Consider the following 55,991-nt stretch of genomic DNA (forward strand, 5'->3'; position numbering starts at 1 on the left):
TCGCCTGCACGACCTCGCCCGAGGTTCCCTCCACCCCGGCCAGCGTCACCTCGGAGATCTCGTGGAGCTGGGTGGTCAGCGAGGCCACCAAGTCGCGGTCGGCGCTGCCCATGAGTACCCGGATCACGGCGTTCACTGTCCCAACGGGGTGTCGCAGACCGGGGCCAGCTTGTTCGGCCCGGTGTCGCCCTGGCCGATCAGCGCCAGCCGAACCTTGCCGGCGTAGCTTTCGGCGTAGGTCAGCTTGAGACTGTCCTTGGCGGTCAGCGCGAACGTGATCGGCACCACTCGGTTGACGTCACCGGCGTTCTGGCCTTCGCGCTGCTCCTGCAACCGGCCGACCTGGATGACTAGCGCCTGCTTGATCACCCGGGCCGCGCAGGTGCGCTGCCGCTGCTGCTGCTGTTCGGAGAAGGTGGCGTAGATGTCGACGTGCATGCCGGGCCGGACCTTGCCGGCCACTCCGGTCTCGGCGTCGATCATGATGGCGATCTCACGTTCACCCGGCTGCAGGGTCGGGGCCGCCACCACCATGCCGCGCTGCAGATGCGTGCCGGCCTGCAGATCGGCGGCGGCCACCTTGCCCTGCAACTCGACCGGGTTGGAGATCATGGTGGTCGGTGCCCAGCGGCGCGGCACCTGGACCCGTTCCAGTGCCTGCACGTTGATCGGCTCATAGGCGGTCACCGGCTGTCTGAGCCGCAGCACGGAGATCATGTCCCCGATCTCGGCGCGGACCGAGCCGACGTACCCGACGATGCTCATGAAGACCGCGACGGCGCCGATGCCGGCCAGGACCATCAGCAGCACTCCACGTCGCTGGCGGGGGTTCATTCGACTCCGTTTCTCGATCGGGAGGGACACCGGGGACGGGCTTGTCGGGCCTACGGCGTCAGGCGGGACGTACCGGCTGGGACGTGGAGATCCGCGGCTGCGAGGCCCTGTGCCGTTCCGTCCCGGCGGGCCGGACTGCCTGGGGTGGCGGCACCCGCTGGGCAGATCGGGCGGGCGGGGCCTGCTGGGTGTGCGATGCCGGTGGAGGACGCCACACCGGCTGGGGAGGACCTGCCGCCCGGGGTGCCCGGGCGGGCCCGGCGGCCCGTGGGCCCTGAACGGACCCGTTGGTCTGCGTCCCCTGCGCGGGCCCGGCGCCCCGGGGGTGCCAGCCGGGCGCGGGGGCGCTCGGCCGGGACGGGGGGCGACGGGGCGGCGGGGGCTGCACCATCGAGCAGAACGCGCAGACGGTCAGGGCGGTGACCTCGCCGCACCATCGGCACGGACGGCCCTTGGCCGCCCGAGCGGCGCGGGTCAGGGCGCCGGGATGCCCGCTGAAGGCCACGAACTCGACGTACTTGCGGGTGCCCCAGTAGACCGGGCTGAGCGGCTGGGGCTCTACGAGAGTCACCACGGCGGCGGCGATGTGCGGCTTGAACGCGGTGTGCAACCAGGAAGGATCGGCGTCACCGGTGCTGGCCAGTACGACCACCGGGTCCGTGGGACGGGTGTTTAGCCGCGCCACCGGCGCGCCCTCGGTGATGCGGTGCACGCCCGCCTGCGCACCCGCGGTCACCATGAACGCGCTGCCGGGCAGGTAGGAGGACAGGTGCGGGCCGAGCCCGGTCTCGATGTGCTCCAGCCTGGCCACGCTGTTGACCCACGCGCCCGCGACCACCTCCGCCGCCAGCCGCCGGGCGAGCCCGGTCAGCACACCGGGGGCGACGTGGCGGGCCATGTAGGCGAGCTGGTCGGCGATCAGGGACAGCGCGAGGGGCGGCAGATCCAGCGGCACGGCGGCGATCCGGTCGGTGCGCAGCACGCCGCGGGCCAGCCGGACGAGGCGCTCGGTGGGCTCGGGCCGCCAGGAGGGGTAGAGCACCAGGGCGGCCCGGTGGCCCCGCAGCGCCCGAGCCAGCCGGTCGATGAACGCGGTGACCTCGGGCTCGGCGGCGTCACCGGTGGTCAGCCGGCCAGCCCGCACCTCCCGAATCACTCCGCAGCTGGGCACGTCCACCGCCACCAGGACCGCGGTCACCGGCGCCTCGGGCGGTCCATGGGCCTCATCGCACCGCTTCCTCTCCCTTTCCGGGACGCCCGACATGCCCTCCGAAGAGACGGGGACCGGGGGCCAGACGACGATAACCCCCCTACCGATTTGGGCACAAGTGAACATTTTGTCGGCCCGGCCCGCGCCAATTGAACAATGTGCCCCGTCCCGGCGGCGATCGATGCACGTCGTCGGCCGGACAGGCGGCCGCGCATGGCCTGCGGGGCTCCCGGGGGACCCGGGGCCCGGTCCTGGATTGGGACCTGTTTTGGGCCCACGGGCCCATTGTTCGGCGCAACAATGAGGGGTCGCTCCGCGCCGGTTTGCCCAACACGCCCGCCGCCATTTGCGGCCACCGCCGACGGCCGGAGACGGGCGCGATGACGGCCGTGACACGTCACCGAGATGTGACAGCGCCGGGCGCGTCACACCCCGCCGCGCGGGAACCGTTCTAGAGTCGGCATGTCGCCGTGCCGGCGGCCCCGCACGCGCGTCCCAGGGAGACCAAGGCGATGAGCAACCCCCCCGGCCCCCACAACCGCGGCCCAGGCTACGGGCCCGGCCCCGGTCCTGGAGGCGGTCAGGGCCCGGGCCCCGCCCCGGGCGGTCACGGCCCGGGTCCCGTTCCCGGTCCGGGCGCGCAGCCGCCGCAGGGGGCACGGCCGACCGGGCCACCGCCCGGCCCGGGCACGGCCGGCTGGGCGGGCGGACGGCCGGCGCCCCGGGAGAAGGGCGTGATCGGCGCGCTCCTGGACACCCGCTTCGACCACCTGGTGACACCCAAGCTGATCAGGCTCTGGTACGTCGTCGCCCTGCTGCTCATCAGCATGCAGTGCCTGGTCTTCCTGGCCCTCGGGCTGTGGATACTGACCTGGGAGGACGGCTGGGCCTGGGGCCTGATGACGGTCATCGCGACCCCGCTGGTGTGGCTGTTCGAGGCGCTGATGGTACGGATCGTGATGGAGGCCGTGGTGGTCCGCTTCAAGGGCGTCGAACACCTGCGGGTCATCAAGGACAAGATCTGAACCGGCACGTTAGGCTCACCGGAGTCACAGCGGCATCAACGGAGCGGTAAGTGGCCGAGTTCGAGGAGTTCCCGCACCGGACGCGGCGGGACCCCGGCGTGACGCACCGCGATCCGCACGCTCCGGAGGCGCCCGCCCCCGGCCCCGCGGCCACCCGCCGGGACGTCCCCACAGCGCCCGCCGACCCGCTGATCCGACTGCCCGGATCGCTGGCCGAGCGCTTCGCCGTGGTCGGCGAGCTGCCCGTCCAGGGAGCCGAGTCGGACCTGCTGCTGGTCCGGGACGCGGCCGGCGTCCGGTACGTGGTCAAGGTGTTCCGGCGGGGATACGCCGCCGACCGTGACGTGTGGGCCAAGCTGCCGGCGCTCGGCTCCCCGCACGTGGTGCGGATCCTGGAGAACGGGCACGCCGACGGCCGCGACTACGAGCTGAGCGAGTACGCGCCCGCCGGCAACCTGCGCGCGGTGATGGGCGCGCCGCTGCCGCCGGACACGGTCGCCGCGATCGTGGCGCAGCTGGCCGCCGGGCTGGACGCGCTGCACCGGGCGGGCATCGTGCACCGCGACCTCAAACCCGAGAACATCCTGCTCACCGGCACCGATCCCCTACAGGTGGCGATCACCGACTTCGGGCTCAGCAAGGTGCTGGACCAGAGCGTGGTGTTCGCCTCCTCGTCCCGGACGCTGGCCTACGCCGCCCCCGAGTCGCTGTCCGGGCAGGTGTCCCCGGCCCGGGACTGGTGGTCGCTGGGCATGATCGTGCGGGAGCTGGCCACCGGCCGGCCGCCGTTCGCCGGGATGAGCGAGACCGTGGTGGTCGACCACCTGGCCACCCGGCCGATCGACAACTCCGACGTGGCCGACCCGCGGCTGCGGCTGCTGTGCCAGGGGCTGCTGGCCCGCGACCCCCGGCACCGCTGGACCGCCGCCCAGGTCACCGGCTGGCTGGAGGGACAGAGCCCGCCCGTCGCCGCCGAGTCGCCCGCCTCCTTCGACCGGCCGGCGCCGGCCGCCGGTCCGGGGCTGCCGTTCGCCGGACGGCGCTTCACCGACCGGGCCGAGCTGGCCCGCGCTCTGGTGGAACGGTGGGACGAGGCAGCCCGCTACTTCTTCGCTCGGGGCGAGCGCGGAGAGGCCTGGCGGGCACTGCGGGATTGGCTGGCCGGATTCCCCGACGACGGCCGCATCGAGCTGATCGACGGCTATCTGACGACCGCCCTGCCGCCGGACGTCAAGGTGCTGCACCTGGTGCGCTGGCTGGATCCCGCGCTGCCGCCGCACTACCTGGGCCGCCGGGTGGGCGCCGGCGACCTGCCCGGGCTCGCCGCGCTGGCGGGGGATCCGGGTCATCCCGACCACCGCACCGCCTGCCTCATCGGCCGGGCGCTGTGGGAGCACCGGCTGCTGCCCGAGCTGGCGGCGTTCGAGGGGGCGGCGGACCTGCGCCGAATCGACGACCGGTGGCGGGTGCACGTCGCCGAGTGGAACCGGCTGGTCGGCTGGTTGCGCGGCGGCGCCGGGCCGCAGGCGCCCAGCCCGTTCGCCGGGACGGTGCACCTACCGGACGCCGGTGAGCCGGGCCCCGGTTCGGGCCGCCCCGGCGTCCCAGCCGACGAGCCGCCGGTGGTGCTGCTGACCCTGCTGGCGCTGGCTGCCGCCCCTGGGCAGACCGCATCGTTGCTGGCTGACGCCGCGAGACGGGCCCGCGCCGCCGTGCGGGAACCGGTGCCGTGGTTCGACCAGCTGGCGGCCTGGGCCGGAGCAGACGACCCGCGGGGCGGCGACCCGCTGCGGCTGCTGGCGGTGGTGCGGGCCGGGTCCGACGCCGCCCTGGCCGCCCAGGCCGTCGCCCAGGAGCGCCAGGTCACCGAACGGCGGCTCGCCGAACGCGAACGGCACTGGGCCGAACGCGAACGACAACGCCTGTCCGGCCGCGGCGCCGCCATGACCCGCGCCGTCCTGTGGACCCTCCCCCTCCTGGCCCTGTGGCTCTTCGGCAGCTTGGTGGTGGGCTCGATCTCCGGCGGTGGTGAAGACGACGGAGTGCAAGGGTACGGCGGCTTCGAGTCCTCTGCCAGAGTGCCGTTCGGGCTGTTGGCAGCGGTTTCGCTGCTCGCCTGGGCCGCCCAGTGCGGTGCGGAGGTGCTGCTGGCCCGCCGGCAGGGCGGCGACTATCTCCCCTACGGTCCCTGGTCGTGGCTGTCCAAGGTGCTCGGTGCGGGCGGCCGGGGGCTTTCCCGGGCGTCGCAGACCATGTCGGCGTCCGCCCGCACCACCGGGCGGCGGGGCTGCGGGCTGCTGCTGCTCGCCGGGATCGTCCCCCTGCTGATCATCCTGCTGCTGGTGAGCCTGCTGACGGCGCTGGCCGGGCTGCTGTGGCTGCTGGTGCTGGTCATGGTGCCCGTCGCGCACGCGATCGCGGCCGGGGTACGACTGCACCATTGGAAGGCCGAACACGAGCGCGCCAGGCAGGCGTCCCTCGGGACGCCCTGATGCCCTCGGCGCCTGGAGGAACTGTATGAGCAGTGGGGTCGAGGCCGATATCGCGCTGGACGCGGCGGTCGTCCTCAGCCTGGGGATGACCCGGGTGGCGGGCCGGGCCGCCGGGCTGACCGCGGCCGGGGCGCAGGCGCTGGCGGCGCTGGCCCAGGGCCGGGCCGATGCGCGCGCCGCCGCGCTGGCCGAGGCCGAGCGCCAGGACCGCGCCGTGCGGGAGGTGATCGACCGCAACGCCCGGATCGCCGTGCTCGCCGAGGCGCAGCGCGAGACCGGGACGCGGGTGCCGCTGCCCGCGCCGCTGCCGCCCGGCGACGGCTCTCCCGAGGAGCTGGCCGCCTGGTGCGCCGCCACCGACCGGGCACTGGCCGAGGCCGAACGGCGGATCCGGGAGCAGGCGGCCGCCGGTGTCGCGGCGAAGGTCTTCGGCGTCCCGGCCGACGGGCTGCGCGCCGACCTCGACGCGCCGGCGCCCGCGCCGGGCGACGTCGGCCGCGCCGACCAGGCCGGTCACCGCGCCGAGACGCTGGTCCGGGTGCTGGCCAGGCTGGCGCCGGACACCGCCGCCGCCGACCGGGAGTTCGTCGCCGAGGCCGCCGGCCGGCTGCCCGGCGCGGCCACCGACGCCGAGGCCGAGGCGCTGCTCACCGAGGTACGGCTGCGCGTGCAGACCGCCAACGAGCGCACCGCCGAGCGCCGGGAGGCCGAACGGCGGCAGGCGGCCGAACGGGACGCCGCCGAGCAGGCCGAGGCCGAGCGGCGGTACGTGCTGGACGCCGTGACCACCGCCTTCGAGGAGCTGGGCTATGAGGTCGACGCCGGGTTCGAGACGCTGACCGCCCGGGACGGCACCGTGGTCCTCAGCCGGGGCGGCTGGCCCGACCACAGCGTGAAGATGCGCGTCGAGGACGCCCGTACGATCAGGGCGGCGATGGTCCGTACCCGGGCCCCGCGCAGCGAGGACGACCGGCGCCGGGACGCCGAGCGCGAGCGCGAGTGGTGCGCGGCCTTCGAGGCGGCCCGCGAGCGGCTGGCCGCCGCCGGGATCGACTCCACCGTGACCTGGCGGATCGAGCCGGGCGACCACGAACTGCCGGTGGCCGCGCAGGCACGGCAGACTAGAGCCCGGACCAGGCAACGAGCACGGGAGCGCGGGCGGGAGCGCGAATCATGACCGAGTCACCGACATTGGGGGGACGGCTGCAGGGCTGGCCGGCGTTCATCCGGGAACTGGACGCCACGCTGTCGGTGCACTCGCAGTACGTCCTGTCGGGGAACCTGCACGACAGCTTCCTGGCGCCGCCCGCCGAGGGCGGGCCGGCCGGGCTGCTGCCGCTGCGCGACCTGCTGTGGGAGTCGCTGCGGTCCAGCGGCTTCTCCTGCCTGGTGGTGTACGACCCGGTGGACGGGCTGCTGGTGCACCCCGACACCGACGACGAGGCCGGCGACGCGGCGGCCGCGGCGGCCGAGCGGCTGCTGGGCAAGCTCAAGCCGGAGGACAAGCCGTCGCTGGAGGCGCTGACCCGGCAGCTGGCGGCCGTGGCCAGGCCGGCCGACAACGTGCGCGCCGCATTCGTGATCGACTCGGCGTCGCGGATCGCGCGCACCCCCACCGACCTGGAGCCGGCCGAGCGGGACTTCTTCCGGTACTGCGAGCGCCTGTCGCGCACCGCCCGTCCGGTGCGGGTGGCCGGGCCGCGGCCCAAGCCGCTGTACAACCCGGTCATCTGGCTGGTGGAACGGCCCGGCGACCTGCCGCCCTGGCTGACCACCGGCAACGAGAACATCCGGGAGATCACCATCCCGCGGCCGCATCTGGGCGACCGGCAGGAGACCGCCCGGCTGCTGGCCCGGGCCTTCGGAGTGCCCGACGTCGGCGCCGACCCGGTGGCGGCCGAGGCGTGCGACGCGTTCGCCGAGCAGGCCGACGGGCTGACCCTGCAGTCGATGATCGAGATCACCCGGCTGGCCCGCGAGCGCAATGTCGCCCTGACCGAGCTTCCCGATGCGGTACGCACCTACAAGCTGGGCGTGCTGGACAACCCGTGGAGCCGGGGCCATCTGCGGCGGCGGGTGCTGGAGGGCGAGAGCAAGGTGCCCGAGCGGGTGGTCGGCCAGCCGCAGGCGGTCACCAAGACCCTGGACATCCTCAAGCGGGCGGTGCTGGGGCTGTCGGGCGCCCAGGCCACCCGGTCCGGCAGCCGGCCGCGCGGGGTGCTGTTCTTCGCCGGGCCCACCGGCACCGGCAAGACCGAGCTGGCCAAGGCGATCACCGAGCTGATCTTCGGGGACGAGTCGGCGTACCTGCGCTTCGACATGAGCGAGTTCTCTTCCGACCACGCCGGCGAGCGGCTGATCGGGGCGCCGCCCGGCTATGTGGGGCACGAGGCCGGCGGGGAGCTGACCAACGCGATCCGCGAGGACCCGTTCCGGGTGATCCTGTTCGACGAGATCGAGAAGGCGCACCCGCGGATCCTGGACAAGTTCCTGCAGATCCTGGAGGACGGGCGGCTGACCGACGGGCGCGGCAACACCGTGCACTTCTCCGAGGCGATCCTGATCTTCACCTCGAACCTGGGGATGTACGTGGAGGCGCCCGCCCTGCCCGGCGCCACCCGGCCGGAGACCGGCTTCTCCCCCGGCACGCGGGTGCAGAACATCCATCCCGGCATGTCGTACGACGAGATCGAGACCAAGCTCAAGGGCGCCATCTCCGATCACTTCACCGCCGTGCTGAACCGGCCGGAGCTGCTGAACCGGTTCGGCGACAACATCGTGGTGTTCAACTTCATCTCGGCCGAGGCCGCCGACCGGATCTTCGATCTGCAGCTGGCCAACATCTGCCGTCGGGTCGCCGACGAGCACCGGCTGTCGCTGACCATCAAGGGCGAGGTCCGCAAGACGTTGCGTGAGTGGTGCACCGGCGAGCTGGACAAGGGCGGCCGGGGCATCGGGATGGCGCTGGAGTCGCACTTCGTCAACCCGCTGGCGCGCGCCCTGTTCGACCGGGAGCTGGCGGGCGACGAGCGGATCACGGTGGCCGGGATCGAACGCAGGGGCGGCATCGTCCAGCTGGAACTGCTATGAGCCCGGCACCGCCGCTGCTGCTGGCCAAGGCGCACTATCCGGTCACCACGCTGGGTCCCGGAAGGCGGGCGGGCGTCTGGACGCAGGGCTGCACGCTGCACTGCCCCGGCTGCCTGTCGCGGGACACCTGGGAGGCCGACCCGGGGACGGCCGTGCCGGTCGACGCGGTGCTCGGTTGGCTGGAGTCGCTGCCCGTCCGGCCGGACGGGGTGACGATCTCCGGCGGGGAGCCGTTCCAGCAACCCGAGGCGCTGGCGGCGCTGCTGCGGGGAATCCACCGCTGGAGGGCGAACCTTCCGATGGACATACTCGTCTACAGTGGATATGTCTACTCTCGGCTCTCGCGTTCGGCGGCGACCCGCGACATCTTGGACCTGTGCGACGCCGTCGTCACGGGGCCGTACATCGACCGGCTCAATCCCGTGGGGGCCGAGGGGGGACGCCCCGGTGAGGGCTCTCTACTCTGGAAGGGGTCGGCAAACCAACGCATCGTGCCACTGACCGCCCTGGGTCGTGAACGGTACGGGTCGCCGATCGGCGGCGAAGGGCCCGAGGGTGCCGCTCCTTCCGCGGAAGGGCGGCCACGGGTACAGGTGTCCGTTGACGAAGGGCCGGAGGGAAGGCGGGTGTACTACATCGGTATCCCGCGACGAGGTGACATGTCTCACCTGGCGTCGATGCTGGAGCAGGCCGGAGTACGTTCGGGGGAGGTGTCCTGGCGGCCATGAGCAGTCCCACCTGTCCCATCTGCGACGAGCCGTTCCAGCCCGGTGATCTGTTGTGCATGTCCTGCGGGGCGAACCTGGCCCGGGTCGGGGGAGCGCGCCGGCACGCGCCGACGAGCGAGCAGCAGCCTCCGCCGCACGGCTACGGCCCACCTCAGCACCAGCCCCACCAGGCCCCGCCGCAGCACGGCCACCAGCCCCAGCAGGGGCAGCAGGACGCGTGGCCGCCGCAGCAGGACGCATGGGCGCCGCCGCCTCAGCAGCAGGCGCCCCACCAACAGGGCCGGCATGCCGGCCCGCACGGTGGCCGGCACGAGCAGCCCGCCGAGGACTGGCGGTCTCCGCAGCCGCATCACCAGCAGCCCCCGCCGGCGGACCAGGGGCACGGCCCCCAGTGGGCTCCCGCCCAGGGCGGGCAGGGAGCCGGTCAGGACTGGCCCCCGGCGCAGGGCCAGGGAGCGCAAGGAGCCGACCAGGGCTGGCCGCCCGCGCAAGGCCAGGGAGCGCAAGGAGCCGGTCAGGGCTGGCCGCCCGCGCAAGGTCAAGGAGCGCAAGGGGCCGACCAGGGCTGGCCGCCCGCCCAGGGCCAGGGAGCGCAAGGAGCCGGTCAGGACTGGCCGCCCGCACAGGGCGGCGGACAGGCGCCGGCCCAGGACTGGCCTCCCGCCCAGGAGGGGTGGCCGCCGGCCCAGCAGCATCAGGCGTCCCCGCACCAAGGGCCCGCGCAGCATCAGGCGCCGCACCAGCAGGCCCCCCAGCACCAGGCCCCGTACCAGCAGGGGATGCCGCACGGCCCGGCCGACCACCAGATGCCGCCCCCCCAGCACGGCGGCCGGCCGCTCACGCCCCCGCCGCACGGCCGGGAGGCGACGCTACTGCCACCCGACGAGGCCGGGCACCGCGGGTCCCCCGACAGCACGGCGTTCATGTGCCCGCACTGCGAGGCGGTGCTGAGCAATCCGGCGGCCGCCCAGTGCGACAACTGCCTGCGCCCGCTGCGCCAGCAGGCCCCCGTGCTGCGGGTGGTCTTCCCGTCCGGGGAGCTGAAGATCTCGGTGGGCCAGCACCTGGTGCTGGGCCGCGACGCCGGCCAGTCCCCCGTTGCGTCCACGTTCACCCAGTACGACAACGTGTCACGGCGGCACTCGACGGTGTGGCTCGACCCGTCCGGCACGGCCTGGGTCCGGGACGAGGGCTCCACCAACGGGACGTTCGTGAACGGCGAGCGGCTGCCGCGCGGCGTGGAGGCGCCGCTGCGCGACGGCGACCAGCTCCGGCTGGCCGCCGACGTCACCGGAACCGTACAACTGGCCTGAACCGTCCAAGCGAGGCGACGGCCTGATCACCGGTCGCCAACATTCCGGTCAGTGTTCGCTTTCGCAGCGGCACACCGGCATATGGGTCCGGTAGGGTCATGCGTCGCATACCCCGCGCGCATACGGACGACACCGCAGTCAGGAGTTCACCGATGGGTACCCCCTACGGTCCGGGTCAGCCCCCCGGCTGGCAGCAGCCCGGGCAGCCCTACCCACCCCAACCCGCCGCGTACCAGCAGCCCGCGGGTCCGCGCTACGACAACGACAAGGGCTTCTTCGGATCGCTCTTCGACTTCAGCTTCGACAATTTCATCGCGCCGAAGCTGGTGAAGTTCCTCTACGTGGTGTCGCTCATCCTGCTGACGCTGTTCGCGATCGGTTACATCATCTTCGGCTTCGCCGCGATGGCCTCCGGTGACGACAGCGGCGCGGTGGTGGGACTCCTGATCATCATCGCCGCCCCCATCATCTGGTTCCTGTACGTGATGGTCACCCGGGTGTGGCTGGAACTGCTCATCGTCATGTTCAAGATCAGCGAGGACATCAAGGACATCCGCGACAGCCGCACGCTGCGCTGACGAGTCCGGCAGCAACCGAAGAGCCCGCCTCGCGCTCGCGCGGGGCGGGCTCTTCGTCGCCGGGCCGGCTCAGCCGGAGCGCTTGGCGCGGGCGCGGGTGCGCTCGCGCTCCTTGGCGTCCAGCACCACCTTGCGGATCCGGATCGCGCCGGGCGTCACCTCGACGCACTCGTCCTCGCGGATGAACTCCAGCGCCTCCTCCAGGGACAGCACCCGCGGCGGAGTCAGCCGCTCCAGCTCGTCACCGGTGGAGGAGCGCATGTTGGTGAGCTTCTTCTCCTTGGTGATGTTGACGTCCATGTCGTCGGCGCGGGAGTTCTCGCCCACGATCATGCCCTCGTACACCTCGGTGCCCGGGCCCACGAAGAAGGTGCCGCGCTCCTGCAGGTTGGTGATGGCGAACGCGGTCGCCGCGCCGGCCCGGTCGGCCACCAGCGAGCCGGACGGGCGGGTGCGCAGGTCGCCGAACCAGGGCTCGTACGCCTCGAACACGTGGTGCGCCATGCCGGTGCCGCGGGTGTCGGTCAGGAACTCGGTGCGGAAGCCGATCAGGCCGCGGGCGGGGACCAGGAACTCCATGCGCACCCAGCCGGTGCCGTGGTTGGCCATGTGCTCCATCCGGCCCTTGCGCACCGCCAGCAGCTGGGTGACCGCGCCGAGGTGCTCCTCGGGGATGTCCACCGTCAGCCGCTCGACCGGCTCGTGCCTCCTGCCGTCGATCTCGCGGGTGACCACCTGGGGCTTGCCGACGGTCAGCTCGTAGCCCTCCCGGCGCATGTTCTCCACCAGGATGGCCAGCGCCAGCTCGCCGCGGCCCTGCACCTCCCAGGCGTCCGGCCGCTCGGTGGGCAGCACCCGGATCGACACGTTGCCGACCAGCTCGCGGTCGAGGCGGTCCTTGACCATCCGGGCGGTGACCTTGGTGCCCTTCTCCCGGCCGGCCATCGGGCCGGTGTTGGTGCCCAGCACCATCGAGATGGCCGGCTCGTCCACCGTGATCAGCGGCAGCGGGCGCGGGTCGTCGGGGTCGGCCAGGGTGTCGCCGATCATGATGTCCGGGATGCCGGCGATGGCGACGATGTCGCCGGGGCCGGCCTCGTCGGCGGGCCTGCGCTCCAGCGCCTCGGTCATCAGCAGCTCGGTGATCTTGACCCGCTCGGTCCCGCCGTCATGGCGGCACCAGGCGACCTGCTGCCCCTTCTTCAGGGTGCCGGCGTGCACGCGGCACAGCGCGATGCGGCCCAGGAAGTTGGAGGCGTCCAGGTTGGTGACGTGCGCCTGCAGTGGGGTGTCCGGGTCGTAGGTGGGCGCCGGGATGGTCTGCAGGATCGTGGTGAACAGCGGCTCCAGGTCCGGGCTGTCGGGCAGCTCGCCGTTGCCGGGCTTGGTCAGCGAGGCCCGCCCGGCCCGGCCCGAGGCGTACACGATCGGGAAGTCGATCTGGTCCTCGGCGGCGTCGAGGTCCATGAACAGCTCGTAGGTCTCGTCGACGACCTCGTCGATCCGCGCGTCCGGCCGGTCGGTCTTGTTGACCACCAGGATCACCGGCAGCCGCGCGGCCAGCGCCTTGCGCAGCACGAACCGGGTCTGCGGCAGCGGCCCCTCGCTGGCGTCCACCAGCAGCACCACCCCGTCCACCATGGACAGCCCGCGCTCCACCTCGCCGCCGAAGTCGGCGTGCCCCGGGGTGTCGATGATGTTGATCGTCATCCCGTCCCGGCGGATCGCGGTGTTCTTGGCCAGGATGGTGATGCCCTTCTCCCGCTCCAGGTCATTGGAATCCATGACGCGCTCGTCGACGTCCTGGTTGGCGCGGAAGGCTCCGGACTGCCAGAGCATCGCGTCGACCAGGGTGGTCTTCCCGTGGTCGACATGAGCAACGATCGCGACGTTACGGAGATCGTCGCGCGTGGAGATGGGCATGCGTTCTCGCCTTGGGGTCTGGGTGATGGAGCCGCCGCAGACGGGGCGCGGCACGGTCGATTCTACGGGGCCGCCGGCGGCGGCACTTACCACAGAAGGTGCGGGGCGGGTCACCTTCGACCCCCCACGGCGAAGCCAACATCCCGCGATAGGGCCTTATTCCAGGCGAGGATCTAGGATCGCCGCCATGACAACGGTTCTCGTCCTGCCCGGTTATGAGAACTCCGGTCCCGAGCACTGGCAGTCCCGGTGGGAGCGGGAGCACCCGGACCACCGCCGGGTGGAGCAGCGCGACTGGTCGTTCCCCCTCGTGGACGACTGGGTGTCGGCGCTGGACGAGGCGGTCGCCGCCGAGCCCGGCGAGGTCGCCCTGGTCGCCCACAGCCTCGGCTGCATCACCGCCGTACGGTGGGCGGTGGCCGACCCGGAGCGGGCCCGGGACCGGGTGCGGGGCGCCCTGCTGGTCGCACCCGCCGACGTGGAACGCCTGCCGGACCTTCCGCTGGGGTCGTTCGCCCCCATTCCCCGCGCCGCACTTCCGTTCCGTACGACCGTGGTGGGCAGCCGCGACGATCCGTACATGTCCTTTGACCGGACGGAGGAGTTCGCCGCGGCCTGGGGCGCGGACCTCGTCGACCTGGGCGACGCCGGCCACATCAACGCCGACAGCGGCCTCGGCTCCTGGCCCCGGGGAAGGCAACTGCTGGCCGCACTCCTCGGGGCCTGACCGACGCGTTCACGGCCGGCCACGCCGGTGCGGCCGGCCGTTCGGCTGAGGCGGATGAAGGTCAGTCAGCCGATGGGTCAGACCCGGGCGAGGTACTCGCCTGCATCCTCACCGTCAGCGGAGGTGGTCGTGCAGGGCGCCGATGACGGGCAGGTCGCCCGGCAGCCAGTCGACCTCGTACAGCTCGGCGGGGCCCAGCCAGCGCAGCGCGAGATGTTCCAGGGCCGCCGGCTCGCCTTCGAGGATCTCGGCGGTCCAGACCCGCAGCACGCTGCCCTCGTCGCTCAGCGGCCAGTCGCCGCCGATCCGCGCGCCCAGCCCGACCTTGACGCCCAGTTCCTCGTGGCACTCGCGGACGAGCGCGTCCTCCTCCGACTCCCCCGGATCGACCTTGCCGCCCGGCAGCTCCCAGCCGCCCGCCAGCCGCGGCGGCTCGGCCCGCTGGGCGGCCAGCAGCCGGCCGGCGCGGATGATCGCGGCTCCGACCACGACGACGATCAGGACCACCCCGCTTCGCTCCGGTCCGCGCCCGCCGCGGACACGCCGCCCATCATCTCGCGGCCGGCCCGCCGTCCCGCGCCGGCCGCCACTCCCCCGGGAACGCCAGCCGGCTCAGCACCCCCAGCAGCGCGCCACGGTCAGGGATGCCCGCGAAGTAGCCGTCATCGGTGTCCCGGACCACCTGGACCGCCTCCTCGGCCAGCTTGCGGCCCTCGTCGGTGATGGTCAGGACGCGCTTGCGGGCGTCCCGTGGATCGACGGCGCGCCGCAGCAGGCCCTTGTCCTCCAGGACCCGCACCACCTGGCTGGTCATCATCACGTCGGTGCTCGCCTGGTCGGCCAGCTCCCGCTGGCTGGGGTAGCGGCCCTGCACGTCGAACCGCCACAGGCCCTCCAGCAGGACGAACTGCACATAAGTCAGTTCGAGGGGCTTGAGCGCCATGGTGATCTCACGCTGCCATCGCAGCGTGGCCCGCCACAGCAGAAAGCCCGGGCTGACTCCCGGGCCACCGTGCGTCCGTGCGCTCACCGGCTCACCGTCTGCTCTCCGCGTTCCGCCTCTCGGTCCGTACGAACGAATCTGCCCAGCGCGGCCCCGGAAAATCCGGCAGGCGCACATCCGCAGGACCCGGCATCGCCCGTATCTGGACCAAAAGGTCACGCCGAACCGGGAATCTCCGCCGACCGGGGCCACGGGGCGCCGACGGGTTCGTGGTCGCGCGCCATGTCCCAGCGGCCGGCCGCCCATGCTCCCGGCCACATGCTCAGGGCAGGGCGGTCGTCACCGTGCCCGGATCAACCCGCCTGGAGCCTCTCCAGCGCCTTCTTGAGCTCCGGCTTGGCCAGCGGGCGGGTCACCCCGACCCAGTCCGAGCGCTTGTAGCTCTGTACCCCGATGTTCGGCACGCAGGTGGAGCAGCGGGCGGCGATCATCTTGCCGTTGCCGATGACCATTCCCACATGGCCGGGAGCCGACCACGACGTCCCGGGACCGGAGTTGAAGAACACCAGGTCGCCCGGCACCTCATTGCCCTTGGGCACCTTCACGCCGAACGGCCACTGATCCCAGGTGGTCCGCGGGATGGTGAGGCCGACCGAACGGTAGGCGCCCTGCAGCAGGCTGGAGCAGTCCCACGCGTCCGGGCCGTTCGCCCCGAAGATGTACCGCTTGCCGCGCTGCGCCATGGCGAAGTTGATGATGCGCTGGATCACCTCGTCGACGTTCTCGGGCAGCCCTTCGGTGTCGGAGCACTTGGGGCCGTCGGCCTGCACGACCTCGAAGTCACCGCCGCCGTAGCGCTTGGACCAGGACAGCACCAGGTCCACGTAGTCCCACGAGTGGTTGTACATGTACAGCGCGGTCCGCATCCGCTCGGGAGCGCCGTTGTGCTTGAGGTAGCGCGCGGCCGACGGAATGGCGTCCGCGGGGTCGTAGCGGTCCTTCTTGCCGTCCTTGTTGCCGTCCACGGCGAACGCCTTGAAGGTGGCCTTCAGGAACTGCATCGGGCCGCCGGCCCCGGCGTAGTTCTCACCCGAGGAGACACCGGGCAGCTTCGAGGTGCCATGGCTGGTCTCCACCTTCCCGATGCCCGCCAGGACATTCCACGGCAGGCCGTAGTCCGCCCCGGCCTTCTTGTACAGCTCCAGGTAATTACTCGGGATCGACCTGGCGTCGGCAGCCTCCTGCGGCTGGTTTCCCGCCCCACTGGTGTCGATGCAGGACGCCCCGGCCCCCCCGCCGTACATGAACTGGCCGGCCCCCAGGAACACCGGCATGACGATCAGGGCCGCGAAGAGCATCCCGACCGCCGCGGCGGCCACGACGAACACCAGACGCCGTCTCATCCCGTCTCACCCACCTCTGCGAGATCGCCTCCGGCCGCGTCGGCACCCAGCGCCGGGAGAGCCCGTCTCCCGGCGGGTGCGCACCGGCCCGGCCCCGCCGCGTCCCACGGCGTCGATGGTCATTCCTCGTCACCGGTCCGGCCCGTGTCGCCGGCCTGGCCGTCGTCGGCGGGCCCGAACGCGTACACCCGCAGGGCGGCCCCGTCGCGCGCGACCGTCACCGCGAACTGTTTGCTCTCCTGGCCGGTCTCGCCGGACCTGGTGAGCTGCTGGTTTCCGGTGACCAGGAAGATGATGGAGTTCGCCTCGATGTCCCGCACGCTGTCGAGGGTGGCGGTGCTCCGCGCGACGATCTGTTCGCTCCGGCGCTGCTCGATCAGCCCCGGCGAGGACGCGCCCCGCGCGATCTCCGCCCCGAGCTCCTCGGTGACCATCGGGGTGAGCCGGGCCATGTACGCCTGCGGATCCTCGTCGTAGCGGTAGGTGCCGTAGGCGGCGGTGAACCGCTGGGCCAGCTCGGCGGCGGCGACGAAGTCGCGCTTGGGGAACGGCAGCAGCCGGTAGATGTCGAAGTTCTCCGGGGTGATGGTGGAGTCGATCCCCACCGGCGGCACGGACGGCGCGGCAGGTCCCGCCGGGACCGCCGTGCTGCGATCGCCCTGCGGCTCCGCGCGTTCGGTGGTGGTGCCGGAGTCGGCCATCGTGAGGTAGACGCCGACGGCGACCAGCACCACCACCAGCCCTGCGAACAGCAGCTTGCGCCGGCGATCGGAGAGCTCCATCAGTCCTCTCGCTCACTCGCGCCTTCGGCCGGGCGAAGCCAGAACGGCAGTGGCGGGCCCTCCTCGCGGGCCCGGCTGCCCCACAGCGGCGGCGGGGACTTCCTTCCAGCGCCCTGGCCCGCGCCCTCGTTCCCGGCACGCGGCCGGGGGACACCGGCCGCTGGATCCGCCGGACGTCCCTTGTCTCCACCGGACGAGGCACCGCCACCGGAGCCCTCGGACCCGCCAGAGCCGCCGCCGAACCAGCCCCGGCCGCGGCCGGAGCCGTTGGCCCCCCGTCCGACCGACCCGCCACCATCGGACGAGCCACCGCCGGACGCCCGGCCACCACCCGACGAGCCGCCTGCCGACGCGCCGCCACCACCGGACGACCCGCCGCCGAACCCACGGCCACCGCCCCCCGACGGACGACCGCCCCCCGACGGACGACCGCCGCCGGACGCCCGGCCGCCACCGGACGAGCCGCCCGAGACGACACCGCCGGAGGAACCTTCGCCGCCGGAGGCTCCACGACCGCTGCTCCGCCGCGAACGGCCACCGCCATTGGACGCACCGCCGCCGGTGCCCGCGCCGACGAGCCCGCCGGCGCCGTCCGTTCCTCCGCCGCCGGACCCTCGCCCTGCCCGGCCGCCCACCCACGACGTGGGTCTGGCGACCCCGGAGCCGGACGGTCCGGCATCGGCGACGGTCTCGTCCGTACCGGCCGAACCGGCCGAGCCCACCGATGCGCCGGCCGCGGCCCGGCCACCGGAACGCGCATCCCCCGAAGGCTTGCCCCGGGTGGGCAGATTGAGCGGCGGCGCCGCCGCACGTCCCCGGCCCGCGCCCGCCGCGGCCGAACCGCCCGCCCGGCTCTTGCCCGCGATCGCCCCGGCGACATCGCCGGTGGAGGTGTCGGCCGTCGCGAGGCCGCCACGCCGTTCGGCCGCGGCGCCGCCCGCCGAGGTCTCCCCCGCCGCGCCCGCCTCGGCCGAGTCGCGGTTGGCCCACCGCGCCAGCCGGTAACCGGCGGCCCCGGGCACCACCGCCGTGGCCGCGCCCACCGTGCTCTTGCGAGCCTCGGCGATCGACTTGTCCAGATGGGCCTCGCTCTTCTCCCGCGACCCCACCGCCGAGTAGCCGACCGCGGAGAACAGATGCTGGAACGGCTTGCGGTAGATGAACGCCGCGAACGTGACCAACGAGATGAGCAGGATCTGCAGGCCCCATGGCAGTCCCTCGCTGAGGATCAGCCCGTAGGCCCACAGCAACAGGGACAGCACACCGATCAGCGCCGCCTGTTTGAGCAGCATGGACAGCAGCAGTTCCAGCCAGCGGATCGCGATCACCCGGCCGATCCCCGGATGGATGCCGATGCCCAGGAAGATCGGTCCGGCCACCAGCAACAGCAGGAAGGCGATCTTCACCACGATCAGCGCGATCGCGATGACGAGCACCAGCAGCCCGGCGACCGTGGCGGCGAACAGCGCGCCGAAGGCCACCGCCAGCCGGCTGGTCCAGTTCTTGCCCTGGAAGATCGGATAGGCGCCGGGGTGCTCCTCCTTGACGTTCTTGGCGACCTCCTTGTAGGCGTCGGCCTTCTTGCTCAGATCGAGCTTCTCCTGACCGTACGCCTCGGACAGGTCGACCGCCTGCGACCACAGCAGCCTGTCGGCGTTGTCCTTGACGATCTTGGCATTGGGGTCGGCGGTGCCGAACTGGCCCATCAACCAGGGCTTGCAGACCAGCGCCACCCACAGCCCGTTGGCGTTACGGGTGGTGGCGTCGACGTCCGGCGAGGCCAGCGGGTTCTTTCCGGCGGGTGAGGGGATGCAGGTGGTGCCCCGGTTGTCGGCTTGGGGCAGCGCCGCGTTGAACGCCGCGCCGGTCGCCTCGGACACCTTGGTCCCCAGCGTGGTGAAGTCGGCCGGCCTGGCGACCAGCCAGATCAGCGCCACCATCGCGGCGACCATCCAGATGGTGCCCTCGGTGACCTTGCTGGCGCGCTTGCGGACCAGTCCCCACCAGGCCAGCCAGATCGCGCCCAGGATGACCACCCACGACCAGTACCGGGCATTGAAGGTCTTGCCCATGTCGCTGATCACGTCGTCGACCGTCTTCTTCAGCCAGCCCAGCAGCGACTCGGAGGCGGCCGCCTGGTAGACGGTGATCGTCGTGCGGTCCATCACCCGCACCAGCGTGAACGTGGTGTTGGCCAGGGCGTTGCCCATCATGTTCATGGCGTCCGAGCAGCCCATGTCGACCGCGTACCAGAACTGGCCGACGGTGCCGTACCGGTCGTAGTAGGTCAGCTGCTCCGGCGGGGTCCGCTTGAGTTTCTCGCTCGGGTAATCCGGCGGCCTGATCATGGCCTCGGGACCCGACCCGTACATCTCCGGGGACGGATTGTCGGCCGGGCGGCAGGGGTCGCCGCCGAAAGGGCCGGCGCTGGCCGGGGCGATCGGGCTCAACATGAACAGCATCAGTACCGCCAGCAGCACCGCGGCCCGGCGGCGCCGGCGGGCGGGACCGAAGCGGCGTCCCCGACCGGCCAGGGAGACGCCCTCGGACGGCGACCGCTGCAGGCGCATGCCGCCCGGCGGACGGACAGGCCCGCCCCGCCCGGCCGGTGGCCGGGCACGGCCGCCCGCGCCCGACGGCCGAACGCGGCTCCGCCACGACCCGTTCATGGGCAGACCTCCTAGATCTTCAGTGGGGACTCCGGGCGGACCCGGGTCGGGTTGGTGTCCAGCCAGGCCAGCAGTTCCTCCGAGACCAGGTCCACCCCGATCCGGCCGGCGCGCCCGTCCAGGTCACGGAAGACGCACTCACCGTTGCCCAGGTTGCGCAGCACGGCCTTGTGCTCCTCGGAGGACTCCACGCCCAGCAGCGACATCACGTTGCCGACCTCGTGCCGCTCGGAGGAACGGAACGAGAACACCGACGACAGGCAGTTGGTCACCTGCTCGTTGAGCAGGTCCTCGGCGTTCTGGGAGACCAGGATCAGCGCGGTGTTGCGGGAGCGGCCCATCCGCGACACCTCCGGCACCAGCTTGGCGCCCTCGGGGGTGGAGGTGATCGCCCACGCCTCGTCCAGGAAGATCGCCTTGGGCAGCCTGCGGTCCAGCCCGTGCATCAGCCGCCGCGCGAACTGCGACACCAGGTACATCAGCGCGACCGACAGCCGCTGCTCGTAGGAGTAGTCCTCCCGGGAGATCGCCACATCCGGCAGCGTCAGCCCGCCCAGGGTGAACACCGTCGTCCAGCCGGCGGTGTCGATCTGCTCCCCGCCGGACGGGTCGAAGCACAGCCGGGCCAGCCGCATCTCCGACATCGACCGCAGCACCGCGCCGAGGTTCTTGGACGCCGGGTCCTGCGAGCCCTCCAGGTAGTCCACCACCCGTCCCAGGGACGGCCGCTCGCCGTTGGCCACCGCGCCGACCGCCTGGATCATCGCCGACTCGCGCTCCTCCGACATGCGCGGCAGCAGCAGCCGCAGCGTCTCGGTGGCCATGGTCTTCTTGGCGGCCAGGTCGTCGCCGAAGGAGAATGGGTCCAGCAGGCCGGGCGCCGCCGAGCCCAGCGGCAGGATGCGCGCCTTGCGCCCCCGCGCCCGCAGCAGTTCCACCAGCGACTCGGCGTCGCCCTTGGGGTCGATGGCGGCGATCGTCACCCCGCGCAACGCCATCTGGTAGATCAGCAGCAGCGCCAGGGTGGTCTTGCCGCCACCGGGCTCGCCGGTGATCGCCACCGCGGTCGGCCGGTTGCGGGCCGCCGCCACCAGCGGGTCGAAGTGGACGATCGACCGGGCCCGGCCCAGCGTCTGCCCGATGTACGGGCCGACCCAGCCGCCTCCCGTCTCGTCCCGTCGGTCACCAAGGTCCACGGTCGCCGTCGGCATGCCGCCGGCGATGGTGCGCAGCGGCTGGCGCTGGGCGTAGGCGCCCAGCCGGATCCGGTCGCCCGGCAGCGACTCCATGAACAGCGAGAACTGGTCGCCGGTGGAGTTGACGACGTCGATGCCGATGTCGCGGTAGTGCTCGACCACCGCGTCCACCCGCTGGGCCAGCAGGTCCTCGGTGGGCGCGGTCACGATCAGCCGGTGCCAGCCGTACACGAACGGCAGCCGCTCCTTGGTGATGCCGTGCTCGAGCATCCGGGCGGCGTCGATCTGCTCGGCGAGCGCCAGCGGCGCCTCCGCGCCGGCCTCCCGGATGTGCTGGTCCATGTCGCGGGCGTGCGCCAGCTTGCGGGAGACGTCCTTGGACGCCTTGGCGGGCGGGATCAGCTTCATCCGGGAGCTGATCTCCACCGGGAACGGCAACGCGTCGGCGTAGTGCAGCCACGGCTCGCCGTCCGGGAACGGCATCAGGTCGGGAAAGCGCGCGAAGCTGAGGTAGGCCACGAACGAGGCGCTGACCGCCCCGCCGCTGCCGTTGGTGCCGGGCTGCTCCATGCGCAGGTACGAGCGACCATTGTGGATCGCCCCCTCCACCAGCGCCTCGATCTCCCCGGCCCCCCAGGTGCGGCGCGGCACCGCCGACGGCGGAGGGTCGAGCAGCGACGCCGTCACCGCGTGCTGGAACAGCCACGCCACCTCGACGGAGGTGGCGTGCCGCGCGTACAGGGCGGAGCCGCCCAGCGCCCGGCCGATCCGCTCGGCCTGCTCGGTCCAGCGGGCGATCTCCTTGGAGTCGATCGCGTCGTCCTCGATGCCGAGCGCCTGCTCGCTGCGCTTGTAGAAGCCGAGCAGCTGCGCCAGCACCCCGCCGGACAGCTGTGCGCCCACGCCCCGGGGACCCAGTCGTACGCCCAGGTAGACCTCCTTGGTCCAGAACTCCTGGCCCCAGACGTGGGCGTACATCTCCTCCAGGTAGTCGTGCCAACCGGGGCCGCCGTCGGAGGTGTGGTCCAGGCTGCGCGCCCACTCGGCGGCCGGGTAGAGGCGGTGCGCGATCCGCAGGTGCACCTCGGCGTCCTGCATCCGGATACCGGCCAGCGCGATGGTGATGTTGGTGGCCAGCGCCTCGCGTTCCTCGCCGGTGGTGAACTCGTACGACACCGTCGGCAGCCGGAAGTACGCCCAGGCGGCCTGGTCGGTCAGCAGGATGCGGTCATCGAAGTACCGCACCGCCAGACGGCTGGAACGCGCCCTGCCCCTGCTCATCTCGTCCGCTCCGCTCGCATCCCGCGGCCCTTCGGCCGCGGCCTCGTCTCGCCGGAAGAACGCCGGCACCTCACCGGAGCCGCCTCCCCGACGGCCGCGCCGTCCCGTGCACCGCCCTGAGCGCGTGGTCTGCCCACAGGGTCCCCCGTCCCTTCCCCGACGCCATCTCGCCCGGACGCCACATCAGACCGGCCCCGTGAGGAGCCTGACGCGCCTTCCGGATCTGGAACGACCGGATCCCGTCCCGAAAAGTCACCCGGTCTCCCGCCGCCAGAGCGCATCCCGCGGCGGCACACCGGCACGGCACGGGCGCTCATCGGCTGCTCTCCTGCTGCCGATCCACGTCCTCCTGCACATAACGCTCGGGCAGCTCGGCAAATCCGCCGGCGACGACGCCGGCCAGGGCCAGATAGGCGCGCCGCGTGGGCGAGCGCAGCGACTTCAGCTCGTTCCGGGGGGCCCGGTCCATACTGAGGTGATCGTCCCACGGGATGCGCACCAGCGCCCGGCAACGCCCCCGGGCGACCGCCTCGGCCTGTTCGACGTCGTCCATGCTGCGCCTGCTGACCCCGTTGATCACGGTCACCGCGCGGGAGCGCAGCCCGTCGTACCCGTGCCCGTCGAGCCACTCGAAGGTCATGGCCACCGCCCGCGGCGCGTCCGCGCTGGCCGGGGCGACCAGCACGATCTGGTCGGCGTGCGGCAGCACCCGCGCCACTACCGCCGCCGCGGCGTCCAGCAGTGTGATCGAGTAGAACCGGTCGATGGTCCGGATGGCCAGCGCGTAGTCCCGGTCGTCCAGCGCCTGCAGCGGGTTCTTGCCCGCGGCGATGACGTCGAGGCCGGACTTGGCCTGCGAGGTGTAGCGGCGCATGGCGGTCAGCGAGGTGACCTGGTCGGCCCGGGTGATCAGCCCGGTGAGGGTCTCGTGGGTGTCGCTGCGGCTGCGGCGGGCCAGCGCCCCGGGACCGGGGTTGACGTCGATCGCGACCACCGGCTCGCCGCAGTACTGCGCGAACGTGTGTCCCAGCATCAGCGCGGTGACGGTCTGCCCGGCCCCTCCGGTGCAGCCCAGCACCACGATGTGCCGGGACCCCTGGAACGGCCGCTGCAGCCGCTCCTCGTACTCCTCGTCGAGCTGGCTGTGTCCGCCGCCGACGGCCGCGATGAGCCGGCGCAGCCCGCCGCCCGGCGCGGTCTCCTGCTCCAGGTCCGGAGGGGTGATCGCCGGGGTGCTCGGCGGCGGTGGCGGAGGCGGCGGCGGGATCGGGCGCGGCCGGACGGGCGAGGCGGGCCCCGACCGGACCTCGCGGGCCGGCGCGGGCGGCGGAGCCGGCGCCGCGGCCTCTCTGGGACGCCCGCCCTCCGGGCCGGCGACCCGCTGGTCCGCGGGCGGCACGGCGGGCCGGGCCGGCGGGCCGAACGGCATGCCCTGCCCGGGGCCGGCTGGGGAGCCCGGCGCCTCCGCGGGCCGCCCGGTGACACGGCCGTGGGACGGTGGCCCCATCGGGCGGACCGGCCTGGCCGCGGGCCCGTCCCCGGGCTGTCGCCGTCCAGGCTCGGGACGTCCTGTGGGCTCGGGACGAGCCTCGGCGGGGTGCCCCGCAGGCGGCCAGGGCGAACGCACCGCAGGCGGAGGACCTGCGGGCGGCCGCCCCTCGGGCGACGCCCCTGCAGGCGGATACCCGGCCGGTGAGGGACCGGCAGGCGGCTGCCCCGTCGCAGGGGGACCGGCGGGCGGCCGCGCCGTGCGTGATGGCGGACCGGCGGGCGTCTGCCCTGCGGGGGGCGGTGCGGCGGGCGGCAGTCCTCCGGGTGGTGTGGCCGTACCGCCCTGGGCGGCCGGTATGCCCGGCACCTGCGGAGGCGGTGCCGCACGCCCCGGCTCCCTCACCTGTCCGGCATCCGGCGAGGCGCTGGTGCTTTCCGGCGTGTTCTGCCCACGGGTCCACATCGGCCCGCTTCCAGGGGCTGACACCGGGGGCCACACCAGCGCGTCCGTCGTCGCCGCGCGCAGTGGACGGGACAGACCGTCCCGCCAAGGCTTCGTCGGGCCCTTGGGGCGGCTCGGCTCGCCTTCCTCCCCGTCACCCGGCCGGGGCTCGGCGGAGGCCGCGGCGGGCCGGGTTTCGGTGCCCTCGTCCGCCGCGACGCCGGTGTCCTCCGGCTCCGCCTGGTCGTCCCGCCGGGCGGCGCCGAACGTCTCGGGCACCTTGGGGATGTCGGGGACCGTCGCCGGAGGCGTCTGCGGGATGTCCGGGCGGGTCGTCCGCGTCGACGCCCCATCCGCGGGCTCATGCCCGTCCGGAGCTTCGCCTGCGGCGGCCTGCGGAGCCCGCTCGGCCCGAGCGGGCTCAACGTCGGGTCCCGTCTCCGCGACCGACTCCACCGGAGCATCCGGTGCGGCCTGCGTCGGGATGTCCGGTGCCGTCGAGGCGGCGACCGGCGCGTCTCCTACCTCTCCTACCTCGCCCTCGTCGCCTTCTCCGGCCGACCGGGCCTGCCGCGGCGGCTCGGGAACGGACGGCCCCTCCACGGACTGCTGCGGAATGTCCGAGGCCACGGCCTGCACCGAACGAGCGGACGCAGCCTGGTCAGCCCCCTCGTCCTCCTCTGCCCGGGACTCCACCGCCCCGGCCTCGGCCCCTTCCGGCGCCCGCTGGGACGCATCCGGATGGCCGGGTGCATCCGCGGACCGCTGCGGAACGTCCGGAGCCGTGGCCGGTGCTGGACGGGCGGACGCAGCCTGGTCAGCCCTCTCCTCCTCGGCAGCCCGGGACTCCACCACCCCGGCTTCGGACTCCTCCGGCACCCGCTGGGACACGTCCGGACGCCGAAGCGCCTGCTGGGACTGCTGCGGAACGTCCGGAACCGTGGCCGGTGCCGGGCGGACGGGCGTGGTCTGGTCGGCTCGCTCGTCCTCGGCGGCCCGGGAGTCCACCGTCTCGGCCTTAGCCGACGCCTCGGGCTCCTCTGGTGTCCGACGAGGCGCATCCTGATGGTCGGACATATTCGCAGGCTGCTGCGGAACGTCCGAGACCGTGGTCGGTGCCGGACGAGCGGGCGCGGTCTGTCCGGCTCCCTCCTCGGCCGGCCGGGACTCCGCCGTCCCGGTTTCGGTCGAGGCCTTGGGCTCCTCCGGTGTCGGCTGGGACGTGTCGGGATGCCGAAGCGCCTGCGGGGGCTGCTGTGGAATGTCCGGGGCCGTGGTCGGTGCCGGACGGGTGGGCGTGGCCTGGTCGGCTTCCTCGTTCTCGGTGGCCTGGGAGTCCACTGCTCCGGAACCGGTCGGCGCTGCGGGCTCCTCCGGCCGGCGGTGGGGTGCGGCCTGATGCGGGGAGGTCTCCGGGGAGCGCTGTGGAACGCCGGGGGGCGTGGGCGGAGCGGGCTGAGGGGTGTCCCCGCCGGTTCGAGCCGCTTCCGGGGGCAGTTCCTGGGGGGTGCCGGTGTCTGAGTGCCCGGTGGGTTGCCCCTCGGGAAGGGTGGGCTGCGGGCCGGTGGCGCGTTCCGGAGACGGGGCGCCGGCGGGCCGGTCGGCGGCGCGCCAGAACTCGGCGGCTTCGCCGGGACGTTTGATGCCGGAGGCCAGGGCCCGCTTGCCAGAGCCCGGCTGGCGCGCCGGAGGGATCTCCAGGCGCGGAGTGGCGGGCGGGCGCTCCATCTCGGCGGAGCCGGCGGGACGGGGCGCCGGCGGCGGGGCCGGGACCGGAGGGAGGGCAGGCGACGGCGGAGCATCGGACTCGTGGGAGATGCTGCGCGGCGTAGTGCGCCGCCAGGGCTTGGCGGCGCGGCGGGCGGGCTCTCCGGCGCCGTGGACGTCCGGGGCGAGCCGGGGGGCGGGAGATACGGCGGGCCGGACGGCGGTGGACGTGTGGGACTGCGTTGCCGTGGCCATGGCCGCCGGGACGGGGACCACGGCGGGGTGGCTGCGGGCGGCCTCGCGCTCCTTGCGGTGGGCGCGGACGGCGGCGCGTTCGGGGGCGGCGGCCGGGGCGGGCAGCCCGGCGTGGCGCCGCCAGACGCGGGCCACGATCACGACCTCGCGGGGCTCGCGGATCGGGGTCAGCCGGCACCAGGTGCGGGGCTCGGCCAGGTAGCGCGTCTGGGACAGCAGCAGTTCGGTCAGTCGCTTGCCCTCGATGACCGGACGGGTGGCCAGCCAGGTCAGGACTCCGGGCGGCACCAGGTACAACACGTGCCAGGGCGTCTCCAGCGGGACGCCGACCAGCATCAGCAGCAGGACCCAGGGCACGAAGACGCCGACGAAGACACCGATCTGCACGAGCGGAAGGGGCATCGGCAGGCGCAGGTCGTACAGCTTGTACAACCGCTTCTCGATGCGCCATATGTTCGTGTACGTGGGTAGATCCACGCCCCTACTCCCCTAACTGTGACGAGCACAGCGCCGTGCCGACTCCTCCGCGGATCCGCACCGGTGTCGCCGCCGTCCGGCGGCTCGGTCAGCTCAATTCGACTCCCAGGGCCCGGGCGATCGCCTTCGCCGTGGTCTCGATGATGTTGGGCACATAGAAGATGATTCCGATTCCGATCGCCAGGACGATGAACTGCACGAAGCGGGTGATCTCGCGGGTGAACAGGAAGAAGATCGCCACGATCGACACGATGACGAGGAACAGCGGTCCGAATATCTGGCGCAGCCAGTCGGCGAGGTTGTCGGTCTGCAGATCGTCCGGCGAAGCCAGAATCTGGTCGGAGATCGACGCCATGGTGTGCAGCAGCATCGACTGACTACCTCTCTGGTTCGGCGGGTTTGTCGCGGTCGTGGGGGGCCGGGCCCGGGGGGTCGCTCATGTCGGGCCTCTCATGGTCCGGTGGGCCGGCCGGCGCCCCGGATGTCTCTGACGTACCAGGTCCCGTCCTTCTTCACCACCGTGAGCTCGTAGGTCTGGTCCAGTTCGGCGGCCGCGGCGCCGTCCCGGCCAGGCAGCTGCCAGGTGACGGTCACCGTGACGGTGCGCCGGTCGGCCTGGCCGCGGGGGGCGACCACCTCGGCCAGCTTGACGAAGGTGACCGACCTGGCCAGCCCGGTGATGGGGGGACCGTCGGTGAACCGTGCCAGCGAGGTGGTGTCGCTGGCGGCGTAGGCCGGGAAGAAGCTGCCGAACAGCGCGCTCTGCAGCTCACCCTCCAGCGCGGTGTCGCGCTCGCCGACCCCGCCGCTGGGCAGCGCGGCCTTGGCGGGCGGCGGCAGCAGCGCCGGACGTGCGGAGACCACCATGGCGCCGTCCCTGGCGTAGACGGGCACGGCCAGCGACAGCCAGCGGTCGTCGGCGCGCGCCAGCAACGTGACGACCGCGTTGTGCTCGTCGCGCACCTCCACCCCGGCGACCTGCACCGACTGGATCTGCAGCGCGCCGGCCCCGTTCCAGCCGAACTGGCCGGCCGTGCCCTCGGGCAGGAACGGCTGGAGCCGGCGCTCGCGGTCGGGGGCGGACTGCTGGTCGTAGTTGAGGTAGACGTTGCCGAACTGCAGCGCGAACGCCGATGCCGCACCGGTGGGAAAACTCGGCTGGGACGGCCGCCCGGACGTGGTGGGGGCGGCAGTGCCGCTCTCGGTGAACCGTTCGAACGGGGCGCGCACGCCGTTCACCACGATGACGATGATCAGCGCCCACAGCACGGCGCGGCCCAGCCAGACCCACCAGCGGCCGCCGGAGCCGGCCCAGCGGCCGCCGCCCCGGCCGCCCGCCCTGGACCGCCGGCCGCCCCGCCGGCCGCGCGAGGCGTCCAGGGAGTCGGGGTGGCCGCCGGACTCCAAGGCCACCGGGACGCCCGAGGACGACCCGGTCACCGCGGCGTCCTCATGGACAGCCGTATCCCCGCCGTGTGCCACGGCCTGCTCCCGCGCCAACGCTCGGCGAGCCATCGCGCCTCCGCTCGCGCCTGCCCCCGGTCGGCGCGGTCATCTGCCTGCTCTGGTCGTTGTGTTCGGCTCGGGTCGTTCAAGGCCCGTTCAGCCTAACCCCGGCCCAGCCTAACCACGGAAGTCAATTGTTCCAGCGCCGCAGGGCGGAACACACCCCGCCGCGCGGATGTGGACAACACAATCCACCGCACACCGGAAGGGGGAAGATGACCGAAAGGTGACGATCCACTAACCTCCGACGAACCGGCCCGGCCGCCGAAAAGAACGCCGAATGCCCAGGTCAGACGTTGAAACGGAACTCCACGACATCGCCGTCGCGCATCACGTAGTCCTTGCCCTCGATGCGGACCTTGCCCGCGGTGCGCGCGGCGGCCATCGACCCGGCCTCGACCAGGTCCTCGAACGAGACGACCTCGGCCTTGATGAATCCGCGCTGGAAGTCGCTGTGGATGACGCCGGCCGCCTCGGGCGCGGTGGCCCCCTTGCGGATCGTCCAGGCGCGGGCCTCCTTGGGCCCGGCGGTCAGGTAGGTCTGCAGCCCGAGCGTGTCGAATCCCACTCGCACCAGCTGCGAGAGGCCGGACTCCTGCTGCCCCATGCCCTGCAGCAGCTCCAGCGCCTCCTCGTCGGGCAGCTCGATCAGCTCGGCCTCGATCTTGGCGTCCAGGAAGATGGCCTCGGCGGGCGCCACCAGCTCGCGCAGCCGCCCGAGCAGCGCCTCGTCGCCCAGCTCGTCCTCGTCCAGGTTGAACACGTACAGGAACGGCTTGGCGGTCAGCAGCTGCAACTCGCGCAGCAGCGTCAGGTCGATGCCGGCCGCCGCGGCGCCGGCGAACAGCGTGGTGCCGCCGTCCAGCACCTTCTGCGCGGCGACGACGGCGTCGACGACCGCCAGCCCGTCGCGGTCCTTCTTGGTCCGCGCCTCCTTCTCCAGGCGCGGCAGGGCCTTGTCGATGGTCTGCAGGTCGGCCAGGATCAGCTCGGTGTTGATGGTCTCGATGTCGCGCAGGGGCTCGACCGCACCGTCCACATGGGTCACGTCCGGGTCGTCGAACACCCGGATGACCTGGCAGATCGCATTGGTCTCACGGATGTTGGCCAGGAACTTGTTGCCCAGCCCCTGGCCCTCGTAGGCGCCGCGCACGATGCCGGCGATGTCCACGAACTCCATGGTGGCCGGCAGGATCCTGGCCGAGCCGTGGATCTTCGCCAGCGCCTCCAGCCGCGGGTCCGGCACGCCGACCACACCCACGTTGGGCTCGATCGTGGCGAACGGGTAGTTGGCGGCCAGCGCGTCGTTTTTGGTCAGCGCGTTGAACAGGGTGGACTTGCCGACGTTGGGCAGCCCGACGATTCCGATGGACAGGCTCACGCCACGCGAGTCTATTGGCTGCCGGGCGGGCCGCCGCCCGACGGCCGCCGTCCGGGCGGTCGGTCAGCGCTCGACGCGGCGCAGGAACTCGGCCATGTGCCGGAAGGCCGCCTTGCCCTCGGGGACGAAGTCGGCGAACACCGGGAAGACGTGCACCAGCCCGCCCCACTCCTGGTGGACGACGTCGACGCCGGCGGCGCGGGCCCGGACGGCCAGGTCTCGGACGTCGTCGCGGAGGATCTCGGTGCCGCTGGCCATGAGCATCATCGGCGGCAGGCCCGACAGATCTCCCCGCAAAGGGGAGAACAACGGGTCGTTCTCCTCCTTGTCCGCGCAGAACCGCCGCCCCAATGAGGCGAGTTTGTCCGCCGGGATGAGAACGTCACTGCGCCGGTTGAGCTTGTGCGACTCGGCGGCGCACATGAGGTCCACCCAAGGGGAAAGGCAGATCGCGGCCTTGGGCAGCGGTATGCCCTTTTCCTTGAGCGCGAGCAGCAGCGCGAGCGTGAGGTGGCCGCCCGCCGAGTCGCCGCCTATGACGATGTCCTCGGCCGGGTATCCGCGCCCGAGGAGGAATTCGTACGCCTCCAGGGCGTCTTCGAGCGCGTCGGCCGGTGTGTGCTCCGGCACGAGCCGGTAGTCCAGTGCCAGTACGGGGCGGCGCGTCGCGGCCGACAGCCGCCAGTTGAACGGTCTGTAGAGGCGGGGGCTGCCGAAGAAATAGCCGCCCCCGTGCAGATAAAGGAAGACCTTGCGCTCGTCGGGCAGGCCGGCCCGTACCCATTCGCTGCCGCCCGTCCGGCCGAGGTCCTGCGGGCTCACCGCCACGCCGGGTGGTACGAGCTGAAGGCGGCCCAGGAAGTCGGTGGCCCGCTGGATGCGTACCAGCCCGGCGTCGCCGTCCGGCCCGTACTGCCAGGCCGACTTGGCGAAGGCGCGGATGAATCCTCCGACGATGCGGGCCCGTGGGGTCGGGGCGTCCTCCGGCTCCAGTGTGAGCGCCCGGGCGACGCGGCGCTGCGCGGGCGTCACCGCGACGGGTCGGATCGGAACCTCCCGGGGGGTGGTCGGCATCCCGCCTCCTGTCCAGACAGCATCCGGCCGCCCGGCGCGGGGGCGCCCGTCGTGCACCACTAGTGAACGATGAGTCTAATTGTCGGAACGGCGCGTGTCTCGGCGCGTCGAGTCGGTTGGATCACAGCGCAATGTCACGATTCAGGTCATGGATCTCGCGCTGCTGCTCGGCCTCGCGCTGGGCGTCGCCCTGGGAGCGGTGGCCGGGTACTCGCTGGCCACCACCCGTCAGGCCGCGCTGATCGCCCGGGCCAGGGCGGCCGAGGAGCAGGTGGCCTACGTCGAGGAGCGGCTGGCCGGACACTTCGAGGCCCTGTCGGCCAAGGCGCTGGACGCCAGCAACCAGCGGTTCCTGGAGCTGGCCGACACCCGGCTGCGGGCGGCCGGCATCGAGGCCGCCGGTGAGCTGGAGCGGCGCAAGCAGGCCGTCGAGCACCTGGTGGAGCCGCTGCGCGAGACCCTGGCCAAGGTCGAAGAGCAGTTGCGCGAGGTCGAGACCGGCCGCCGCGAGTCGCACGCCATGCTGGCCAAGCAGGTGGAGTTCGTGCGCCGCAGCTCCGAGGAGCTGCGCGCGGAGACGCAGGCGCTGGTGCGCGCCCTGCAGCGGCCCGACGCCCGTGGCCGCTGGGGCGAGCTGCAGCTGCGCCGGGTGGTGGAGCTGGCCGGCATGACCCGGCACTGTGACTTCGACGAGCAGGTCACCGCCCGTACCGCGGACGGCTCGCTGCGGCCCGACCTGGTGGTGCGGCTGGTCGGCGACAAGAGCATCGTGGTCGACTCCAAGGTCCCGCTGACCGCCTATCTGGAGGCCGCCGCCACCGACGACCCCGAGCTGCGGGCGGCCCGGCTGGACGCGCACGCCCGGCATGTGCGCGACCACGTCGACCGGCTGGCGTCCAAGGCGTACTGGCAGGCGTTCAGCCCGGCGCCGGAGTTCGTGGTGCTGTTCATCCCGGGCGAGGCGTTCCTGGCGCCGGCCCTCGAACGCTCCCCCGAGCTGCTGGAGTACGCGATCGGCCGCCGGGTGCACATCGCCACCCCCACCACGCTGGTGTCGATGCTGCGCACCGCGGCGTACGCCTGGCAGCAGGCGGCGCTGTCGCGCAACGCGCGGGCGGTGTTCGAGCTGGGCCGGGAGCTGTACGAGCGGCTCGGCACGATGGGCGGGCACCTGGACGAGCTGGGACGGTCGCTGGCCGGTGCGGTCAGGTCCTACAACCGCACGGTCGGATCGCTGGAGAGCCGGGTGCTGGTGAGCGCCCGCAGGCTGAACGACCTGGGCCTGGTCGACGGCCCCCTGGACGCGCCGGAGCCGGTGGCCGACAGTCCCCGCTCCCCGTCGGCCGCCGAACTGGCCGGCGGGTTCCCCGAAGCCGGCATCGGCGCCTCCACGGGTGAGGGGCCGCCCGGCAAACCGGTAGGTTTCGCGGAACAGGTCGTCCCCAACCGGTCCGGCCGGGCAGCATCGGCCTCGGCGGACGGCCCCGCCGTGGACGCCGCCGCCAACGGGCGGGGGCACGGGAGGCCGACACGGCCGTCCTCCGGGACGCCCGCTCCGGACGCCGGGGCCCGCCACACGGATCGCGCGAGCGAGGAGGACTCGGGATGACCGCCACCGCGGCACGCGGCCCGTCCAAGGACACGCCGCCTGCGACCTCGGGAGGACCTGGCTCGCGCCGGGCCGGCCGCCGGTCGGCGGCCACGGTCACCGGCCGGGGGGGCGTCGTCATCATCTTCGCGCTGGGCCTGCTCGGCGCGCTGCTGTCGCGCTGGCTGGGGGTGGGCCTGCTCGCCGGGCTGGGTTTCATGGCCGGGTGCGTGCTGGCCGCGCTCGCCACCCGTCCGGCCGACCTGCTGAGCCTGTCGGTGTGCCCGCCGCTGCTGTTCCTGGGGCTCACCCTGCTCGCCGAGATCCTGACCACGCTCGGCGAGGAGTCCCTGCTGCGCGGCGTGCTGGTCGGCATGGTCACCTCGCTGGCCACCACCGCGCCCTGGCTGTTCCTGGGCACCGCGCTGGTGGTGGCCATCGCGATCCCGCGCGGGCTGCCGGCCGCGGTGCGTGACCTGCGCGACCGCCTGGCCGGCAGCCGCATCCTGCAGGAGGACGAGAACGAGGACCCGGTCCGCTGGGACGAGTCCCCGCGCCTTCACCACGGCGAGGTGGACTGAGCCGTCCCCCGGGACGGGAGCCGTCCCCCGGGACGGGAGCCGTCCCCCGGGACGGCTCAGTCCGGTCACGGACGGGTCAGGCCGGGGCGCGCAGGTCCTTGCGCAGCTCGTGCGGCAGGGCGAAGCGCATGCTCTCGGGAACGGACTCGACCTCTTCGACCCGGTCGTAGCCGCGCTCGGCCAGCCACTGCAGGACACCGCGGACCAGCACCTCCGGCACCGAGGCTCCGCTGGTCAGCCCGACCGTGGTGACGCCCTCCAGCCAGGCGGGGTCGATCTGGTCGGCGTAGTCCACCAGGTGGGCCGCGTCCGCTCCGTACTCCTTGGCCACCTCGACCAGCCGCACCGAGTTGGAGGAGTTGGTCGAGCCCACCACGATGACCAGCTCGGCCTGCGCGGCGATCTGCTTGACGGCGGTCTGCCGGTTCTGGGTGGCGTAGCAGATGTCGTCGGACGGGGGGTCGATCAGGTTGGGGAAGCGCTCGCGCAGCGCCGCCACGGTGGCCATGGTCTCGTCCACCGACAGCGTGGTCTGCGACAGCCAGGCCACCTTGTCGGGGTCGCGGACCTGCACGCCCGCGACGTCGCCGGGGCCGTCGACCAGGTGGATGTGGTCGGGCGCCTCACCGGAGGTGCCGATGACCTCCTCGTGCCCCTCATGGCCGATCAGCAGGATGTCGTAGTCGTCGGCGGCGAACCGCACCGCCTCCTTGTGCACCTTGGTGACCAGTGGGCAGGTCGCGTCGATGGTGCGCAGGCTACGGCCGCGCGCCTCCTCGTGCACCACCGGCGCCACGCCGTGCGCGGAGAACACCACGATGGCGCCCTCGGGGACCTCCTCGGTCTCGTCGACGAAGACGGCCCCGCGCTCCTCCAGCGTCTTGACCACGTGCACGTTGTGCACGATCTGCTTGCGGACGTAGATCGGCGATCCGTACTTCTCCAGGGCGATCTCCACCGCCTGCACGGCGCGATCGACGCCCGCGCAGTAGCCGCGGGGTTTGGCCAGCAGGACACGACGGTCAGTGGTGGAGGTCATGTCCCAATTGTACGAGCGGGACGGCTCGCCCCGTGTCGCCACGGCTCCGGCGGGTACCGGCAGGGGAGACGAAACTCAGGTGAAGCCGGCCGGATGACACGATGTGACCTAGGCCATGTTCCGATTCGATGGAAACAGGTTGACCCAAGGTGACCGCGCTCGCACCCGTACGGCACAGTGATACATGACGGCCGTGGTGTATCGGTCCGCACAGCCGACCGGTCCGGGCCCGTCGAGACCGACCTTCCGGTACAGCAGGGAGACGAGGACGATGACCAAGTCGCCACGCCGCCTCAAGCAGCAAGTCCAGGACACCGTGGGCGAGCAGGTCCGTGACCTCCCGCTGCACGCGGTCCGGCTGGCGATGTTCGGCGTTGGCCGGGCATTGCTGCTGAGCGACCGGGTGACCAGGGACTACAAGGAGATGCGCGAGAACGGGGTGGGCCCCGTACTGAACCGACTCCGTGACGACGCCCAGCATGCGGCGGTCAAGGTGGCGGGCCGCGTGGCCGACCTGGTGCGCGGCGGCGAGGAGGCCGCCGAGCCCCCGGTCGCCACCCCGCCCAGGCCCCGGCCCGCTTCGTCGGAGATCTCGGTCGGCAAGCCCACCGCCAGGCCCGCTCCCAAGCCCGCCCCGAAGCCTGCCGCCAAGGCCGCTCCGGAACCCGTCGCCAAGCCCGCTCCGGAACCCACCGCCAAGGCCGCTCCCAAGCCTGCCCCGGCTCCCAGCCCCAAGCCCGCCGCCCAGGCCCGGCCGGTGCCGGAGCCCGCGGCCACGGCCGAGACGAAGGCGGAGCCGGAGCGGAAGCCGGAGCCCAAGGCCGAGCCGGAGCCGAAGGTCGAAGCGAAGCCCACAGCCGAGCCGGAGCCCAAGCCCGAGCCGGAGGCCAGGCCGGCCGGCAAGGCCGAGACGAAGGCCGCCGACCTGCCGGTGCCCGACTACGACACCGCCACGCTGCCGCAGTTGCGGGCCCGGCTGCGCGGGCTGACCGCCGACCAGGTCAAGCTGCTGCGCGAGTACGAGCGCAGGCACGCCGCCCGCGCCGAGGTGCTGCGCATGTACGAGAACCGCATCGCCAAGCTCAACGGCACCGCCTGACCTGGGCCGCAACCCAACAGAAGATCACGAACCGCTCTTCGAGGGCACATCCAGGGCACTCGGGCGGTCGGCGGCACCGAAGAAGTCGTCGACCGCCCGCCGGCCGACGTCCCGCACGTCGGGCATCAGGTGGGCGTAGGTCCGCAGGGTGAAGCCGGGATCGGTGTGGCCGAGCCACGCCGCGAGCTTCAGGATGTCGGCGCCGCCGGCCAGCTGGATGCTGGCGAACGTGTGCCGCAACCCGTGGAACCGGCCGTTCTCGTCCGGCGGGGGCGGCGCCCCGGCCGCCGCGCGGGCCGCGGTCCATGTGTGCTCGAACGCCTGCCGATACCACGGCAGTCCGTCGGCCTTGACAAACAGCAGCCGGAAGGTTCGCGGCTTGCCGTCCGGCCGGCCCCACGGCAGCGTCACCGGCACCGGCGGCCGCTTGGCCATCTGCTCGGACAGCCGCAGCGACAGCGTGTCCGACAGCGGCACCTCACGCTCCTTGCCGCGCTTCGGCAACGCGAACACCAGCTGGTATCGACCCTCGGCGTCCTTGATCCGCTTGATCTGCCGCCGCACGAGGATCTTCCGGTCGGCGCCCAGGAACACGATGTCCTCCTCGGCGAACGCGAACACCTCGCTCTCGCGCAGGCCGGCGGCGGCGGCCAGGTCCACCATCGCTCCAGAGGAGTGCCGCCGGTCGACCTCGGCTCGCGCGGCCTGGACCATCTCCAGCGTCCACGGGCGGACCTTGCGGTCAGGCACCGTGGGCAGCCGCACCGACTTGGATCGCACCGGGTTGCGGGAGATCCGGCCGTCCTCGATCGCCGCGGCGAAGATGGTCGACAGGGTGGTGGTGATCGCCTTGACGTAGCCGGGCGCCAGTCCCTTGGCCTCCAGGCTCTTGACCCACTGCTGGATCGCGCTGGGGGACTTGGCCAGGGCGCGCATCTCCCGGTGCCCGATCGGGGACGAGCCCGGGGCGCGCTTGGTCCTGTCGGTCCGCTCAACGTCGTAGATGTGCGCCAGGTGCTTGTCGACGGTCTCCAGGCTGGCGGGGTCGGAGGCCAGTCCGCCGCGCCACTGCTTGGCGTAGGCCTCCAGGGTGATCTTCCCCAGCTCCGGGTCGATCCAGCTGTCGGCGTCGAGCTCGGCGTTGACCTTCGCATCGCACGCGGCGGCGTGCCGTTCGGGGTCGTCGCCGACCTTCTCGGTGAAGTTCTTCTTGCGCTGGCGGCCGGACTCGTCGCGCCAGCGGACCTGCCAGCGCCGGGCCGTGCCGTGGTCGGCGCTGGGGTAGAGCTTGTTGCGGCCCCGCCCGCACTTGCAGGGTTCGGCGCCCTCGGGTGGGTGGGACAGGTGCCATCGGTCATAGACGGCCACGGTGGGGTGCTCCTTCGGGGGGTGAGCCGGCCGTCCGTGGGTGAGCGGGGACGCCCACGGACGGCCGGGGTCTCAGTTTCCGGTGCGGCGGCGCGAGAGGTCGTCTTCGTACCGCTCGGCGAGGGCGGCGGCGATGCTCTCTTCGTGCCGCTCGACGCGCTCCAGGCGCCGCTCCAAGCGCTGCTCCAGGTGCCGGTCGGACCCGTCCACCTCCATTAGGGCGCGGGATGAGGTGATGGAGATGTGCTCCATCACCAGCTGCGCAATGTAGGCGGCGACGGCGAGGGCGCCGGCCATGCCGCCCAGGATGATGACGGCCAGGGCCGTGTTATAGACCGGCCAGTGGCTCGTCCCCGCCACCGCGGCGACGGCGATCATGCCGCCCCCCGCGACGACGAGGGAGGCGGCATAGCAGGCGCGCCGCACGACGTACAGCCTGGCCAGCGGGTAGGGCGACGTGGACTCATGATGGTGACTGCCTGTGATGGTGGCATCCGTCGTCATCGTCTCGTGCTCACAGGTCAACCGAGGGCCCCTTTCACTTTGGAATTCCGGGGGGGGGGTGCTCCTCGCTGAGTCCTTTCTGCCTGGAGGGGAGTGATGTGGCCACGTGGACCGCTCCGAGCAACCGTCTCCACCGTCACCCTCCGTGATGCGCCGCTCATCCGAAGGGACGACGATTATTGACACAGGCCCTAATGGAACGGAAGGGCCGACCGCCCCCCGGGTTTCACAGTGTGAGACGATCGTCTCGCCGTATGTTATTTCCGCAGGTCAGTTGCCACTTACTAGAACAACCTTCTAGGGATTCTCACTGCTATAGGTAGCAACTCGAACGCGGTACGCAACGTGACCGAAACTCGTGAATCGGTGCCGCGCCGCGCCGCTCGCGGCAGTTAACTTGCAGGTCAACCCGCGTCCCGCCCTCGCCAGGAGTTCAGCAGCTCCTCCAGGACCTCGGCTCGTTTCTGGTCCTGCTTACTGTCCTCGCGCCGCACCTGGCGCCACTCGTCCACCAGCCGGTCCAGCCGCTCGAACACGGTCTCCTCGGGCGGGGCCGGGACGTTCAGCCCTCCGTAATGGATGCGGCCCACCTTTAGGGGCTCCGGATCGCCGCCGGCCAGGATGCGATCGACGGAGCCCGGCGCCCACTCCAGTGCCCGCTCGATGCGCGCCTTGGTGAGCTGCCGCATCGGCCGATCCTCGAACCGGATGGTGTGCAGCCCCTGCTTGCTCAGGGGCGCGCGTTTAGCGACGTCATCCCATGTGAGATCGAGTTCGGCGCGGCGCTCGTCCATGAGCCGCGCCAGCCGTTGACGCGGCGTCTCCTGCCCCGGGGAAGCCATGGCCCCATCTTCGCGGGCCGAGTCTGTCAGGTCCAGTCATCTCACGTCAGATAAAGGCAGCTTCCGGGGCAAGCGAAGACTGATCACCCCTCACCGAGGGTCCAATGACACAAACTTACGTCTGATGAGACCTGCTTATCCCTTGCAAGCTGACACTAGTTGACCTAATCTGACCGACATGGAAGAGCCCACCGCAACATCGGGGCAGCCAACGGCAGACGAGGCCCGTCACCTCACCCCGGACGACCTCGCCGCCCGCCTGGGCATCTCGGTCGGCGCGGTCTACCAGATGAACAGGCGCCGCACCGGCCCTCAGTACCTGAAGATCGGCCGCCGGGTCCGCTACAAGCTCACCGACGTCATCGAGTGGGAGAACGCCCACTACCGCGCCAGGAGTGCCTCGTGAGCCCGCGCCGCAAGGGCGACGACCGCGAGCACCGCGAGGCAATCGCCCGAGAGCTGGCAGCCGAGGCCGAGGGCCTCAAAAAGATCAAGGACGAGATGGCCAAGTCCCTGGCCAAGAAGAAGAAGGACGGCAAGAAGTGATGGCCGCCCGCACGCAGACCCCCACCCGGTCCCGGCCCGGCTGGGCCACCACCGACCAGGCCGCACAGCACCTCGGCGTGGCCCGGCAGACCCTCGCCAACTGGCGCAGCCAGGGCCGGGGGCCGACCTGGAGCAAGCGCGGCGGCGTCGTCCGCTACCGCTGGGCCGACCTCGACGCCTGGATGTCCGACTCCCCCTGACGAATGAGCCCCGACCTGTCGCGAGCAGGCCGGGGCGGTGCGGAGCACCCGCACCTGACCAGAGTAGGAGCACCCTCCCTTGACCACCATCCTGATCTTGCTGGCCGTCTGGACGGCGGTGGCGCTGCTGATCGCCCCGCCGATCGGCCGCATGCTGCGCCGCGCGGCCGACGCCGAGATCCTCGCCCCCCTCGACAGCGAGGACGACGGCCCCACCCTGGCCATGACCGCCGTGGGCGACTGCCCCGACTGGTGCCCCGGCCAGCACACCCCCGGCGCCCACCGCCGCACCGTGGACGTGCGGGAGAAGACCGGCGATCCCGGCGGAGTTTGGGTCGAGCTGGCTTGGTACACGGTCCCGGGTCGTCCGCCGGTCGGCCAGCCCGAGGTGACGCTGGTGTCGATCGTCGGCACCGACGAGACGCTCATGCCCATGTCGCCCGGCGAGGCCGGGATGCTCGCCGCGTCCATCGCGTTCCCGGACGCGGACAGCACGCTGGCGGCGTGGGGGCGGGCGCTGTCCGGTGACGCCGGGTGGCTGGCCGAGACGCTGGCCCGCGCGGCGGTGATGGCCGGGTACTCCCCTTGCGGCGGGTGCGGGACGCCGACCGATGCGCGGCCGGAGTACGACCAGGCGAGCGGTGAGCTCGTAGCGCGGTGCGCCGGCTGCCACCGCGAGGCGCTGACGGGCGGTGAGGTCCGGTGACCCGCTTCCTGCCCGGCGAGATCGTCAACATCACCATCACCGGCGGCCGGATCGACGAGGTCAGCAAGAACGGCATCCACGTCGTCCTGCCCAACGGCACGACTGCCACCGTCGAGCTGAGCAACCTGGAGGCCGTCACCGTCGAACGGGTCGCCCCCGCCGAGTGGCCGCCCCAGCCGGGCGACCTGTGGCGGACCGAGCGGCAGCCGTACTTCGCCATGTACAGCGACGGCGCCATGGTCTTGGTCAACCTCGGCGGCGAGCGGTTCAGCCCCGACTTCGTGCTGGCCCACGGATCGCTGACGCTGGTCCACCGCGAGGAGCAGGACGGCGGTGAGGTCCGGTGACGGCGCTGTCGACCGCCCGCCGCGAGATCGGCCACCTGGCCGGCGTCGTGAAGTCCGACGTGCCGCTGCCGGCCGACCGGCGGCTGCGCTGCCACCGCTGCCGCAAGCTCAACCGGTCGGCGACGTGGCGGCAGTGGCTGACGCTGAAGGCCGGCCGCAAGCCGAAGCACTGGTGTGGGGCCCGGATGACGCTGGTGGACATCAGCACCTGGACCGCCCGGCAGGTGACCCGGTGAAGATCATCCGCCGCGACAACGGCCGCAACCACTGGTACATCGACACCGAGACCGGCGACCGAATCCCCGGCGTCACCACCATCCTCGGCGACGGCCTGCCCAAGAAGGCCCTCATCAACTGGTCGGCGAACGCCACCGCCGAATACGCCGTCGACCACTGGGACGAGCTCGCCGAACTGCCGCCGTCCGCCCGGCTGAAGAAGCTCCAGGGCGGCCGGTACGAGGCCAAGGACGAGGCCGCCAACCGCGGCACCCAGGTCCACAAGATGGGTGAGCGGCTGATCGCGGGAGAGTCCGTCGTCGTCCCCGATCTGCTGCGCCCCTACGTCGAGTCCTACGTGCGTTTCCTGGACGAGTTCCAGCTTCGCGCCCGCTACGTCGAGGCCGTCGTCTACTCGGCGTCGCACCGGTACGTGGGCACGCTCGACATCTTCGGCGACATCCTCCTGCCCGACATGCCGGAGTACGAGCACCTGCCGCGCGATGAGGACGGGTTCGTCTGCGACGTGCTGATCGACGCGAAGACGAACCGGTCGGGGATCTTCGGTGAGACCGCTCTTCAGCTGGCCGGCTACCGGTTCGCCGAGTTCATGCAGCCCGACCCGAAGGATCCGGACACCGCGATCCCGATGCCGGACGTCACCTGGACCGGTGCGCTGTGGATCCGGCCCGACGGCTACTCCCTGATCCCGGTCACCGCGGGCCCCGAGCAGCACCGCGCCTTCCTGTACGTGCAGCAGGTGGGCGTCTTCGACCGGGGGGCGCGGGACCTGATCGGTGAGGCGATCGAACCGCCGACCGCCTCCCGGTACGTACTGGCCAAGGCCGGAGAGGCGGACGAGCGATGACGTCCACGCCCACGCCGTCGTTGGCCGCTGCGCTGGCCAAGGTCCAGGCCGAGCTGCCGAAGCTGGAGCGCGACCGCACGGTCGAGGTGACCCAGAAGAACGGCGGCACCTACTCCTACAGCTACGTCACCTTGGCCCGCCTGTCGGAGGTGGTGCTGCCGCTGCTGGCCAAGCACGGCTTGTCGTTCGCGGCCATGCCGGGCCTTGGGGCGGACGGGAAGATGGCCGTCCGTTACACCCTGCTCCACGAGTCCGGGGAGGCGCTGACCGGGGAGTTCCCCATCAGCGGTGAGGGCGGCATCCAGATGATCGGCGGGCGGATCACCTACGCCCGCCGCTACTGCCTGGCCGCGGTCGTCGGCGTGGCGGCGGATGAGGACGACGAGTCCCGGCTGGCCGATGACGGCGCGCCGCGCGCTGTTCAGCGGGCCGGGCAGCGGCCCCGGCGGCAGGCGTCGACACCGAAGCCGGGAGAGGGCGCGGCGACGGTTCAGCGGGCCGCGTCCCGCCCCCAGGCGTCCTTGCCGCCGCTGCCGGGCGAGGAGCCCCCGCCGCCCGCCGCGCCGCCGGTCGGAGACGACCAGGACAACGGCGAGCCGGTGACGAAGCCCCAGCTGGCGAAGATCGGGATCCTGTTCCAGCGCGTCGGCTGGACGGAGCGGGCCGACAAGCTGCGTGCGTCCTCGACGATCGTCGGTCGCCCGATCGCGTCGTCCACGGAGTTGACCAAGAAGCAGGCGTCGACGCTGATCGACGCGCTGGAGATGGTCGCCGCCGACGACGACCCGGCCGACCGGTTGACGGCGCTGCTGGAGGAGATCCGCCGGCAGGAGGGCGGCCAGTGACCCCCGAGGACCGGCTGCGCGCCGTGCTGCACGCCCACGCCGCCCGGGTCGAGCCCGGCCGGGACGGGCTGGAGCGGATCCGCGCCGGCATCACCCGCCGCCCCCGCTGGCGGCGGCTCATCGACCGCATGAAGAAGGCCCGGGCGGGTGCGACCGCCCGGGCCCAGTCCCCCACCAACCGATGAAGGAGCACAACGACATGACCCAGGGTACGAGATCGATCTCCCCAGCGGCGCTGGCCGTCGGCCGGATCATCACCGTCTGCCCCGACCCGATGGCCACCGAGGCCCGGCAGCCCGGCGAGTGGACGATGAACCGCCACCCGATCGAGTACGGCGAGTTCGTCCGCCTCGACGTCACCGACCCGCGCGGCAAGGCGTCCGTGTGGCTGGTGCACACCGACCACGCGGTCACCGTCCAGCTGACCCGCGGCGAGGAGCAGGCCGCCGCCGCCCGCGTGATCGCCGACCTGGCCGGCGCCGGCCTGCCCGACATCTACGAGTGGGAGATCCGCGACGGCCGGGTCCGCGCCTGGCTGGCCGCCCAGTCGTGGGAGGCCGCCCAGTCCCGCGCCGACCTGGCCGCGTGGGCCGAGCACCTGGGCTGCGAGGTGGCCGAGGAGGAGCAGGACGGGCGCACGCTGCTGACGGCGGCCGGTGAGGTGGACGGCGTGCCGGTGGAGGTGCGGACGTCGATCTACGACGCCGACAAGGAGAAGGCCGAGGTGGCGTCGTGATCGACATCGCCGCTGACCTGCTCGCGCACGCCGACCGGTACACCGCGTCCGCCCGCGCCGTCATGGACGCCGCCCCCGCCCCGCTGCCCGACCTGGAGACCGCCCGCGCCGAGCTGCTGGAGCAGCTGGCGGACGTGGACCGGCGGATCACCGCCCGCACGGCCGCCGAGAAGCGGTGCGCCGACCTGGCCCGGGTCGCCGCCCGGCTGCGGGACCTGGCCGGCCAGCACCAGGAGGAGACCGCCCCGCCCCCGGCCCCGGTGGGCGACGCCTTGGCCGCCGCCCTCCGCGCGGGGGGTGAGCAGGTCCCGGTCCCGTCGCCACTGTCCCCGGAGACGGCCCGGTGGTCCGAGGACGGCGCGTCCGAGCCGCTGGGTGAGCCCGTCGCCGGCCACGCCACCACGCAGACCCGTCCCGAGCCGCCCCAGGAGCCGCGCCGGGAGCGGCCCTTTCCCGGTGAGGGTGTCCCGGGCCCGCTGGGGGTGGGCGGCGGTGACGGTGCGGCTGTGGCCCCCGCACACCGGCCGCCGGGTGGCGGCGTGACCCAGGAGGAGCAGACCCATGGCTGAGCTGGACGAGCAGGACCGCGCCATGCTGGACGAGCTGGGCCGCGACTGGAACCGCGTCAACTGGGAGCCCAACCCGGTCCGCGACCCCGCCGACGAGGCCCTGTCCCCCACCCCGGAGGAGATGGCCGAAGCGCCCGGCGCCGAGCAGCGCACCTACCGGATCACCTACGAGCGGGTGGGCCGCCGGGGCGGCCGGAACGGCAGCGAGCCCCCGCCGCCGCTGACCGCGCGGGTGATGTCCACCGATCACCTCGCCGTGCGGATCTGGGAGGACGTGAAGCCCTTCCTGCTGTCGAGCGACGTCGAGGTGTCCGTCGACCTGGAGAGCGGCCGGGGTCAGATCTTCTGCGGGTTCAACAACGGCGGGTCGTTCGCGATCGAGCGGCTGGACGGGCAGGCCGATGGCTGACCGTCCCGCCGACCGGACCCCCGGGGCCCTCACCGGCCCCGGGGCCACCCGGCCCACCCAGGACCACATTCACCAGTGGTTCGAGCTGACCTACGCCAACTACCTGGTGCTGCCCCGGGCGGTCCTCCAGTCCGCTCCCGACACCTGGCAGGCGCAGTTCGTCGCGCTGCTGCGCGAGCTGGACGAGATGTACGAGCACCTGGACTGGCCCAGCTACCGGGTCAACGCCGTCGACGACAACGGCCGGTTCATCAAGGACCCGATCCCGCACTACCGGCGCGGCCGGACCTACATCCCGCCGAAGCCCAGCGCGCCGAATCCCGACTCCGAGGAGGACGGCCGTGGCTGACCAGACCATCCGGCCCCTGCCCGACCGCGTCCGGCGGGCCATCTCCGACCCCGGTGCCATCCTCCCCCGCGCCGTCGAGGTACGGGATGGGGAGGAGATACGCGAGACGGTGCCGAGCTGGAGCACCCGCGCCGTGCTGGCGGTGCTGGCCGACGCGGGCAGCCCCCTCGCCCCGGAGCGGGCTGCCGAGATCGAGGCCCTCACCGCCGCCGCCACCCCCGGGCCCTGGAGCGTGGACACCGTGGGCGGCCTGTTCGTCGAGGCGGCCGAGGGTGCGGTCGCCGATCTGGCCTGGGCTGCCCAGGACGAGACCGAGTTGGCCGCGATAAAGGCGGACGCCGAGTTCATCGCCGCCGCCCGCGCGGACGTGCCCTTGTTGCTGGCCGCCTACCGAGAGGTCGACGCACACCGCTGCGTCCAGGCGTCCCGCATCGCCGACCTGGAGGCCGAGCGGGACCGCGCCCGCAACGTCGCGCTCGCCGCCGAGAGGACGCTCGGCGAGCAGATCGACCGCGCCTTGCGATGCGAGGCCGAGCGGAACGCCCTCCGCGCGCAGGCGGACCGCTACGTCCAGCGGATCCAGGAGCTGGCGGCCGCACACCGCGGGAAGCAGGCCGCCGCCGCCGAATGGAAGCGGCTGCACGGCAACCTCAAGACCGACCGAGACCGGCTCGCCGCACAACGGCAGGCCGCCCTCGACGTGGCCGCCCAACACCACGACATCGCCCCAGAGGGCGAGGAGTGCGCGGTCGGCTGCCCCGGCTGCCAGGTCGAGGCCGCTCTCGGCGTCGCGAAGGGCGGTGCGTGATGCAGCTGATCGCCGCCGCCGTCCTCATGGGCCTGGCCGCCGCCGCCATCGCCTGGGCGGAAACCGGCCGGACCCTGCGCCACCTCACCCGCCACCGGGACGGTGACCAGTGAGACCGATCGCCTACAAGATCCCGCTCACCGACGGCACCATCGGCCAGCACGCCGGACACCCCACCACCGTCCCCGGCCTGCTCATCTCCCAGCGCTACCGCCCCTGCCAGCTGCACGAATCCACCTGCTGGCGGGTCGTGCACCACCGCTCCGGACGCGGCGCGCCGTTCTGCTTCGAGAGCCCCGAGGCCGCGCTGGAGCTGGCCCGCCGCATGGCCCGGCTCGGCTGCTGGCGGGTCGACGAGATCACCGTCATCCGCCGGGTGACCGTGATGGTCGGCATCGACAACGAGGTGACTGGGTGATGGAACCGCTGTTCGACACCAAGGACCGGGCGTCCGCACTCCTCCCTGCGGACGCCCCGGCCGGGCCCGCGACCCCCGCGACGGGCCCGGCCACCCCAACCGCCCGGGCTGAGCAGAGGCAGGGGAAGGCCTCGCTCAGCCCGGGCCCCCGGGTGCTGGGACTGGACCTCAGCCTCACCAGCACCGGCCTCGCCTACGCCGACGACCGCGGCACCATCGCCATCCGCGCGATCACCACCACCAAACAGGGCGACACCATCACCGACCAGCACCACCGGCTCAGCCGCATCCTCGAGGAGATCTGGCGACCCATCCACATGGGCCACCAGCCCGACCTCGTCGTCCTCGAAGGCCCGTCCTACGGATCGAAGGGCGCCGGAACCTGGGACCGCGGCGGGCTGTGGTGGCTGGTCGTCTCCCACTTCCTCACCCAGCGCATCCCGCTCGCGGTCGTACCGCCGGCGCTGCTGAAGAAGTACGCCACCGGCAAAGGCGGCGGTAAGGACGCCTCCAAAACCGCCGTCGCCTCCACCGCGGCCAACCGGTACGGGCGGGTGTTCGCCAGCGACGACGAGGCCGACGCCTACGTGCTGTGCGCCATGGGCCTCGACCACCTCGGGCACCCGCCGGCGCCCGTCCCCCAGACCCACCGCCAGGCGCTGGCCAAGGTCGCCTGGCCCACCGCCCGAATCGAGACGCCATGACCGCCACACCGGCGCGCGGCGACGCCACCGCGCACGTCCTCGCGCAGAAGATCACCGTCCTGCGCATCGAGAAGATCGAACCCCACCCCTCCAACGTCCGCGAGGACCTCGGCGACCTCGGCGACCTGTCCCGCAGCATCCGGCAGCAGGGCATCCTCCAGCCCCTCATCGCCCAGCCCAGCCCCGACCAGCCCGGCATGTACCGGCTGCTGGCCGGACACCGCCGCTACGCCGCCGCCCTCCTGGCCGGCCTGGACGCCGTCCCCGTCATCATCCGCCACGGCGTCACCGACTCCGGCGCCCTGGAGCTGATGCTGGTCGAGAACTGCCAGCGGCAGGAACTCAACGCCATGGAACGGGCCGAGGCCCTCGGCGCCCTGATCAACCGCGGCTACACCCAGCACCAGATCGCCCAGAAGACCGGCATGTCCCAGTCGTGGGTCGGCTACTACCTCACCCTCCTGGACCTGGACGAGGACGCGCGGGAGAAGGTCCGCACCGGCGAACTGGCGGTCACCACGGCGATCAACGCCGTCCGCAAGACCCGCAAGAAGACGCGCCGCAAGAAGGGGTCGACGGCCACCTACGCGTGGGAGCCCGACCACCTCACCGACCGGCACCCGCTGGCGCGCACGGCCCGGCGGCTGTGCGACGCCCGCGACCACACCATGCGCCGCCGCATCGGCGACACCGCGTGCGGCCAGTGCTGGGAGACCGCGATCCGCCTCGACGAGCGCACCGTCATGGGCGCCGTCACCAACACCAAGGGAGACACCACCAAGTGACTGCGATCAAGCTGGACAGCAAGCTGGGACGCAGCGCCACCGATGCGCTGGAGCCCCACGTCCTGCCCCTGTACGGACGGCTCGGCGCCCGCATCGTCGCCGTCCTGGAGTTCGAGGCCATCGAACGCAACCAGGTCGCCGAAGACGCCGACAAGGACGCCTGGGTCAAGCTCCGCATCACCGGCATGGAGATCCCCACCCGCGAGCAGGAGAACGCCCTGCGGGAGGCCATGCGCGTCCTGTACCTCCAGCGCACCGCGTTCGGGACGCTGGAGGAGGACGGCAGCATCGAACTGTCGGAGGACACCCTCAAGCACGCCGCCGGTGTCCTGGCCGACATCGAGGCCGCCAAGCTCCGCGCGGGCGTCGCCCACTGGGCCGGCCGGGTCCGGCGCACGACCGGCGCCGCGAAGGACTTCACCGTCGCCGAGCTGCTGGCCGAGATGCGGCAGATCCGCGACGGCCTGGACGCCCTCCTCGACCGCGGGCAGCTGGCCCTCGAGGACGCCTGATGGGCTGGCCGCTGGACAACCGCGCCGAACTCGCCGACAAGATCGACCACGAAGGCGGCATCTGGGCCGCCCTCGAGTACGGCATCGCCGCCGACGACATGCCCGCGGGAGACGAGGAACTCCGCGAGCGGTGGATCGAGCTGGCCGGCGCGTTCGGTGAGGCCCGGGACGCCTGGAACCGGGTCCGGGAGCTCCTCCCCGAGCCCGGCGCCACCCCCGACGAGGACGAGGCATGACGGCCGGCCAGGACGACACCTGCCGCATCGTGGACATCGACGGAACCCCCGTCCGCGTCCGCGGCGCCGCCGACATGGACGCCACCGACCGGGCCATGCTCGGCGAAGTGGTGGCCGCCGCCCGACGCAAGCACGAACAGGAGACGCCCACCGACCGGGCCGCCCTCACCTGCCCCGTGCCGAACTGCGGACACCGCAAACAGGCCCGGCAGTACCTGTGCCGCGGCTGCTGGGCCACCCTGCCCCGCCACGCCCGCACCGCCCTGTCCCGCCGAGACGACAAGGCGATGCGCCGCCTGTCCGAACTGCTCGACCAGGTACGCGACGGCGTGCCCCTCCACCAGGTCCGCGTCCAGCCGTGACCGGACCCTGTGACGTGCCCCGGGCGGAACCCGCCGCCCGGGGCGCACCCCTGCCCACACCCAAGCGCAAGGGCCGCCCCCGGCCCCGGCGCAAACGCCGCCGCACCAAGCGCCGCTAGCAGACCCCACCGACAACCAACCGCAACGGCTCGAATGGAGCAACCTTGGCCCGCATCCGGTCGATCAAGCCGGGCTTCTTCACCTCCGAGGACGTGTCAGAGCTGCCACTGCGCGCACGCCTGACATGGATCGGCCTCTGGACGCACTGCGACGACCAGGGCCGCACCAAGGACAACGTGAAGCTCATCAAGGCCGCCCTCTGGCCTTTGGATGCGGTGTCGCTGAAGGACATCGAGGAGGACCTGACCCTGCTCGCCGCCCGCGGGCGCATTGTGCGCTACGAGATCGACGGCAAGCGGTACCTGGCGGTCACGAACTGGCATGTCCACCAGAAGGTCAGCAAGCCCACCCCGAGCCGCATCCCGCCGCCGCCCCGGGCCGGCGAGCGGCCCCCGGCGGCCCCCGAAGACCCGGAACCGACCCCGCCGAACCCTGTGGATAACCCCGAAGAGAGTTATCCACAGGACCCCGGAGAACCGGACACAGACAACCAAAACGACTCCCGGAATCCTCCCGGAACCCTCCCGGAACCCTCCGGTGGGGAAGGGAAAGGAAGGGAAAGGAGAGGAAAGGATCAGTCCGCGCGCGCGTGCGCGCGAGGCCCGACGCTGGCTCCACCGCAACTACGGACTGACCGACGACGAAGCCGACGCGGTCATCACCGAAGCCGAACGCCGCGCCCCCAACCCGATCACCCACCTCGTGCCGTACCTCGCCGGCATGGCCGACCGCGGAGACCTCGCCGACATCGTCGCCGCCGTCCAGGCCACCACCGAACCGCCGGACACCCCCGACCCCACCGAGCCCGGCCCGGCCCCCGACCCGGCGCCGGCCAGCACCGAACCCGCCTGCCCCCGCCACCCGCACGGGGCGGCCATCGACCCCAACCCGCCCACCGGATGGGGCAACTGCCTGATCTGCAACACCCACCGCCACCGCGCCAACCGGCGCGAACGGCAGGGAGCCGAACCATGACCGACGACCCCACCCCCATGTCCGCCGTTCCCGAACTCCTCGCCCTCGCCGCCAAGACCCGCCACGACATCGACCAGCGGGACCTGGAAGGCGCCATCAGCGACGCCATCACCCGCCGCGGCTGGCCCTGGACCCTCGCCCACACCGCCGGGATGCTCGCCCGCGGCGAGCAGGTCCGGGACCTGCGCAATGCCATCGGACCGATCGGAAGGAAGACCCGATGACCCTCGGTGAACTCATCGCCGCCCTCGAAGCCGCCGACCCCACCAAGGTCGCCCCCAACGGCTTCGCCAACCCCCACTCCTACCGGGGCTACTACGAGGACCTGGCGTTCGAGCCCGCCCGCAACATCACCATCGGCGCCATGCTCGCCGCCGCCCGCTCCGCCGTCGGCACCACCTACCAGGGGTGGAAGGGCGGCGACTACACCATGACCGCCGACACCGACGTGTGGCTGGCCGACGAGGGCTACTGCGGTGAGACGCTCGGGCCCACGCTGCTCAGGCTCATACTGGAGGGCGCCCAGGACGCGCCCAGTCTGCGCGACCGGCTCCGCGAGGCGCTCACCCGGCCGCTGCCGTGCCCCCGCTGCGGGAGCACCCGGCCCTGCCGCTGCTACGTCGAGGCCACCGAGAAGACCGACGCCCGTCTCGACGCCCTGATGGCCGTGCTGGACGAGGAGACCCGTTGATCCCCTGCCCCGTCGAGACGTGCGACCGGCCCCGGCGCGGCACCGAGCAGATCTGCTCGGCCTGCGCGGGTGAGCTGATCCGCGCCCTGGACGCCGTCCCCGCCCTCGCGCGCGAGCTGGACGTCACCCTGGCCCGGCAGACCAGCACCGGCACCGGCGGACGCTCCACCGAGATCCCGCTTCCCTACGACCCGCGCGCCGGCGAGGCCGCCTCAGTGCTGCGGTCCGCCCTCGTCGGATGGGTGCGGGCGATCTGGGAGGGCCACGAGGACACCGCCCGCGTCGAAGGGCCGCGCTGCCGGTCCTGCTCGCACCCCTCGTGCCGTCTGATCGCCGACCTCGCGGTGCTCACCACCCGGCCCGCCGACACCCTCACGAGCATGGCCGTATGGCTCTCGGCGCTCCACAGGCGGCTCGTAGGCCATGCGGCGGCCGAGGAGGCGCACGGGGAGATCGTGGCGGCCGTGCGGGCCGTGCGGACCGTCGTGGACCGGCCCGCACCTCTCGCCTTCGCCGGACGCTGCCCCGACTGCAGTACGGCCCTGTACGCCCGCCCCGGCCGAGCCCGCGCCACCTGCCGTGAATGCGGCCAGCGCACCGAGGTCGCCGACCAGCTCGACCAGATGCGCGCCGCCGTCGAACACCAGCTCGCCCACTCCGTAGCCATGGCCGGACTGCTGGACCACCTCGGCGTGCGGGTACCCGCCGCCACCATCCGCTACTGGGCGCAGGCGGGGCGGCTCGTGCCCCACGGACGCGACCAGCGAGGCCGGCCGCTCTACCGGGTCGGGGACGTGCTCGACCTCGCGCTGAAGCGGCCCGTCAAGGCGGGTTAGGCGGGTTAGTTGCTCGGCGTCACCACCATCAGTACGCTGTGATCAGCTAGAACACGTAGGCCCGGGACTCACCTCCCGGGCTTCGTTGCGTCCGGGGGTGAACATGCCCAGCGAAGGCAGCACCACCGCACGCGGCTACGGCTACAACCACCAGCAGCTACGCAAGGCCCTGCTCGCCAAACTCAAGGCCAGGCCCGGCCAGCCCTGCCCCCACTGCGGACACCCCATGCACCCCGACCAGGCGCTGGACCTGGACCACACCGACGACCGCACCGCCTACCGCGGCCTGGCCCACCGCTCGTGCAACACCGCCGCCGGCGCCCGCAAGCTGGCACGGCGGCGACGCAAGGCGAAGGCGGCCAAGCTCACAGGCCGGTGGTGAGCGTGCTCACCGTCGTGGTCGGCCCGCCCTGCTCCGGCAAGACCACCTACGTCCAGGCCCACGCGCAGGACGGCGACATCGTCATCGACCTCGACCTGATCGCCCAGGCCCTCGGCTCCCCCGTCACCCACGGCCACGCCGACGCCATCACCCGCACCGCCCAGGCCGCGCGCCGTGCGGCCATCACCACCGCCATCCGCCAGCACCACCGAGGCGCACGCGTGTGGATCGTCGAGTGCGACCCCAGCCGGCAACGCCGAGCCGAGTACCACCGGGCCGGCGCCCGCTTCGTGCCGATGCAGGCCAGCCGTGCCGAGCTGCACCGCCGTGCGGCCGACCGGCCACCGCACTGGCACACCCTCATCGACCAGCAGCTGGCCCGGCAGTCACCGCAGACCCACGACCGGGACGCCCGGACCACACGCACGGGCCGGTGGTGACCTGGTCGGCACCACCGCAGGTCAGAGGCCCGAGCCACCTCGATCAACGGTACTCGCATCGTCGCAGGTCAAAGGCATGATCCGTTTTAAGGGGACCGGACCTATAGACCCCGCATGCCGTCAACATTTCTCCCCCCGACCGACCCCCCACCCTAGGAGGTACACGGGTGCCCCCTAGGCGCACGCTGAAGGCCGTGGAGCCTCAGACGAACGATCGGGAGACCCCCAACCTGTGTCAGGCCGTCTTGGGGGCTCTGGAGGCCATGACCTGGCTGACCGAGTCGGATTCGGCGCTGATTGCGCTCGCTCTGCGGTATGCCGACGAGATCGAGCAGGCGACCGAGCAGGCCGCCGAGCTGGAGCGGCTCACCCGCGATCTGGCGGGCGACGAGGGGGCGTACAAGCGCCTGAAGGCGCTGGAGGCGAAGGTCGATGTGACCAAGCGGGTCGGGTGGCTGGGCCCGCAGTTGCAGGGCGTCCTGCGGGACCTGGGCGGCACGCCGGCGGCGCGTAAGGCGATGGGTGCGGACAAGCCGGTGGGGGGTCGTCTTGCAGAGCTTCGCCGTGGCGCCGGTAAGGGTGCTGGGAAGTACGACTCCTAGGGTCTGGACGCCCCCGCTGGTGCAGGGGCGGCCGGGCCCGTGCGGGTGCGGGTGCGCGCTCACCCCGGCGACGTCGCTGGGCTTCTCTGCGGTCGACTTCGCCCGGGACGTGCTCGGGATCGAGCCGCTGCCGTGGCAGCGCTGGCTGCTGATCCACGCGCTGGAGCTGCGCCCGGACGGCCGGTTCCGGTACCGGACGGTGCTGATCCTGGTGGCCAGGCAGAACGGCAAGACGTCCCTGGTAGAGATCAAGAACCTGTGGAAGATGTACGTCTTGCAGGTGCCGCTGGTCATCGGGACCGCGCAGCAGCTGGACAAGGCCGAGGAGTCCTGGAACAAGGCCGTCGAGATCGTGGAGTCGATCCCGGAGCTCAAGGCCGAGATCAAGCACATCGACAAGACCAACGGCAAGAAGGCCCTGTCGCTGGTCGGCGGCCCTCGATGGAAGATCGAGACCGCCTCACGCCGGGGCGGCCGTGGCCTGTCGGGCGATGACGTCAACCTGGATGAGCTGCGCGAGCACCAGCACTGGGACGCCTGGGGTGCGGTCACCAAGACCACGATGGCCCGCCCGAACGCCCAGGTGTGGGCCTTCTCGAACGCCGGCGACGATCGGTCGGTAGTGCTCAACGACCTACAGGCCAAGGGCCGTGCGGCGGCCGGGAACCCGGACGCCGCGGACCTGACGCTGGGGTTCTTCGAGTGGTCGGCGCCTGACGAGGTGGCCTGCACCTGTGGGCGCCCGGAGGGTGTCCATGCTGTGGACTGCGCGCTGGCCGACCGGCGGTACTGGGCGATGGCGAACCCCTCGCTGGGCTACACCATCACCGAGGAGGCGCTGGCGTCCGCGCTGGCGACCGACCCGGACCCGGTGTATCGGACCGAGTGCCTGTGCCAGCGGGTGCCGGACCTGCAACCGGACTGGGCGGTCATCGGGGAACGCGCATGGAGCGTCCTGGTGACCGACCCGCCCGACCCGGCCGGGCTCAAGCCGGTGGCGTTCGCGGTGGACGTCAACCCCGAACGGTCGCATGCCGCCGTCGGGGTGGCCGGGCGGCTGGGCGGGCTGCTGTACGTGGAGGTCGCCGCCTACGAGCGCGGCACCGACTGGGTTCCGGCGTGGCTGACCGAGCGGTCCGGCGCGTGGGGGCCGTGCGCGGTGGTGGTCGACCGCAACGGCCCGGCCGGGTCGCTGATCGCCGACATCGAGGCCGCCGGGGTCACCGTCCGTACCCCGTCCGGGAACGAGGTCGCCCAAGCGTGCGGCGCCCTGTACGACGCGGTGGTCCGGCCACCGGACGCTCCCGAGGACTGGGCGCCGCGGCTGCGGCATCCCGGGCAGGAGGAGCTGGACGACGCGGTGCGGCGGGCGGCCCGCAAGGACCTGGGGGACGGGGCGTGGAAGTGGGCGCGGACCACGTCCACCGCCGACATCTCCCCGCTGGTGGCGGTGACGCTGGCGGCGTGGGGACAGGTGAAGTTCGCCGGCCCGGCCGCCGACTACGACGTTGCCGAATCGATCTACTGAGGGGGTCGGGTGCGCGAACTGGTGACGACCCTGCTCGACGCGGTGGGCCTGGGTCTGGTGGCGGCCGGTGCGGCGGCTGCGGTGTTCCCGCTGGTGGGCTGGGCTGGCCTGGCGCTGGCGGGTGGGGTGGTGCTGGCCGGGTCGTGGTGGGCGGCCCGGCCGGCGCGTCCGGCGGGTGATGGCCGGTGAGCCTGTTCTCCCGGCGGCACGCCGCCTTGACGGTGCTGGCCGACCAGCTGATCCCGGCGCGTCCGCAGCGGTCGGGTACGCCGACGGTGACACAGGAGACGGCGCTGCGGCACAGCGCGGTGTGGGCGTGCCTGCGGCTGCGCGCCGACCTGGTGTCCACGATGCCGGTGGATGTGTTCCGGCGCGTGGCCAGGCGGCAGGTGGAGGTGCCCAGGCCGCCGGTGCTGGTGGCGCCCGGCGCCACGGTGATCACCACGAACGGCGACCGCGTGGACCTGGGCGAGTGGCTGTACGCCACGCAGATGGACCTGGACCGCGGCGGCAACGTCTTCGGTCTGATCACCGAGCGGGACGGGATGGGGCTGCCGGCGCGGATCGACCTGGTGCCGCTGGCGGACGTGACGGTGGTGATCCGGGACGGGGTGCTGACCTACCGGATCGCCGGGACGAAGTACGAGCCGCACCAGGTGTGGCACGAGCGCCAGTTCACCGTGGCGGGGCTGCCGGTGGGCCTGTCGCCGGTGGCGTATGCGGCCTGGAGCATCGGCGAGTACCTGAGCGTGCAGGACTTCGCGCTGGACTGGTTCGGGTCGGGCGCCATTCCCAGCGCCCACTTGAAGAACACGGTCAAGCAGACGCTGACGGCCGGCGAGGCGTCGGTGGCCAAGGAGCGGTTCAAGGCGGCGGTGGAGGGCCGGGACCTGTTCGTCACGGGCTCGGACTGGGAGTACTCCATGATCCAGGCCGAGGCGGCCGGGGCGGACTGGCTGGAGGCCAAGCGGTTCGGCATCGGCGACATCGCCCGGTTCTTCGGCTGCCCAGGTGACCTGATCGACGCGGCCGTGTCCACCGGCAGCATCACCTACGCGAACATCACGCAGAGGAACCTGCAGTTCCTCATCATGAACCTGGGGCCGACGATCATCCGCCGGGAGAACGCCCTGTCGCGGCGGCTGCTGCCGCAGCCGAGGTTCGTGAAGTTCAACACCGACGCGCTGCTGCGGATGGACCCGCAGACCCGCGCGCAGACCATCAAGACGCAGCTGGACGCGCGGATCCTGGCGCCGTCGGAGGCGCGGGAGCTGGACAACCGGCCGCCGTTCACCGACCAGCAGCTGGCCGAGTTCGACCGGCTGTACGGGGTGCCCCGAACCCAGCCGTCCACCGCAGCAGCGACAGGAGTGACCCCATGAGCGAGCTGATGCGCCGGGCCGCCGAGGCTCGCGCCCAGCACATCCGCCAGCGCGCCGACCGCCCTTCGCAGCGGCGCTGCGCCGAGCACCCCGCCGCCCGAGCCGCGGCCCGGGTGCCCGCCCGGGTGGAGCTGCGCGAGGCCACCGGGGATGGCGGGCTGCTGGAGTTCATCGGCTACGCCAGCGCCTACGAGTACGGGTACGAGATGTGGGACTACTACGGCCCGTACACCGAGATCGTGTCGGCGGGCGCGGGCGCCGAGTCCCTGGCGCGGGCGGACCTGGACGTGCCGCTGGTGCTGGGGCATGACCAGCTGCGCCGGATAGCCCGCACCATCACCGGCACGCTCACCCTGACCGAGGACGAGCGCGGCCTGTCGGTGCACGCTCCGCAGCTGGACCCGGCCGACTACGACGTGGCGTACATCGCGCCGAAGCTTCGCGCGGGGCTCATCGATGAGATGTCGTTCGCGTTCCGGATCGAGTCGGGCCAATGGTCGCCGGACTACACCGAGTACCGGATCACGAAGTACGACATCCACCGCGGTGACGTCGCGATCGTCGGCTACGGGGCGAACCCGGCGACGGACGCCGCCCTGCGCAAGCAGCGGCAGCCGGAGCCCTCCAGCCGGGCCCGGGCGCTGCTGGAGATCGCGCTGGCCCGCTGACCCACCACTGGACTACCCGCCACGGGCGGGTTGCTTGCCCTGCGCTCTGCGCGCACGAGCCCATCCGGCGCATGTGCCTCGGATGGCCGTCTGACCTGGACCGGGGCGTCACCGAATCCCATCGAGAACAAGGGAGACGACGAGCATGACGCTCGACGACCTGATCAATCAGGCGCGCCAGGCGCTGCAGGAGGCGCTGGCCGCGCGGCAGCGGGAGCAGGACGCGCTGATGGCGCTCCGTGAGGACCCGAACCTGACCGAGGACGCCGTGAGCGAGCGCGTCGCGGCCCGGGACGCGGCCGACGCGGAGGTCACCCGCCGCCAGGAGGCCCTCGACGGGCTGCTCGCCGAGCAGGCCCGCGAGGAGGAGATCGCCGCCCTCCAGGCCCGCATCACCCCGACCGACGTCCGCCGCCCCGCCTACGACCAGGTGGCGCGCGTCGGTGCCGAGGAGCGCACCTACCGGCCCGACACCGACCCGCGCGGCGCGCGGTTCCAGCGCGATGTCATCGCCGCGGTCCGCGGGGACTATGAGGCCCAGGGCCGCCTCGCGCGGCACATGCAGGAGGAGCGCGTGGAGCGCGCCGCCGCGCTGACCGGTGGGGAGGAGCGGGCCGTGGGCACCGGCGCGTTCGGCGGGCTGGTCATCCCGCAATACCTGGTGGACCTGTACGCCCCCCTGGCGCGCACCGCGCGCCCCTTCGCCGACGCCTGCCGGCAGCACCCGCTGCCCGCCCAGGGCATGACGGTGGAGCTCGCGCGGGTGACCACCGGCACCAACGTCGACAACCAGGCCAACCAGCACGACGCGGTGGCCGAGACCGACATCGACGACACCACGCTGTCCATCCCGGTCCGCACCGCCGCCGGCCAGCAGACCGTCTCCCGCCAGGCCCTGGAGCGGGGCGCCGGCGTGGAGGAGGTCATCCTGGATGACCTGTTCCGGGCCTACGCCACCCGCATCGACACCACGATGATCAACGTGGCCACCGTGGGCCTGTCCGCGGTCGCCACCGCAGTCACCTACACCGACGCGAGCCCCACTACGGCCGAGCTGTACCCGAAGGTGATCGAGGGTCTGGCCGGTGTCGAGGCGTCCCTGCTCGACCAGGCGAGCGGCGACAACCTCGCGGTCATGCACTCGCGCCGCTGGTACTGGATGCAGAACGCCATGGGCAGCTCCTACCCGCTGATCACTCAGCC

Annotated in this window: 63 protein-coding genes (2 of these 63 only partly in view); 43 read left to right on the forward strand and 20 right to left on the reverse strand. The window is 72.6% G+C overall.

Annotated features, from left to right (window positions below; genetic code table 11):
- The 3 genes in view from C4U03_RS14095 to C4U03_RS14105 are tightly spaced (at most 58 nt apart) and all read right to left on the reverse strand, a layout consistent with a single transcriptional unit that may run on beyond the window.
- A protein-coding gene (locus C4U03_RS14095) for an AAA family ATPase (protein ID WP_103938194.1) crosses the window boundary here: on the reverse strand, positions 1-127 show its beginning. It extends 1,421 nt beyond the left edge of the window; only the first 127 of its 1,548 coding nucleotides appear in the window; it begins with the start codon at positions 125-127; its stop codon lies off the left edge, out of view.
- 5 nt (positions 128-132) lie between these two features.
- Positions 133-834 (reverse strand): Flp pilus assembly protein CpaB, encoded by a 702-nt coding sequence (gene cpaB / locus C4U03_RS14100; protein ID WP_103938195.1) that lies wholly within the window; start codon positions 832-834, stop codon positions 133-135.
- A 58-nt stretch (positions 835-892) separates the two neighbouring features.
- Positions 893-2,032 carry a hypothetical protein gene (locus tag C4U03_RS14105; protein ID WP_103938196.1) on the reverse strand — a complete coding sequence of 380 codons (1,140 nt, stop codon included), beginning with the start codon at positions 2,030-2,032 and terminating at the stop codon, positions 893-895.
- Between the two features lie 746 nt (positions 2,033-2,778).
- Here C4U03_RS14105 and C4U03_RS41820 point away from each other — a divergent pair.
- From C4U03_RS41820 to C4U03_RS14130, 5 genes are read left to right on the forward strand one after another with little or no spacing between them, the layout of a single operon-like run.
- Positions 2,779-3,069 carry a DUF4282 domain-containing protein gene (locus C4U03_RS41820; RefSeq protein WP_235017852.1) on the forward strand — a complete coding sequence of 97 codons (291 nt, stop codon included), beginning with the start codon at positions 2,779-2,781 and terminating at the stop codon, positions 3,067-3,069.
- A gap of 50 nt (positions 3,070-3,119) precedes the next feature.
- Positions 3,120-5,561: a serine/threonine-protein kinase gene (locus C4U03_RS14115; protein WP_103938198.1), complete on the forward strand. Its 2,442-nt coding sequence runs from the start codon at positions 3,120-3,122 to the stop codon at positions 5,559-5,561.
- Positions 5,562-5,586: 25 nt separating this feature from the next.
- Entirely contained in the window at positions 5,587-6,738 is a 1,152-nt protein-coding gene (locus C4U03_RS14120) for a response regulator receiver protein (RefSeq protein ID WP_103938199.1), read from the forward strand.
- Positions 6,735-8,651, forward strand: coding sequence for an AAA family ATPase (locus C4U03_RS14125; RefSeq protein ID WP_103938200.1), 1,917 nt, complete (start codon positions 6,735-6,737; stop codon positions 8,649-8,651). Before C4U03_RS14120 ends, C4U03_RS14125 begins: the two co-directional genes overlap by 4 nt.
- Positions 8,648-9,379 carry a 4Fe-4S single cluster domain-containing protein gene (locus tag C4U03_RS14130; protein ID WP_103938201.1) on the forward strand — a complete coding sequence of 244 codons (732 nt, stop codon included), beginning with the start codon at positions 8,648-8,650 and terminating at the stop codon, positions 9,377-9,379. Before C4U03_RS14125 ends, C4U03_RS14130 begins: the two co-directional genes overlap by 4 nt.
- Here C4U03_RS14130 and C4U03_RS40395 read toward each other — a convergent pair.
- Positions 9,316-10,167 (reverse strand): hypothetical protein, encoded by an 852-nt coding sequence (locus C4U03_RS40395; protein WP_160146981.1) that lies wholly within the window; start codon positions 10,165-10,167, stop codon positions 9,316-9,318. The genes C4U03_RS14130 and C4U03_RS40395 overlap by 64 nt on opposite strands.
- Here C4U03_RS40395 and C4U03_RS40400 point away from each other — a divergent pair.
- On the forward strand, positions 10,159-10,692 hold the full coding sequence (locus tag C4U03_RS40400) for an FHA domain-containing protein (RefSeq protein WP_160146982.1): 534 nt from the start codon (positions 10,159-10,161) through the stop codon (positions 10,690-10,692). The two genes, C4U03_RS40395 and C4U03_RS40400, sit on opposite strands and share 9 nt — an antisense overlap.
- A 152-nt stretch (positions 10,693-10,844) precedes the next feature.
- On the forward strand, positions 10,845-11,270 hold the full coding sequence (locus C4U03_RS14140; RefSeq protein WP_235017853.1) for a DUF4282 domain-containing protein: 426 nt from the start codon (positions 10,845-10,847) through the stop codon (positions 11,268-11,270).
- A gap of 69 nt (positions 11,271-11,339) precedes the next feature.
- Here C4U03_RS14140 and typA read toward each other — a convergent pair whose 3' ends face one another.
- Positions 11,340-13,193, reverse strand: coding sequence for a translational GTPase TypA (gene typA / locus C4U03_RS14145; protein WP_103938204.1), 1,854 nt, complete (start codon positions 13,191-13,193; stop codon positions 11,340-11,342).
- A 187-nt stretch (positions 13,194-13,380) separates the two neighbouring features.
- Here typA and C4U03_RS14150 point away from each other — a divergent pair, with 187 nt between their 5' ends.
- Entirely contained in the window at positions 13,381-13,920 is a 540-nt protein-coding gene (locus C4U03_RS14150) for an RBBP9/YdeN family alpha/beta hydrolase (RefSeq protein ID WP_103938205.1), read from the forward strand.
- 114 nt (positions 13,921-14,034) lie between these two features.
- Here the strand turns inward: C4U03_RS14150 and C4U03_RS14155 are convergent, their stop codons facing one another.
- The 11 genes from C4U03_RS14155 to C4U03_RS14210 all read right to left on the reverse strand — a co-directional run bounded on the left by C4U03_RS14155 (position 14,035) and on the right by C4U03_RS14210 (position 30,527).
- Positions 14,035-14,427: a (deoxy)nucleoside triphosphate pyrophosphohydrolase gene (locus C4U03_RS14155; protein ID WP_407701428.1), complete on the reverse strand. Its 393-nt coding sequence runs from the start codon at positions 14,425-14,427 to the stop codon at positions 14,035-14,037.
- A gap of 43 nt (positions 14,428-14,470) precedes the next feature.
- The gene (locus C4U03_RS14160; RefSeq protein ID WP_103938206.1) at positions 14,471-14,950 is read right to left on the reverse strand and encodes a MarR family winged helix-turn-helix transcriptional regulator; all 480 of its coding nucleotides are present in this window, start codon (positions 14,948-14,950) and stop codon (positions 14,471-14,473) included.
- A gap of 266 nt (positions 14,951-15,216) precedes the next feature.
- Positions 15,217-16,266 (reverse strand): C40 family peptidase, encoded by a 1,050-nt coding sequence (locus C4U03_RS14165; protein WP_103938207.1) that lies wholly within the window; start codon positions 16,264-16,266, stop codon positions 15,217-15,219.
- 119 nt (positions 16,267-16,385) lie between these two features.
- On the reverse strand, positions 16,386-17,048 hold the full coding sequence (locus C4U03_RS14170; protein WP_103938208.1) for a hypothetical protein: 663 nt from the start codon (positions 17,046-17,048) through the stop codon (positions 16,386-16,388).
- Positions 17,048-19,618 (reverse strand): type IV secretion system protein, encoded by a 2,571-nt coding sequence (locus tag C4U03_RS42475; RefSeq protein WP_103938209.1) that lies wholly within the window; start codon positions 19,616-19,618, stop codon positions 17,048-17,050. The genes C4U03_RS14170 and C4U03_RS42475 overlap by 1 nt, the downstream gene beginning before the upstream one ends.
- Positions 19,619-19,728: 110 nt before the next feature.
- The gene (locus tag C4U03_RS14180) at positions 19,729-22,194 is read right to left on the reverse strand and encodes an ATP-binding protein (RefSeq protein WP_103938518.1); all 2,466 of its coding nucleotides are present in this window, start codon (positions 22,192-22,194) and stop codon (positions 19,729-19,731) included.
- 313 nt (positions 22,195-22,507) lie between these two features.
- Entirely contained in the window at positions 22,508-26,566 is a 4,059-nt protein-coding gene (locus C4U03_RS14190; RefSeq protein WP_103938211.1) for a TcpE family conjugal transfer membrane protein, read from the reverse strand.
- A gap of 88 nt (positions 26,567-26,654) precedes the next feature.
- Entirely contained in the window at positions 26,655-26,921 is a 267-nt protein-coding gene (locus tag C4U03_RS14195; RefSeq protein WP_235017893.1) for a hypothetical protein, read from the reverse strand.
- Between the two features lie 95 nt (positions 26,922-27,016).
- Positions 27,017-28,006, reverse strand: a complete 990-nt coding sequence (locus C4U03_RS14200) for a conjugal transfer protein (RefSeq protein ID WP_235017854.1) — start codon at positions 28,004-28,006, stop codon at positions 27,017-27,019.
- A 355-nt stretch (positions 28,007-28,361) separates the two neighbouring features.
- The gene (gene ychF / locus C4U03_RS14205; protein ID WP_103938214.1) at positions 28,362-29,453 is read right to left on the reverse strand and encodes a redox-regulated ATPase YchF; all 1,092 of its coding nucleotides are present in this window, start codon (positions 29,451-29,453) and stop codon (positions 28,362-28,364) included.
- Positions 29,454-29,516: 63 nt separating this feature from the next.
- Positions 29,517-30,527, reverse strand: a complete 1,011-nt coding sequence (locus tag C4U03_RS14210) for an alpha/beta hydrolase (RefSeq protein WP_103938215.1) — start codon at positions 30,525-30,527, stop codon at positions 29,517-29,519.
- A 148-nt stretch (positions 30,528-30,675) separates the two neighbouring features.
- On the opposite strand from C4U03_RS14210, the gene rmuC reads away from it, so the two are divergent.
- Positions 30,676-32,136 (forward strand): DNA recombination protein RmuC, encoded by a 1,461-nt coding sequence (gene rmuC / locus C4U03_RS14215; RefSeq protein WP_235017855.1) that lies wholly within the window; start codon positions 30,676-30,678, stop codon positions 32,134-32,136.
- Complete coding sequence (locus tag C4U03_RS14220; RefSeq protein WP_103938216.1) at positions 32,133-32,696, forward strand: DUF6542 domain-containing protein; 564 nt, start codon at positions 32,133-32,135, stop codon at positions 32,694-32,696. Before rmuC ends, C4U03_RS14220 begins: the two co-directional genes overlap by 4 nt.
- 76 nt (positions 32,697-32,772) lie before the next feature.
- Here the strand turns inward: C4U03_RS14220 and C4U03_RS14225 are convergent, their stop codons facing one another.
- Complete coding sequence (locus C4U03_RS14225) at positions 32,773-33,735, reverse strand: 4-hydroxy-3-methylbut-2-enyl diphosphate reductase (protein ID WP_103938217.1); 963 nt, start codon at positions 33,733-33,735, stop codon at positions 32,773-32,775.
- 271 nt (positions 33,736-34,006) lie between these two features.
- Between C4U03_RS14225 and C4U03_RS14230 the strand changes: the two genes are divergently transcribed.
- Positions 34,007-34,834 (forward strand): hypothetical protein, encoded by an 828-nt coding sequence (locus C4U03_RS14230; RefSeq protein ID WP_103938218.1) that lies wholly within the window; start codon positions 34,007-34,009, stop codon positions 34,832-34,834.
- A gap of 24 nt (positions 34,835-34,858) precedes the next feature.
- Here the strand turns inward: C4U03_RS14230 and C4U03_RS14235 are convergent, their stop codons facing one another.
- From C4U03_RS14235 to C4U03_RS14245, 3 genes are all read right to left on the reverse strand, one after another.
- A complete protein-coding gene (locus C4U03_RS14235; RefSeq protein WP_103938219.1) occupies positions 34,859-36,202 on the reverse strand; it encodes a tyrosine-type recombinase/integrase in 1,344 nt (447 codons plus the stop codon).
- A gap of 72 nt (positions 36,203-36,274) precedes the next feature.
- Entirely contained in the window at positions 36,275-36,706 is a 432-nt protein-coding gene (locus C4U03_RS14240; protein ID WP_146087376.1) for a hypothetical protein, read from the reverse strand.
- Positions 36,707-37,110: 404 nt separating this feature from the next.
- Positions 37,111-37,548: a hypothetical protein gene (locus tag C4U03_RS14245; RefSeq protein WP_146087377.1), complete on the reverse strand. Its 438-nt coding sequence runs from the start codon at positions 37,546-37,548 to the stop codon at positions 37,111-37,113.
- Positions 37,549-37,726: 178 nt separating this feature from the next.
- Between C4U03_RS14245 and C4U03_RS14250 the strand changes: the two genes are divergently transcribed.
- From C4U03_RS14250 to C4U03_RS14405, 32 genes are all read left to right on the forward strand, one after another.
- Positions 37,727-37,954, forward strand: a complete 228-nt coding sequence (locus tag C4U03_RS14250; protein WP_103938222.1) for a helix-turn-helix transcriptional regulator — start codon at positions 37,727-37,729, stop codon at positions 37,952-37,954.
- Complete coding sequence (locus tag C4U03_RS40405) at positions 37,951-38,094, forward strand: hypothetical protein (RefSeq protein ID WP_160146983.1); 144 nt, start codon at positions 37,951-37,953, stop codon at positions 38,092-38,094. The genes C4U03_RS14250 and C4U03_RS40405 overlap by 4 nt, the downstream gene beginning before the upstream one ends.
- Complete coding sequence (locus C4U03_RS14255; RefSeq protein WP_103938223.1) at positions 38,094-38,294, forward strand: helix-turn-helix domain-containing protein; 201 nt, start codon at positions 38,094-38,096, stop codon at positions 38,292-38,294. Before C4U03_RS40405 ends, C4U03_RS14255 begins: the two co-directional genes overlap by 1 nt.
- A gap of 79 nt (positions 38,295-38,373) precedes the next feature.
- Positions 38,374-39,000, forward strand: coding sequence for a hypothetical protein (locus C4U03_RS14260; RefSeq protein ID WP_103938224.1), 627 nt, complete (start codon positions 38,374-38,376; stop codon positions 38,998-39,000).
- The gene (locus C4U03_RS14265; RefSeq protein ID WP_103938225.1) at positions 38,997-39,347 is read left to right on the forward strand and encodes a hypothetical protein; all 351 of its coding nucleotides are present in this window, start codon (positions 38,997-38,999) and stop codon (positions 39,345-39,347) included. Before C4U03_RS14260 ends, C4U03_RS14265 begins: the two co-directional genes overlap by 4 nt.
- Positions 39,344-39,583, forward strand: coding sequence for a hypothetical protein (locus tag C4U03_RS14270; protein WP_103938226.1), 240 nt, complete (start codon positions 39,344-39,346; stop codon positions 39,581-39,583). The genes C4U03_RS14265 and C4U03_RS14270 overlap by 4 nt, the downstream gene beginning before the upstream one ends.
- Complete coding sequence (locus tag C4U03_RS14275) at positions 39,580-40,431, forward strand: hypothetical protein (RefSeq protein WP_200827232.1); 852 nt, start codon at positions 39,580-39,582, stop codon at positions 40,429-40,431. The genes C4U03_RS14270 and C4U03_RS14275 overlap by 4 nt, the downstream gene beginning before the upstream one ends.
- Entirely contained in the window at positions 40,428-41,276 is an 849-nt protein-coding gene (locus C4U03_RS14280) for an ERF family protein (protein ID WP_103938227.1), read from the forward strand. Before C4U03_RS14275 ends, C4U03_RS14280 begins: the two co-directional genes overlap by 4 nt.
- Complete coding sequence (locus C4U03_RS14285) at positions 41,273-41,461, forward strand: hypothetical protein (protein ID WP_103938228.1); 189 nt, start codon at positions 41,273-41,275, stop codon at positions 41,459-41,461. The genes C4U03_RS14280 and C4U03_RS14285 overlap by 4 nt, the downstream gene beginning before the upstream one ends.
- A gap of 14 nt (positions 41,462-41,475) precedes the next feature.
- On the forward strand, positions 41,476-42,012 hold the full coding sequence (locus C4U03_RS14290; protein ID WP_103938229.1) for a hypothetical protein: 537 nt from the start codon (positions 41,476-41,478) through the stop codon (positions 42,010-42,012).
- A complete protein-coding gene (locus C4U03_RS40410) occupies positions 42,009-42,581 on the forward strand; it encodes a hypothetical protein (protein ID WP_160146984.1) in 573 nt (190 codons plus the stop codon). Before C4U03_RS14290 ends, C4U03_RS40410 begins: the two co-directional genes overlap by 4 nt.
- Entirely contained in the window at positions 42,574-42,990 is a 417-nt protein-coding gene (locus C4U03_RS14300) for a hypothetical protein (protein ID WP_103938231.1), read from the forward strand. Before C4U03_RS40410 ends, C4U03_RS14300 begins: the two co-directional genes overlap by 8 nt.
- Positions 42,983-43,339: a hypothetical protein gene (locus C4U03_RS14305; protein WP_103938232.1), complete on the forward strand. Its 357-nt coding sequence runs from the start codon at positions 42,983-42,985 to the stop codon at positions 43,337-43,339. Before C4U03_RS14300 ends, C4U03_RS14305 begins: the two co-directional genes overlap by 8 nt.
- A complete protein-coding gene (locus C4U03_RS14310; RefSeq protein WP_103938233.1) occupies positions 43,332-44,147 on the forward strand; it encodes a hypothetical protein in 816 nt (271 codons plus the stop codon). Before C4U03_RS14305 ends, C4U03_RS14310 begins: the two co-directional genes overlap by 8 nt.
- Positions 44,148-44,256: 109 nt before the next feature.
- Positions 44,257-44,565 (forward strand): hypothetical protein, encoded by a 309-nt coding sequence (locus C4U03_RS14315; RefSeq protein WP_103938234.1) that lies wholly within the window; start codon positions 44,257-44,259, stop codon positions 44,563-44,565.
- The gene (locus tag C4U03_RS14320; protein WP_235017856.1) at positions 44,562-45,269 is read left to right on the forward strand and encodes a RuvC family protein; all 708 of its coding nucleotides are present in this window, start codon (positions 44,562-44,564) and stop codon (positions 45,267-45,269) included. The genes C4U03_RS14315 and C4U03_RS14320 overlap by 4 nt, the downstream gene beginning before the upstream one ends.
- Positions 45,266-46,054: a ParB/RepB/Spo0J family partition protein gene (locus C4U03_RS14325; RefSeq protein WP_103938236.1), complete on the forward strand. Its 789-nt coding sequence runs from the start codon at positions 45,266-45,268 to the stop codon at positions 46,052-46,054. The genes C4U03_RS14320 and C4U03_RS14325 overlap by 4 nt, the downstream gene beginning before the upstream one ends.
- On the forward strand, positions 46,051-46,566 hold the full coding sequence (locus C4U03_RS14330; RefSeq protein WP_103938237.1) for a hypothetical protein: 516 nt from the start codon (positions 46,051-46,053) through the stop codon (positions 46,564-46,566). Before C4U03_RS14325 ends, C4U03_RS14330 begins: the two co-directional genes overlap by 4 nt.
- Complete coding sequence (locus tag C4U03_RS14335; protein ID WP_103938238.1) at positions 46,566-46,802, forward strand: hypothetical protein; 237 nt, start codon at positions 46,566-46,568, stop codon at positions 46,800-46,802. Before C4U03_RS14330 ends, C4U03_RS14335 begins: the two co-directional genes overlap by 1 nt.
- Entirely contained in the window at positions 46,799-47,164 is a 366-nt protein-coding gene (locus C4U03_RS41125; RefSeq protein ID WP_200827233.1) for a hypothetical protein, read from the forward strand. The genes C4U03_RS14335 and C4U03_RS41125 overlap by 4 nt, the downstream gene beginning before the upstream one ends.
- Before the next feature lie 657 nt (positions 47,165-47,821).
- Entirely contained in the window at positions 47,822-48,259 is a 438-nt protein-coding gene (locus C4U03_RS14350; protein WP_103938240.1) for a hypothetical protein, read from the forward strand.
- Complete coding sequence (locus C4U03_RS14355; protein ID WP_103938241.1) at positions 48,256-48,483, forward strand: hypothetical protein; 228 nt, start codon at positions 48,256-48,258, stop codon at positions 48,481-48,483. The genes C4U03_RS14350 and C4U03_RS14355 overlap by 4 nt, the downstream gene beginning before the upstream one ends.
- Positions 48,480-48,950: a hypothetical protein gene (locus C4U03_RS14360; RefSeq protein ID WP_103938242.1), complete on the forward strand. Its 471-nt coding sequence runs from the start codon at positions 48,480-48,482 to the stop codon at positions 48,948-48,950. The genes C4U03_RS14355 and C4U03_RS14360 overlap by 4 nt, the downstream gene beginning before the upstream one ends.
- Positions 48,947-49,786 (forward strand): hypothetical protein, encoded by an 840-nt coding sequence (locus C4U03_RS14365; RefSeq protein ID WP_103938243.1) that lies wholly within the window; start codon positions 48,947-48,949, stop codon positions 49,784-49,786. The genes C4U03_RS14360 and C4U03_RS14365 overlap by 4 nt, the downstream gene beginning before the upstream one ends.
- Positions 49,787-49,889: 103 nt before the next feature.
- Positions 49,890-50,168 (forward strand): endonuclease domain-containing protein, encoded by a 279-nt coding sequence (locus C4U03_RS14370; protein WP_103938521.1) that lies wholly within the window; start codon positions 49,890-49,892, stop codon positions 50,166-50,168.
- The gene (locus tag C4U03_RS14375) at positions 50,165-50,608 is read left to right on the forward strand and encodes an AAA family ATPase (RefSeq protein ID WP_146087378.1); all 444 of its coding nucleotides are present in this window, start codon (positions 50,165-50,167) and stop codon (positions 50,606-50,608) included. The genes C4U03_RS14370 and C4U03_RS14375 overlap by 4 nt, the downstream gene beginning before the upstream one ends.
- A gap of 194 nt (positions 50,609-50,802) precedes the next feature.
- The gene (locus C4U03_RS14380) at positions 50,803-51,210 is read left to right on the forward strand and encodes a terminase small subunit (protein ID WP_235017857.1); all 408 of its coding nucleotides are present in this window, start codon (positions 50,803-50,805) and stop codon (positions 51,208-51,210) included.
- Positions 51,211-51,229: 19 nt separating this feature from the next.
- The gene (locus C4U03_RS14385) at positions 51,230-52,738 is read left to right on the forward strand and encodes a hypothetical protein (protein WP_103938245.1); all 1,509 of its coding nucleotides are present in this window, start codon (positions 51,230-51,232) and stop codon (positions 52,736-52,738) included.
- Positions 52,739-52,747: 9 nt separating this feature from the next.
- Positions 52,748-52,927, forward strand: coding sequence for a hypothetical protein (locus C4U03_RS14390; RefSeq protein ID WP_103938246.1), 180 nt, complete (start codon positions 52,748-52,750; stop codon positions 52,925-52,927).
- On the forward strand, positions 52,924-54,120 hold the full coding sequence (locus C4U03_RS14395) for a phage portal protein (protein WP_103938247.1): 1,197 nt from the start codon (positions 52,924-52,926) through the stop codon (positions 54,118-54,120). The genes C4U03_RS14390 and C4U03_RS14395 overlap by 4 nt, the downstream gene beginning before the upstream one ends.
- The gene (locus tag C4U03_RS14400; protein ID WP_103938248.1) at positions 54,117-54,788 is read left to right on the forward strand and encodes an HK97 family phage prohead protease; all 672 of its coding nucleotides are present in this window, start codon (positions 54,117-54,119) and stop codon (positions 54,786-54,788) included. Before C4U03_RS14395 ends, C4U03_RS14400 begins: the two co-directional genes overlap by 4 nt.
- A 145-nt stretch (positions 54,789-54,933) precedes the next feature.
- Positions 54,934-55,991 carry the 5' portion of a phage major capsid protein gene (locus C4U03_RS14405; protein WP_103938249.1) on the forward strand. Its footprint extends 346 nt past the window's final position, so the window shows 1,058 of its 1,404 coding nt (coding positions 1-1,058); its start codon is at positions 54,934-54,936; the stop codon falls past the right edge of the window.

It is taken from the genome of Thermomonospora echinospora, from assembly GCF_900108175.1.
Classification (GTDB): Bacteria; Actinomycetota; Actinomycetes; order Streptosporangiales; family Streptosporangiaceae; genus Thermomonospora; species Thermomonospora echinospora.

Coding starts and splice junctions, on each gene's coding strand:
- cpaB (WP_103938195.1), bottom strand. CDS start 834: ATGAACCCCCGCCAGCGACGTGGAGTGCTGCTGATGGTCCTGGCCGGC.
- C4U03_RS14120 (WP_103938199.1), top strand. CDS start 5,587: ATGAGCAGTGGGGTCGAGGCCGATATCGCGCTGGACGCGGCGGTCGTC.
- C4U03_RS14125 (WP_103938200.1), top strand. CDS start 6,735: ATGACCGAGTCACCGACATTGGGGGGACGGCTGCAGGGCTGGCCGGCG.
- C4U03_RS14130 (WP_103938201.1), top strand. CDS start 8,648: ATGAGCCCGGCACCGCCGCTGCTGCTGGCCAAGGCGCACTATCCGGTC.
- C4U03_RS40400 (WP_160146982.1), top strand. CDS start 10,159: ATGCCGCACGGCCCGGCCGACCACCAGATGCCGCCCCCCCAGCACGGC.
- C4U03_RS14140 (WP_235017853.1), top strand. CDS start 10,845: ATGGGTACCCCCTACGGTCCGGGTCAGCCCCCCGGCTGGCAGCAGCCC.
- typA (WP_103938204.1), bottom strand. CDS start 13,193: ATGCCCATCTCCACGCGCGACGATCTCCGTAACGTCGCGATCGTTGCT.
- C4U03_RS14150 (WP_103938205.1), top strand. CDS start 13,381: ATGACAACGGTTCTCGTCCTGCCCGGTTATGAGAACTCCGGTCCCGAG.
- C4U03_RS14165 (WP_103938207.1), bottom strand. CDS start 16,266: ATGAGACGGCGTCTGGTGTTCGTCGTGGCCGCCGCGGCGGTCGGGATG.
- C4U03_RS14170 (WP_103938208.1), bottom strand. CDS start 17,048: ATGGAGCTCTCCGATCGCCGGCGCAAGCTGCTGTTCGCAGGGCTGGTG.
- C4U03_RS42475 (WP_103938209.1), bottom strand. CDS start 19,618: ATGCGCCTGCAGCGGTCGCCGTCCGAGGGCGTCTCCCTGGCCGGTCGG.
- C4U03_RS14180 (WP_103938518.1), bottom strand. CDS start 22,194: ATGAGCAGGGGCAGGGCGCGTTCCAGCCGTCTGGCGGTGCGGTACTTC.
- C4U03_RS14195 (WP_235017893.1), bottom strand. CDS start 26,921: ATGGCGTCGATCTCCGACCAGATTCTGGCTTCGCCGGACGATCTGCAG.
- C4U03_RS14210 (WP_103938215.1), bottom strand. CDS start 30,527: ATGCCGACCACCCCCCGGGAGGTTCCGATCCGACCCGTCGCGGTGACG.
- rmuC (WP_235017855.1), top strand. CDS start 30,676: ATGGATCTCGCGCTGCTGCTCGGCCTCGCGCTGGGCGTCGCCCTGGGA.
- C4U03_RS14220 (WP_103938216.1), top strand. CDS start 32,133: ATGACCGCCACCGCGGCACGCGGCCCGTCCAAGGACACGCCGCCTGCG.
- C4U03_RS14225 (WP_103938217.1), bottom strand. CDS start 33,735: ATGACCTCCACCACTGACCGTCGTGTCCTGCTGGCCAAACCCCGCGGC.
- C4U03_RS14230 (WP_103938218.1), top strand. CDS start 34,007: ATGACCAAGTCGCCACGCCGCCTCAAGCAGCAAGTCCAGGACACCGTG.
- C4U03_RS14240 (WP_146087376.1), bottom strand. CDS start 36,706: ATGACGACGGATGCCACCATCACAGGCAGTCACCATCATGAGTCCACG.
- C4U03_RS14245 (WP_146087377.1), bottom strand. CDS start 37,548: ATGGCTTCCCCGGGGCAGGAGACGCCGCGTCAACGGCTGGCGCGGCTC.
- C4U03_RS14250 (WP_103938222.1), top strand. CDS start 37,727: ATGGAAGAGCCCACCGCAACATCGGGGCAGCCAACGGCAGACGAGGCC.
- C4U03_RS14255 (WP_103938223.1), top strand. CDS start 38,094: ATGGCCGCCCGCACGCAGACCCCCACCCGGTCCCGGCCCGGCTGGGCC.
- C4U03_RS14280 (WP_103938227.1), top strand. CDS start 40,428: ATGACGTCCACGCCCACGCCGTCGTTGGCCGCTGCGCTGGCCAAGGTC.
- C4U03_RS14290 (WP_103938229.1), top strand. CDS start 41,476: ATGACCCAGGGTACGAGATCGATCTCCCCAGCGGCGCTGGCCGTCGGC.
- C4U03_RS14300 (WP_103938231.1), top strand. CDS start 42,574: ATGGCTGAGCTGGACGAGCAGGACCGCGCCATGCTGGACGAGCTGGGC.
- C4U03_RS14305 (WP_103938232.1), top strand. CDS start 42,983: ATGGCTGACCGTCCCGCCGACCGGACCCCCGGGGCCCTCACCGGCCCC.
- C4U03_RS14325 (WP_103938236.1), top strand. CDS start 45,266: ATGACCGCCACACCGGCGCGCGGCGACGCCACCGCGCACGTCCTCGCG.
- C4U03_RS14335 (WP_103938238.1), top strand. CDS start 46,566: ATGGGCTGGCCGCTGGACAACCGCGCCGAACTCGCCGACAAGATCGAC.
- C4U03_RS41125 (WP_200827233.1), top strand. CDS start 46,799: ATGACGGCCGGCCAGGACGACACCTGCCGCATCGTGGACATCGACGGA.
- C4U03_RS14355 (WP_103938241.1), top strand. CDS start 48,256: ATGACCGACGACCCCACCCCCATGTCCGCCGTTCCCGAACTCCTCGCC.
- C4U03_RS14360 (WP_103938242.1), top strand. CDS start 48,480: ATGACCCTCGGTGAACTCATCGCCGCCCTCGAAGCCGCCGACCCCACC.
- C4U03_RS14370 (WP_103938521.1), top strand. CDS start 49,890: ATGCCCAGCGAAGGCAGCACCACCGCACGCGGCTACGGCTACAACCAC.
- C4U03_RS14400 (WP_103938248.1), top strand. CDS start 54,117: ATGAGCGAGCTGATGCGCCGGGCCGCCGAGGCTCGCGCCCAGCACATC.